This window comes from Streptomyces sp. A18, assembly GCF_059026065.1.
In genome coordinates, this window is sequence record NZ_JBWLKL010000004.1 from 341,500 (window position 1) to 396,859 (window position 55,360).

General features: G+C 70.5%; 57 protein-coding genes (1 of these 57 cut by a window edge). 25 read left to right on the forward strand and 32 right to left on the reverse strand.

Annotation, left to right across the window (positions count from 1 at the left end):
• The first annotated feature begins 15 nt into the window (after positions 1-15).
• The gene (locus AC5P1C_RS09565) at positions 16-603 is read left to right on the forward strand and encodes a hypothetical protein (protein WP_493865258.1); all 588 of its coding nucleotides are present in this window, start codon (positions 16-18) and stop codon (positions 601-603) included.
• A 12-nt stretch (positions 604-615) separates the two neighbouring features.
• Here AC5P1C_RS09565 and AC5P1C_RS09570 read toward each other — a convergent pair whose 3' ends face one another.
• Positions 616-1,986: an APC family permease gene (locus tag AC5P1C_RS09570; RefSeq protein WP_493865259.1), complete on the reverse strand. Its 1,371-nt coding sequence runs from the start codon at positions 1,984-1,986 to the stop codon at positions 616-618.
• A 104-nt stretch (positions 1,987-2,090) separates the two neighbouring features.
• Positions 2,091-3,485: a type III PLP-dependent enzyme domain-containing protein gene (locus tag AC5P1C_RS09575; RefSeq protein WP_493865260.1), complete on the reverse strand. Its 1,395-nt coding sequence runs from the start codon at positions 3,483-3,485 to the stop codon at positions 2,091-2,093.
• 158 nt (positions 3,486-3,643) lie between these two features.
• On the opposite strand from AC5P1C_RS09575, the gene hutU reads away from it, so the two are divergent.
• The 4 genes from hutU (at position 3,644) to hutI (ending at position 9,340) form a co-directional block, all read left to right on the forward strand.
• Positions 3,644-5,308, forward strand: coding sequence for a urocanate hydratase (gene hutU / locus AC5P1C_RS09580; protein WP_493865261.1), 1,665 nt, complete (start codon positions 3,644-3,646; stop codon positions 5,306-5,308).
• Between the two features lie 17 nt (positions 5,309-5,325).
• Positions 5,326-6,552, forward strand: coding sequence for an allantoate amidohydrolase (locus AC5P1C_RS09585; RefSeq protein ID WP_493865375.1), 1,227 nt, complete (start codon positions 5,326-5,328; stop codon positions 6,550-6,552).
• Positions 6,549-7,901, forward strand: a complete 1,353-nt coding sequence (locus tag AC5P1C_RS09590) for a formimidoylglutamate deiminase (protein WP_493865376.1) — start codon at positions 6,549-6,551, stop codon at positions 7,899-7,901. The genes AC5P1C_RS09585 and AC5P1C_RS09590 overlap by 4 nt, the downstream gene beginning before the upstream one ends.
• A gap of 251 nt (positions 7,902-8,152) precedes the next feature.
• Positions 8,153-9,340 (forward strand): imidazolonepropionase, encoded by a 1,188-nt coding sequence (hutI, locus tag AC5P1C_RS09595; protein ID WP_493865262.1) that lies wholly within the window; start codon positions 8,153-8,155, stop codon positions 9,338-9,340.
• A 112-nt stretch (positions 9,341-9,452) separates the two neighbouring features.
• Here the strand turns inward: hutI and AC5P1C_RS09600 are convergent, their stop codons facing one another.
• Positions 9,453-10,400, reverse strand: a complete 948-nt coding sequence (locus AC5P1C_RS09600) for a zinc-binding dehydrogenase (protein WP_493865263.1) — start codon at positions 10,398-10,400, stop codon at positions 9,453-9,455.
• A 79-nt stretch (positions 10,401-10,479) separates the two neighbouring features.
• Here AC5P1C_RS09600 and AC5P1C_RS09605 point away from each other — a divergent pair, with 79 nt between their 5' ends.
• Together AC5P1C_RS09605 and AC5P1C_RS09610 are read left to right on the forward strand one after the other, a co-directional pair.
• Positions 10,480-11,157 (forward strand): TetR/AcrR family transcriptional regulator, encoded by a 678-nt coding sequence (locus AC5P1C_RS09605; protein WP_493865264.1) that lies wholly within the window; start codon positions 10,480-10,482, stop codon positions 11,155-11,157.
• Between the two features lie 5 nt (positions 11,158-11,162).
• Positions 11,163-11,858, forward strand: coding sequence for an aspartate/glutamate racemase family protein (locus AC5P1C_RS09610; RefSeq protein ID WP_493865377.1), 696 nt, complete (start codon positions 11,163-11,165; stop codon positions 11,856-11,858).
• A 111-nt stretch (positions 11,859-11,969) separates the two neighbouring features.
• On the opposite strand, the gene AC5P1C_RS09615 is transcribed toward AC5P1C_RS09610, so the two are convergent.
• The gene (locus AC5P1C_RS09615; protein ID WP_493865265.1) at positions 11,970-12,941 is read right to left on the reverse strand and encodes an RNA polymerase sigma factor SigF; all 972 of its coding nucleotides are present in this window, start codon (positions 12,939-12,941) and stop codon (positions 11,970-11,972) included.
• A gap of 238 nt (positions 12,942-13,179) precedes the next feature.
• Here AC5P1C_RS09615 and AC5P1C_RS09620 point away from each other — a divergent pair, with 238 nt between their 5' ends.
• The 6 genes from AC5P1C_RS09620 (at position 13,180) to AC5P1C_RS09645 (ending at position 18,831) form a co-directional block, all read left to right on the forward strand.
• Positions 13,180-13,548, forward strand: a complete 369-nt coding sequence (locus tag AC5P1C_RS09620) for an STAS domain-containing protein (protein WP_493865266.1) — start codon at positions 13,180-13,182, stop codon at positions 13,546-13,548.
• A 277-nt stretch (positions 13,549-13,825) separates the two neighbouring features.
• Complete coding sequence (locus AC5P1C_RS09625; RefSeq protein ID WP_493865267.1) at positions 13,826-14,344, forward strand: ATP-binding protein; 519 nt, start codon at positions 13,826-13,828, stop codon at positions 14,342-14,344.
• Positions 14,345-14,522: 178 nt separating this feature from the next.
• Complete coding sequence (locus AC5P1C_RS09630; protein ID WP_493865268.1) at positions 14,523-15,245, forward strand: LPXTG cell wall anchor domain-containing protein; 723 nt, start codon at positions 14,523-14,525, stop codon at positions 15,243-15,245.
• Positions 15,246-15,347: 102 nt separating this feature from the next.
• Positions 15,348-16,316, forward strand: a complete 969-nt coding sequence (locus AC5P1C_RS09635; RefSeq protein ID WP_493865269.1) for a hypothetical protein — start codon at positions 15,348-15,350, stop codon at positions 16,314-16,316.
• A complete protein-coding gene (locus AC5P1C_RS09640; protein WP_493865270.1) occupies positions 16,313-17,491 on the forward strand; it encodes a hypothetical protein in 1,179 nt (392 codons plus the stop codon). The genes AC5P1C_RS09635 and AC5P1C_RS09640 overlap by 4 nt, the downstream gene beginning before the upstream one ends.
• Before the next feature lie 62 nt (positions 17,492-17,553).
• Entirely contained in the window at positions 17,554-18,831 is a 1,278-nt protein-coding gene (locus AC5P1C_RS09645) for a hypothetical protein (protein WP_493865378.1), read from the forward strand.
• 187 nt (positions 18,832-19,018) lie between these two features.
• On the opposite strand, the gene AC5P1C_RS09650 is transcribed toward AC5P1C_RS09645, so the two are convergent.
• Both AC5P1C_RS09650 and AC5P1C_RS09655 read right to left on the reverse strand, forming a co-directional pair.
• Entirely contained in the window at positions 19,019-19,846 is an 828-nt protein-coding gene (locus AC5P1C_RS09650) for an alpha/beta hydrolase (RefSeq protein WP_493865271.1), read from the reverse strand.
• A 177-nt stretch (positions 19,847-20,023) separates the two neighbouring features.
• Positions 20,024-21,520, reverse strand: coding sequence for a peptide MFS transporter (locus tag AC5P1C_RS09655; RefSeq protein WP_493865272.1), 1,497 nt, complete (start codon positions 21,518-21,520; stop codon positions 20,024-20,026).
• A 474-nt stretch (positions 21,521-21,994) separates the two neighbouring features.
• Between AC5P1C_RS09655 and AC5P1C_RS09660 the strand changes: the two genes are divergently transcribed.
• Both AC5P1C_RS09660 and AC5P1C_RS09665 read left to right on the forward strand, forming a co-directional pair.
• A complete protein-coding gene (locus AC5P1C_RS09660; protein WP_190083462.1) occupies positions 21,995-22,672 on the forward strand; it encodes a response regulator transcription factor in 678 nt (225 codons plus the stop codon).
• Positions 22,673-22,856: 184 nt separating this feature from the next.
• Positions 22,857-24,134: a sensor histidine kinase gene (locus tag AC5P1C_RS09665; protein WP_493865273.1), complete on the forward strand. Its 1,278-nt coding sequence runs from the start codon at positions 22,857-22,859 to the stop codon at positions 24,132-24,134.
• Positions 24,135-24,156: 22 nt separating this feature from the next.
• On the opposite strand, the gene AC5P1C_RS09670 is transcribed toward AC5P1C_RS09665, so the two are convergent.
• The gene (locus tag AC5P1C_RS09670; protein WP_493865274.1) at positions 24,157-24,693 is read right to left on the reverse strand and encodes a GtrA family protein; all 537 of its coding nucleotides are present in this window, start codon (positions 24,691-24,693) and stop codon (positions 24,157-24,159) included.
• Positions 24,694-24,932: 239 nt separating this feature from the next.
• Between AC5P1C_RS09670 and AC5P1C_RS09675 the strand changes: the two genes are divergently transcribed.
• Genes AC5P1C_RS09675 through AC5P1C_RS09685 form a run of 3 tightly spaced genes read left to right on the forward strand, consistent with a single transcriptional unit; the run spans position 24,933 to position 27,807 of the window.
• The gene (locus AC5P1C_RS09675) at positions 24,933-26,072 is read left to right on the forward strand and encodes a 5-(carboxyamino)imidazole ribonucleotide synthase (RefSeq protein WP_493865379.1); all 1,140 of its coding nucleotides are present in this window, start codon (positions 24,933-24,935) and stop codon (positions 26,070-26,072) included.
• Entirely contained in the window at positions 26,069-26,611 is a 543-nt protein-coding gene (purE, locus tag AC5P1C_RS09680; protein WP_493865275.1) for a 5-(carboxyamino)imidazole ribonucleotide mutase, read from the forward strand. The genes AC5P1C_RS09675 and purE overlap by 4 nt, the downstream gene beginning before the upstream one ends.
• A 5-nt stretch (positions 26,612-26,616) precedes the next feature.
• Positions 26,617-27,807: a dipeptidase gene (locus AC5P1C_RS09685; protein WP_493865276.1), complete on the forward strand. Its 1,191-nt coding sequence runs from the start codon at positions 26,617-26,619 to the stop codon at positions 27,805-27,807.
• An 85-nt stretch (positions 27,808-27,892) separates the two neighbouring features.
• Here the strand turns inward: AC5P1C_RS09685 and AC5P1C_RS09690 are convergent, their stop codons facing one another.
• Positions 27,893-29,050, reverse strand: a complete 1,158-nt coding sequence (locus AC5P1C_RS09690) for an acyl-CoA dehydrogenase (RefSeq protein ID WP_493865277.1) — start codon at positions 29,048-29,050, stop codon at positions 27,893-27,895.
• A 188-nt stretch (positions 29,051-29,238) separates the two neighbouring features.
• On the opposite strand from AC5P1C_RS09690, the gene AC5P1C_RS09695 reads away from it, so the two are divergent.
• Positions 29,239-30,582 (forward strand): UDP-glucose dehydrogenase family protein, encoded by a 1,344-nt coding sequence (locus AC5P1C_RS09695; protein WP_493865278.1) that lies wholly within the window; start codon positions 29,239-29,241, stop codon positions 30,580-30,582.
• Between the two features lie 264 nt (positions 30,583-30,846).
• Here the strand turns inward: AC5P1C_RS09695 and AC5P1C_RS09700 are convergent, their stop codons facing one another.
• Positions 30,847-31,377, reverse strand: coding sequence for a CGNR zinc finger domain-containing protein (locus AC5P1C_RS09700; RefSeq protein ID WP_493865279.1), 531 nt, complete (start codon positions 31,375-31,377; stop codon positions 30,847-30,849).
• A gap of 95 nt (positions 31,378-31,472) precedes the next feature.
• On the opposite strand from AC5P1C_RS09700, the gene AC5P1C_RS09705 reads away from it, so the two are divergent.
• Positions 31,473-31,841 (forward strand): VOC family protein, encoded by a 369-nt coding sequence (locus AC5P1C_RS09705; RefSeq protein ID WP_493865280.1) that lies wholly within the window; start codon positions 31,473-31,475, stop codon positions 31,839-31,841.
• Positions 31,842-31,865: 24 nt separating this feature from the next.
• The gene (locus AC5P1C_RS09710; protein ID WP_493865281.1) at positions 31,866-32,285 is read left to right on the forward strand and encodes a VOC family protein; all 420 of its coding nucleotides are present in this window, start codon (positions 31,866-31,868) and stop codon (positions 32,283-32,285) included.
• Here AC5P1C_RS09710 and AC5P1C_RS09715 read toward each other — a convergent pair.
• The gene (locus AC5P1C_RS09715) at positions 32,274-33,428 is read right to left on the reverse strand and encodes a dipeptidase (protein ID WP_493865282.1); all 1,155 of its coding nucleotides are present in this window, start codon (positions 33,426-33,428) and stop codon (positions 32,274-32,276) included. The genes AC5P1C_RS09710 and AC5P1C_RS09715 overlap by 12 nt on opposite strands.
• 163 nt (positions 33,429-33,591) lie before the next feature.
• A complete protein-coding gene (locus AC5P1C_RS09720) occupies positions 33,592-34,911 on the reverse strand; it encodes an LCP family protein (RefSeq protein ID WP_493865283.1) in 1,320 nt (439 codons plus the stop codon).
• Between the two features lie 129 nt (positions 34,912-35,040).
• Here AC5P1C_RS09720 and AC5P1C_RS09725 point away from each other — a divergent pair, with 129 nt between their 5' ends.
• On the forward strand, positions 35,041-35,301 hold the full coding sequence (locus AC5P1C_RS09725) for an acyl-CoA thioesterase (protein WP_493865284.1): 261 nt from the start codon (positions 35,041-35,043) through the stop codon (positions 35,299-35,301).
• A 136-nt stretch (positions 35,302-35,437) separates the two neighbouring features.
• Positions 35,438-35,980 (forward strand): acyl-CoA thioesterase, encoded by a 543-nt coding sequence (locus AC5P1C_RS09730; protein ID WP_493865285.1) that lies wholly within the window; start codon positions 35,438-35,440, stop codon positions 35,978-35,980.
• 59 nt (positions 35,981-36,039) lie between these two features.
• Here the strand turns inward: AC5P1C_RS09730 and AC5P1C_RS09735 are convergent, their stop codons facing one another.
• From AC5P1C_RS09735 to AC5P1C_RS09750, 4 genes are all read right to left on the reverse strand, one after another.
• Positions 36,040-37,173 (reverse strand): methyltransferase domain-containing protein, encoded by a 1,134-nt coding sequence (locus AC5P1C_RS09735; RefSeq protein WP_493865286.1) that lies wholly within the window; start codon positions 37,171-37,173, stop codon positions 36,040-36,042.
• Entirely contained in the window at positions 37,170-38,057 is an 888-nt protein-coding gene (locus tag AC5P1C_RS09740; protein WP_493865287.1) for a radical SAM/SPASM domain-containing protein, read from the reverse strand. Before AC5P1C_RS09740 ends, AC5P1C_RS09735 begins: the two co-directional genes overlap by 4 nt.
• Positions 38,058-38,127: 70 nt before the next feature.
• Positions 38,128-38,631, reverse strand: a complete 504-nt coding sequence (locus AC5P1C_RS09745; RefSeq protein WP_493865288.1) for a hypothetical protein — start codon at positions 38,629-38,631, stop codon at positions 38,128-38,130.
• A complete protein-coding gene (locus AC5P1C_RS09750; protein ID WP_493865289.1) occupies positions 38,628-38,867 on the reverse strand; it encodes a DUF7848 domain-containing protein in 240 nt (79 codons plus the stop codon). The genes AC5P1C_RS09745 and AC5P1C_RS09750 overlap by 4 nt, the downstream gene beginning before the upstream one ends.
• A 412-nt stretch (positions 38,868-39,279) precedes the next feature.
• Here AC5P1C_RS09750 and AC5P1C_RS09755 point away from each other — a divergent pair, with 412 nt between their 5' ends.
• On the forward strand, positions 39,280-40,143 hold the full coding sequence (locus AC5P1C_RS09755) for a helix-turn-helix domain-containing protein (protein ID WP_493865290.1): 864 nt from the start codon (positions 39,280-39,282) through the stop codon (positions 40,141-40,143).
• Positions 40,140-40,352: a DUF397 domain-containing protein gene (locus AC5P1C_RS09760; RefSeq protein WP_493865291.1), complete on the forward strand. Its 213-nt coding sequence runs from the start codon at positions 40,140-40,142 to the stop codon at positions 40,350-40,352. The genes AC5P1C_RS09755 and AC5P1C_RS09760 overlap by 4 nt, the downstream gene beginning before the upstream one ends.
• A 62-nt stretch (positions 40,353-40,414) precedes the next feature.
• On the opposite strand, the gene AC5P1C_RS09765 is transcribed toward AC5P1C_RS09760, so the two are convergent.
• The 17 genes from AC5P1C_RS09765 to AC5P1C_RS09845 form a co-directional block, all read right to left on the reverse strand.
• Complete coding sequence (locus AC5P1C_RS09765; protein WP_493865292.1) at positions 40,415-40,756, reverse strand: hypothetical protein; 342 nt, start codon at positions 40,754-40,756, stop codon at positions 40,415-40,417.
• Positions 40,753-40,992, reverse strand: a complete 240-nt coding sequence (locus AC5P1C_RS09770; protein WP_493865293.1) for a hypothetical protein — start codon at positions 40,990-40,992, stop codon at positions 40,753-40,755. The genes AC5P1C_RS09765 and AC5P1C_RS09770 overlap by 4 nt, the downstream gene beginning before the upstream one ends.
• A gap of 72 nt (positions 40,993-41,064) precedes the next feature.
• Positions 41,065-41,985, reverse strand: a complete 921-nt coding sequence (locus tag AC5P1C_RS09775) for an N-acetylmuramoyl-L-alanine amidase (protein ID WP_493865294.1) — start codon at positions 41,983-41,985, stop codon at positions 41,065-41,067.
• A 64-nt stretch (positions 41,986-42,049) separates the two neighbouring features.
• Complete coding sequence (locus tag AC5P1C_RS09780; protein WP_493865295.1) at positions 42,050-43,672, reverse strand: right-handed parallel beta-helix repeat-containing protein; 1,623 nt, start codon at positions 43,670-43,672, stop codon at positions 42,050-42,052.
• Between the two features lie 519 nt (positions 43,673-44,191).
• Entirely contained in the window at positions 44,192-46,795 is a 2,604-nt protein-coding gene (locus AC5P1C_RS09785; RefSeq protein WP_493865296.1) for a hypothetical protein, read from the reverse strand.
• Positions 46,796-46,816: 21 nt separating this feature from the next.
• Entirely contained in the window at positions 46,817-48,877 is a 2,061-nt protein-coding gene (locus tag AC5P1C_RS09790; RefSeq protein ID WP_493865297.1) for a phage tail protein, read from the reverse strand.
• A 249-nt stretch (positions 48,878-49,126) separates the two neighbouring features.
• A complete protein-coding gene (locus AC5P1C_RS09795; protein WP_469028440.1) occupies positions 49,127-49,597 on the reverse strand; it encodes a DUF7426 family protein in 471 nt (156 codons plus the stop codon).
• Complete coding sequence (locus AC5P1C_RS09800) at positions 49,597-50,124, reverse strand: phage tail tube protein (RefSeq protein ID WP_493865298.1); 528 nt, start codon at positions 50,122-50,124, stop codon at positions 49,597-49,599. The genes AC5P1C_RS09795 and AC5P1C_RS09800 overlap by 1 nt, the downstream gene beginning before the upstream one ends.
• 12 nt (positions 50,125-50,136) lie before the next feature.
• Positions 50,137-50,568: a minor capsid protein gene (locus AC5P1C_RS09805; RefSeq protein WP_493865299.1), complete on the reverse strand. Its 432-nt coding sequence runs from the start codon at positions 50,566-50,568 to the stop codon at positions 50,137-50,139.
• Positions 50,565-50,915, reverse strand: coding sequence for a hypothetical protein (locus AC5P1C_RS09810; RefSeq protein WP_493865300.1), 351 nt, complete (start codon positions 50,913-50,915; stop codon positions 50,565-50,567). The genes AC5P1C_RS09805 and AC5P1C_RS09810 overlap by 4 nt, the downstream gene beginning before the upstream one ends.
• Positions 50,912-51,229 (reverse strand): hypothetical protein, encoded by a 318-nt coding sequence (locus tag AC5P1C_RS09815; RefSeq protein WP_493865301.1) that lies wholly within the window; start codon positions 51,227-51,229, stop codon positions 50,912-50,914. Before AC5P1C_RS09815 ends, AC5P1C_RS09810 begins: the two co-directional genes overlap by 4 nt.
• Entirely contained in the window at positions 51,226-51,615 is a 390-nt protein-coding gene (locus tag AC5P1C_RS09820; RefSeq protein ID WP_493865302.1) for a head-tail connector protein, read from the reverse strand. The genes AC5P1C_RS09815 and AC5P1C_RS09820 overlap by 4 nt, the downstream gene beginning before the upstream one ends.
• 4 nt (positions 51,616-51,619) lie before the next feature.
• The gene (locus AC5P1C_RS09825; protein ID WP_469028427.1) at positions 51,620-51,808 is read right to left on the reverse strand and encodes a hypothetical protein; all 189 of its coding nucleotides are present in this window, start codon (positions 51,806-51,808) and stop codon (positions 51,620-51,622) included.
• 3 nt (positions 51,809-51,811) lie between these two features.
• Entirely contained in the window at positions 51,812-52,819 is a 1,008-nt protein-coding gene (locus AC5P1C_RS09830) for a major capsid protein (protein ID WP_493865303.1), read from the reverse strand.
• Positions 52,820-52,834: 15 nt separating this feature from the next.
• On the reverse strand, positions 52,835-53,443 hold the full coding sequence (locus AC5P1C_RS09835; protein WP_493865304.1) for a hypothetical protein: 609 nt from the start codon (positions 53,441-53,443) through the stop codon (positions 52,835-52,837).
• A 92-nt stretch (positions 53,444-53,535) separates the two neighbouring features.
• Positions 53,536-53,706: an Rmf/CrpP fold protein gene (locus AC5P1C_RS09840; protein WP_493865305.1), complete on the reverse strand. Its 171-nt coding sequence runs from the start codon at positions 53,704-53,706 to the stop codon at positions 53,536-53,538.
• Between the two features lie 7 nt (positions 53,707-53,713).
• Positions 53,714-55,360 carry the 3' portion of a phage minor capsid protein gene (locus AC5P1C_RS09845; RefSeq protein ID WP_493865380.1) on the reverse strand. Its footprint extends 585 nt past the window's final position, so only the last 1,647 of its 2,232 coding nucleotides appear in the window; the start codon falls outside the window, past its right edge; the stop codon is at positions 53,714-53,716.

Below are 55,360 nucleotides of genomic sequence, written 5' to 3' on the forward strand. Positions count from 1 at the left end.
AGGCAGGGAGGCGACGTGGGGCGCGGTGGGCAAGGGCTGGCCAGGGTGCCGGTGGTCGTGAGGGCGGGGGCCGCGCCCCTGTGGTGGCTCGGCGTCGTGGCCGCGGGCGGCGGCACGCTGCCGGGCGGGCTCACCGGGCGCCGCATCGGGGTTCTTGCCGGAGCCGCCCTCTTCATCGTGGCGGCCACCACCGTCACGTACTCCCGGCGCAAGCGCTACACCGCCCTGGCCGCCGAGGCGACCCGCGCCGCCAAGCCGGACATCCTTCAGAACCGTGCCATCACCGTACGCAACTGGCGCCGCGCTCACCGCTGGTGGCTCGCCGCGGGGTTCCTCGTCGCCTTGGGGAGCGCCTTCGTGATTCCCGCCGCTGCCGGAATGGCCTTGGCGGGCACGGGAGTCGGGCTCTGGGGCAAGGCCGCTTGGCTCGGGCGGCGCGAGCGGGACCTCGACGCGCTCCTCTGGGTGCGCGTCGACTGGATCGGCCGCCGCGCCGGAGCTCCCGCGGGGAAGGGCGTGAAGGGCTACCGTTCCACCGGTCTCTCCGCGGGAGACGCCGCTCCGGGCGGCGCCCGTCGCCGTCCGCAGCGTGTGAGCGCCTGATCCGTCCCCTGATCAGTCCTCGTCCCGCGCCTTCATCACCACCTTGTTGACGGCCCAGAGGCCGACACCGATCGCCACGAGCACCCCGGCCCGGATGTAGACCTCCGCGGGCCGGTCCGCCATGGGGCTCGCGAGGATCAGGGCCGTGATGGCGCCGAGCACCGGAAGCACCGTCGGCGCACGGAAGTGGTCGTGGTCCACGGGGTCGCGGCGCAGGACCAGGACCGCCACGTTGACCACCGCGAACACGCACAGGAGCAGGAACGCCGTCGTGTCGCCGAGCCCCTCGATCTCGCCCGTCGACACCAGGCCCACGGCGAGCAGCGAGACGAAGACGATGCCCACCCACGGCGTCTTGCGGCGGGCCAGGACCCGGCCCATCGCGCGCGGCAGGATGCGCTCGTTGGCCATGCCGTAACAGAGCCGCGAGGCCATCATGATGTTGATCAGCGCCGAGTTGGTGACCGCGAACAGGGCGATCAGCGCGAAGAGTTTGTGCGGGAAGTCGATGCCGCCCGCCTTCACCACCTCCAGGAGCGGGCCGCTTGAGCCCTCAAGCACCTTGTAGTCGACGAGCAGCGACGACACCAGCGCCACCAGGACGTAGATCGTGCCCGTCACCGCGACACCGATGAAGATCGCCCGCGGGAAGGTGCGGGCGGGATCCTTCGTCTCCTCGGCCATGTTCACCGAGTCCTCGAAGCCGACGAACGCGAAGAAGCCGAGCGCGGTCGCGCCGAGGATGCCGGTGAGCAGCGCGTAGCCCGTGCCGCCGCCCGGTGACTCGAAGTCCGTGAGGCGGCCGGGGTTCCCGTCCCCGCTCAGCACGGCGTACGCACCGATCGCGAGGATGATGACCAGGCCCGTCAGCTCGACGAGCGTGAGGACCACGTTCGTCTTCACCGACTCGGAGACGCCCCGCAGGTTCAGCGCCGCGAGCGCGAGGATGAAGAGGATCGCGATCAGCGTCGGCGGGAGTGCGTCGCTCGTCAGCTCGCTCAGGTAGTCGCCGCTGAAGGCACGCGCCGCCGCGCTCGCGGACGAGAGGCCCGAGGCCATCACCATGAACGCGACGATGAAGGTGAAGAACGGGACCTTGAACGCCTTCTGCGTGTAGAGAGCGGCGCCCGCCGCCTTCGGGTACTTGCCGACCAGTTCGACGTACGAGGCCGCCGTCAGGAGCGCCACGACGAAACCGATCGCGAACGGCAGCCACAGCGCGCCGCCGACCTTGCCCGCGACCTTGCCGGTGGTGGCGTAGATGCCGGTGCCCAGGATGTCGCCGATCACGAAGAGGATCAGCAGTTTGGGGCCGATCGCGCGGTGCAGCGAGGGCTCTTCGGCCGGTGGTGGTGCGGTGGCCGGTGTGTCGGATGTCGTCACGGCGTCTCCCCCGAGCTCGTGTGTGTGGAGGGTGGAGGGAGGTCTGCCCCGAAGGGGGCCGACAAATGCGTTGCGGATGTCGGGGAACTCCAGCGGCGGAGGCCTCAGAGGTGCCGCAACGCGTCCCTGCGCGCGCCTCCCGACTCGGCGACGATCTCCTCCAGGGTCTGCGGCTCCCGCACGGTGGCGAAGGTGACCGGCTCGGCCGTGCCCGCCGGTCCTGCCGCGAAGCCGTAGATCCCGGGCCTGGCAAGGCTGTTGTACGAGTAGTGGTGCGCGAAGTAGTACGCGCCCGTGTCGAGCACCGCCGCGTAGTCGCCCTGTTCGAGCAGTGGCAGCGGGCGGTTCTCGGCGAGCAGGTCGCCCGCGAAGCAGGCGGGGCCCGCGACGTCCTGGCCGACGGGCGGGCCGCTCTTGGGGCGGCCCTTCGCGTCGAACGCGGCGATCCGCAGCGGCCAGGACGCGGGCGCGTACACCGTGCGCGCCGCCACCTGGACGCCCGCGTGCGTCACCGCGATGGGCCGGGTGCCCGCCGTCTTGGCGTACTCGACGCGGGCCAGGATCGTGCCGTGCTTGGCGAGCAGCGAGCGGCCGAACTCGGTGACCAGGCCGTACCGCCCGTCGAGCAGCCCCGGCACGCGGGACTTGAGGCGGCGCGCGTACTGCGCGTGGGTAGGGGTCTCCTCGTCCGAGCCGAAGTTGACGGGCAGGCCACCGCCGATGTCGATGGTGTCGATCTGCTGCCGGCCGACCCTTTCGTTGATCTCCTCGGCCAGTTCGTACGTCGCCGCCACGCCCCGCACCATCAGTTCGAGCGGCATCCCCTGCGACCCGGAGTGGGCGTGCAGTCGGGTCAGCCAGGGGCGGTCGAGGTAGGCCTGGACGACCCATGCGCGGGCGCCGTCGTCGAGCAGCGCGACGCCGAACTTGGACGTGGCCGTCGCGGTGGACAGGGCGCCGATGGAGCCGCCGCCGATCTGCGGGTTCACGCGCAGGCCGATGGGGGAGGCGGTGGGCGCCGACCGCGTCATCGCGTCGATGCGGGCGAGCTCCTGCGGGTTGTCCGCGTTCACGGCGATGCCGAGGGCGAGGGCCTCGCGCAGCTCGGCGGGGGTCTTCGCGGGCGAGTCCAGGACGGTGTCCGCGGGCGCCACTCCCGCGGCCCGCGCCAGGGCGAGCTCGCCGGGGCTCGCCACCTCGGCGCCGATGCCCGCCTCGCGAAGCAGCCGCAGGACCGGGACCAGGGGCGACGCCTTCACCGCGAAGGCGTGCAGGACCGGCGTGCCGGAGGGCGTGACCGCCTCGAAGGCGGCGCGCAGGGCGGCGGCGGACGCGCGGATGCCGGTGACGTCCAGGAGGCCCGCGATGGGGGACGCGGGGTCGACGAGGCCTTGCTCGACGGCGGCGCGTACGGCCTGGTCACGCCGTGCGGCGGCGTCCGCGGGCGCCTCCTGGTCCAGCTCGGATGCGTGTGCGGTATCCGCTCCCTGATCGCTCATGCGTTCCAGCCAATCATCCGTGACGCCGCCCCGCTGCCCTGTCAATGTATTGACTAGCTCTATTCAACATCGCAGGATGTGAATAAGAAGGTCACAGCAGAGCACCACCAGCAGACCAGCAGAAGCAGAAGCAGGACTTCACGCGAGGAGGCATCGCCATGTCAGGACCCCGCCCCGTACGGGCACCGCGCGGTACGGAACTGAGCGCCCTGGGATGGCAGCAGGAAGCGGCCCTCCGCATGCTCCAGAACAACCTCGACCCCGAGGTCGCCGAGCACCCCGACAAGCTCGTCGTCTACGGCGGCACAGGCAAGGCCGCCCGCGACTGGCGCTCCTTCGACGCCATGGTGCGCACGCTCAGGACGCTCAAGCAGGACGAGACGATGCTCGTCCAGTCAGGACGCCCGGTCGGCGTCATGCAGACCCACGAATGGGCCCCGCGCGTCCTGATCGCCAACTCGAACCTCGTGGGCGACTGGGCGAACTGGGAGGAGTTCCGGCGCCTGGAGGCCCTGGGCCTCACGATGTACGGGCAGATGACGGCGGGCTCCTGGATCTACATCGGCACGCAGGGCATCCTCCAGGGCACGTACGAGACGTTCGCCGCCGTCGCCGCGAAGAAGTTCAACGGCACCCTCGCCGGCACGATCACCCTCACCGCCGGACTCGGCGGCATGGGTGGCGCCCAGCCGCTCGCCGTCACCATGAACGACGGCGTCGCGATCTGTATCGACGTCGACCCGCGCGCCATCGAGCGCCGCATCGAGCACAAGTACCTGGACGTGAAGGCCGACTCCCTGGAGCACGCGCTCCAGCTGGCGGTCGAGGCCCGGGACGCGAGGAAGCCGCTCTCCATCGGCCTGCTCGGCAACGCGGCACAGCTCCTCCCGCGCATGCTCGCCGAGGGCGCCCCGATCGACATCGTCACGGACCAGACCTCGGCCCACGACCCGCTCGCGTACCTCCCCGTCGGCGTCGACTTCGACGACATGGCGTCGTACGCGGCCAAGGACCCGGCGGGCTTCACCACCCGCGCGCGCGAGTCGATGGCCCGCCACGTCGAGGCCATGGTCGGCTTCATGGACGCGGGCGCCGAGGTCTTCGACTACGGGAACTCGATCCGCGGAGAGGCCCAACTGGCGGGTTACGACCGCGCGTTCGCGTTCCCCGGCTTCGTCCCCGCCTACATCCGCCCCCTCTTCTGCGAGGGCAAGGGCCCGTTCCGCTGGGCCGCCCTCTCGGGCGAGGCCTCGGACATCCACAAGACGGACAAGGCGCTCCTGGACCTCTTCCCGGAGAACGAGTCCCTCCACCGCTGGATCAAGATGGCGGGGGAGCGGGTCCACTTCCAGGGCCTGCCCGCGCGCATCTGCTGGCTCGGCCAGGGCGAGCGCGACAAGGCGGGCGACATGTTCAACGACATGGTCGGCAACGGCACTCTCGCCGCCCCGCTCGCGATCGGCCGCGACCACCTCGACTGCGGTTCGGTGGCATCCCCGTACCGCGAGACCGAGGCCATGCTCGACGGCTCCGACGCCATCGCCGACTGGCCGCTCCTGAACGCCATGGTGAACGTCGCCTCGGGCGCGTCCTGGGTCTCCATCCACCACGGCGGCGGCGTCGGCATGGGCCGCTCCATCCACGCGGGCCAGGTCTCGGTCGCGGACGGCACGAAGCTGGCGGGCGAGAAGATCCGCCGCGTGCTCACCAACGACCCCGGGATGGGCGTCATCCGGCACGTGGACGCGGGCTACGACATCGCGGAGTCGGTGGCGGACGAGAAGGGCGTACGGATCCCGATGCGCGAGGACGGCACCGCGTGAGCGACACCTTCCACGCCATGTGGCGCTCGCTGCGGCCCATCGGCCGCAGCGACGCCTCGGGCGGCTACCGCCGCTACGCCTGGACCGGCGCCGACGCCGAGTGCCGCCTCTGGTTCCAGGCGCAGGCCGAGGCACGCGGCCTCGACTACGAGGTCGACCGCAACGGCAACCAGTGGGCCTGGCTCGGCGACCCGTCCCGCGGCGACGCGGTCGTCACCGGCTCGCACTTGGACTCCGTCCCGGACGGCGGTGCCTTCGACGGCCCTCTCGGGGTCGTCTCCGCCTTCGCGGCGCTGGATGAACTCCGCGCACGGAAGGTGGCGTTCCGCCGGCCCCTCGCCATCACCAACTTCGTCGACGAGGAGGGTGCCCGCTTCGGCCTGGCCTGCGTGGGTTCGCGTCTGACGGCGGGCAAGCTGACGGTCGAGGCGGCCCGTCAGCTGACGGACGCCGATGGAGTCACGCTCCCGCAGGCGATGGAGGCGGCCGGCTACGACCCGGCCGCGATCGGCCCGGACCCCGAACGCCTCGCCCGCATCGGGGCGTTCGTGGAGCTCCACGTCGAGCAGGGCCGCGCCCTCGCTCTGTCCGACAGCGGCTCCGCCGCGGGCTCCGGAGACCCGGTCGGCATCGCCTCGGCCATCTGGCCGCACGGCCGCTGGCGCTTCGACTTCAGGGGCGAGGCCAACCACGCGGGCACCACCCGCCTGGTCGACCGCCGCGATCCGATGCTGACGTACGCGGAGACGGTCCTTGCGGCCCGCAGGGAAGCCGAACTGGCGGGCGCGGTAGCCACCTTCGGCAAGATCGCGGTCGAACCGAACGGCGTCAACGCGATCCCGTCCCTGGTCAGGGGCTGGCTGGACTCCCGCGCCGCGGACCAGTCGACGCTCGACACCGTCGTGACGGGGATCGAGAAGGCGGCACGCGAGTACGCGGACCGGCACGGCATCGACCTCGATGTCGTACGCGAGTCCTTCACGCCGGTGGTCGAGTTCGAGCACGCCCTGCGGGACGAACTGGGCGCGATCCTAGGGAGCGGATCGGACAGACAGATCCCCGTCCTCGGAACGGGTGCAGGCCACGACGCGGGTATTTTGTCCGAATCGATCCCCACCGCCATGCTGTTCGTACGGAACCCCACGGGCGTCTCGCACTCCCCGGCCGAGTTCGCCGCCGAGGACGACTGCGTCGCAGGGGTGACCGCACTGGCCGACGTACTGGAAGGGCTGGCGTGCAGGTGAAGACGGACACGTACTGGCTGGAGCACGCCTGGCTCGACACGAATGTCGAGCCGGGCGTGGCGGTGGAGGTGACGGGCGACCGCATCACCGCCGTCCGCAAGGAAGTCGAGGCACCCCCGCCCGGCGCGACGGTCCTGCGCGGCCTGACGCTCCCCGGCCTGGCGAACGCCCACTCGCACGCCTTCCACCGGGCCCTGCGCGGCACGGTCCAGGTCGGCTCGGGCACGTTCTGGACGTGGCGCGAGGTCATGTACTCGGTGGCGGACCGCCTGACGCCGCAGACGTACCACGCGCTGGCCAGGGCGGTGTACGCGGAGATGGCCCTGGCGGGCATCACCACGGTGGGCGAGTTCCACTACTTGCACCACGGGCCCGGTGGCACGCCGTACTCCGACCCCAACGCGATGGGCGAGGCGCTGATCCAGGCGGCGGCGGACGCGGGCATCCGCATCACGCTCCTGGACACGGCGTACGTGGCGTCGGGGCTCCTGACGGAATCGCGGGGCGAGCCCCCGAACCGCCACCAGCTGCGCTTCTCCGACGGTACGACGGCGGAGTGGGCGGAACGCGCATCGGCCCTGAAGGACCGGGACCACGCCCGAATCGGCGCGGCGATCCACTCGGTACGGGCGGTTCCTGCACGCCAGCTGGGCACGGTGGCGGACTGGGCATCGGCCCGCGACGCCCCCCTCCACGTGCACCTCTCCGAACAGACGGCGGAGAACGACGCGTGCCGAGCGGTGCACGGCCGCACTCCTACTCAACTCCTGTCGGACCACGGGGTGTTGGGCCCCCGCACGACGGGCGTGCACAACACGCACCTCATGGACGAGGACATCGCGCTGCTGGGCCGCACGACGACGGGCACGTGCATGTGCCCCACGACGGAGCGCGACCTGGCGGACGGCATCGGCCCGGCGGTCCGCCTGCAACGCGCGGGCAGTCCGCTCTCCCTGGGCAGCGACAGCCACGCGGTGATCGACATCCTCGAAGAGGCGCGGGCCATGGAACTGAACGAACGCCTGCGCTCACACACGCGGGGCCACTGGACGGCGGCGGCGCTGCTGCGCGCGGCGACGGCGGACGGGCACGCGGCGCTGGGCTGGCCGGACGCGGGGGTGATCGAGGTGGGGGCGCTCGCGGACTTCGCGACGATCGCGCTGGACTCGGTCCGCACGGCGGGGCCAGTGCCCCGCTTGGCCGCCGAGACGGCGGTCTTCGCCGCGTCCGCGGCGGATGTCCGCCACACGGTGGTGGGTGGCCGCCATGTCGTACGGGACGGGGAGCATGGCTTGGTGCCGGATGTGGCGGGGGCGTTGGCGGAGGCGGTGGCGGCGCTGAGAGATTGACCCCCTCCGGGAGCCGGGCTCCACCCCGGCTCCCCTGAACCGCCGCTTCGCGGCGGATCTTCCCCACCCACCCACCCACCCGGCGAAGTCTTTTCAGCCCGTCCGGCGCTTGAGGACGAACCCGGCGGAGCCGGTGATCCACGGTGCGCATCGGTCCCGGCGGAGCCGGGTTTTCGGGAAGGGGCGGGATTGGGGAAAGAACCGCCGGATGAACAACAGCAACCCCCACCGCCCCGCACCCCGGAGACCCCATGACCATCAGCACCAGCACCACCACCCTCGTCACCAACATCTCCAGCCTCGTCACCAACGACCCGGCCCAAGGCGAAGGCGGCCCCCTGGGCCTCCTCACGGACGCCGCCGTAGTCCTGGACGGCGAAAGGATCGCCTGGGTCGGCCCCGCCGCAAAGGCCCCCGCGGCGGACACCCTCCACGACGCGCGAGGCCGGGCGGCCATCCCCGGCTTCGTCGACTCCCACAGCCACCTCGTCTTCGCGGGCGACCGCACCCAGGAGTTCAACGCCCGCATGTCGGGCCGCGCGTACACGGCGGGAGGCATCCGTACGACGGTCGCGGCGACCCGCGCCGCGACGGACGCCGAACTGGAGGCGAACCTCACCCACTACCTCCGCGAGGCCCTGCACCAAGGCACCACCACCTTCGAGACGAAGTCGGGCTACGGCCTCAACACGCAGGACGAGGCCCGCGCACTGAAGATCGCGGCCCGCCACACCGACGAAGTCACGTTCATGGGCGCCCACATCGTCTCCCCGGACTACGCGGAGGACCCGGCGGCGTACGTAGACCTGGTCACGGGCCCCATGCTGGAGGCCTGCGCACCCCACGCCCGCTGGATCGACGTCTTCTGCGAGAAGGGCGCCTTCGACGGCGACCAGGCCCGCGCGATCCTGACGGCCGGCAAGGCGAAGGGTCTGCACCCCCGCATCCACGCCAACCAGCTCACGTACGGCCCCGGCGTCCAGCTCGCCGTCGAGCTGGACGCGGCATCGGCGGACCACTGCACGCACCTCACGGACGAGGACGTGGACGCCCTCGCGCACAGCGACACGGTGGCCACCCTCCTCCCCGGCGCGGAGTTCTCGACGAGGGCGGAGTGGCCGGACGCCCGCCGCCTCCTGGACGCGGGCGCGACGGTGGCGTTGTCGACGGACTGCAACCCGGGCTCGTCCTTCACGTCCTCGGTCCCCTTCTGCATCGCCCTGGCGGTACGGGACATGGGCATGACGCCGGACGAGGCGATCTGGTCGGCCACGGCCGGCGGCGCGGCAGCCCTGCGCCGCACGGACATCGGCGTGATCCGCGAAGGAGCCCGCGCGGACCTGGCCTTCCTGAACGCCCCGAGCCATGTCCACCTGGCGTACCGTCCGGGCGTCCCGCTGGTCAGCGAGGTGTGGCGCCGGGGTGAGCGGGCGCTGTGACGGCTGGGCGCCCGGCTCGACCGGAAGCCCCCTCGCCCTGGAGGGCGTGGACTACGGTCCGGCTGTGATGTCCGGCCGTGATCCGCGGCGTTGAGCTGCTCGGGAGTTCGGTCTAGGCGGCCACCGCCACCGGAATGTCGAGTACCGCCTTGCCCGCGACCTCACGGGCGAGCAGCGCGGCCAGGGCCTCCCGCGTGTGGTTCCAGTCGTCGCGGCGGCCGATCTGGGGGTCCAGTTCGCCGCGGGCGACGAGCGAGGCGAGCCAGTCGAGATCGGCGCCGAGGCCGTCGGCGTCGTCCACCAGGAAGAACGTGGTGAGCGAGCGGTCGTGGCGCCCGCCGTCCCCGAACAGTGCCCCGAAGGGGAACTCCTCCCCGGCTCCCGAGCTGTGGCCGACGGCCACCAAGGTTCCGTGCGGCGTCAACGTGGCGTAGGCGGCGATCAGTTGGGGGCCGCCGACCACGTCGATGACCCCGTGGACCGGCTCGATGGACTTCAGGGCGTCGGCGTCCACGACCTCGTGGGCACCCAGGCGGGTCAGCGTCTCGCCCTTGGTGGGGTCGCTCGTCGCCGCCACGACATGCGCGCCGCCGCGCGCCGCGAGCTGCACGGCGAACCTGCCCACGCCGCCGCCGGCGCCCGTCACGAGCACCCGGCGCCCCAGGATCGGCCCGAGCCGTCGCAGCGCGCGCAGCGCCGACCCGGCGGCCACCGGCAGCGCGCCGGCCGCGCCCAGGTCCGCGCCCTTCGGCACCGTACCCATCAACTCCGTGTCCACCGCCCTGAGTTCGGCCCATGCGCCGGTGGCCCCGAGCGTGACGACCCGGGTGCCGGGCGCGGGCCCGGAGCCGTCGGCGGCTGCTCGCACGACGACTCCCGCGGCGTCCCAGCCGGGGACGGTGCCCTCCTCGCCGTTCGGGACGACGAACGCGGCCTCCCCGTGGTTGACGGAGAAGGAGTGGATGCGGACGAGTGCCTGATGGGGGGTGGGCTCGGGGTCCGGGACCTCGCGGAGCGTGAGGTGGCCGGGGGCGGAGTGGTCGATCGTGAGTGCTCGCATGCCGCCGATAGTGCCACTGAGTGGCATAAGGCATCAAGAGGCAAATGCTCTCGGGGGGCGATAGAGCTAGGATGAGGCCATGGTGGAGAGCAAGGAGAACGGCGGCCGGGGCGAACTGCCGCTGCGGGAGCGGAAGAAGCTGCGGACGCGGCGGGCCCTGGTCGAGACGGCCCTTGAGCTGTTCGGCGAGAAGGGCTTCGGCGCCGCCACCCTCGACGAACTCGTTGAGGCCGTCGAGGTCTCCAAGCGGACCTTCTTCCGTACATTCGCCTCGAAGGAGGACGTCGCGCTCGCGCCGGAGCGCGAACTCTGGCGCGCCTACGTCGACGACATCAGCGAGCGGCCGTTGGACGGGCAGCCCCCGCTCGCCGTCTTCGAAGGGTCGTTGTACGCCGCCGTGACGGGCATGGAGGAGGGCTGGGAACGGCGCTTCCTGGCGAGCCGCGCACTCGCCGACGCCACGCCCGCGCTCAACGCGCACAGCCTGCGGCACTGTGCGGAGGTCACCGACGAGGTCGTCGAGATCGTCGTCGCCGGGCTCGGCGCGGCGCCCAGCGCGGACCTGACGCCCTTGCGGGTCAGGCTCCTCGTTGAGCTGATGCTCTCCGCCTGGCGCGGCGCGCTCAGGGAATGGTCGGCCGGCGGGCGGCAGGACCGCGCGGCCCTCGTCGCGCACATGGACGCCACGTTCGGCGAGGTCCCCGCGGTCCTCGCACTGGCCGCGGAGCCGCCGGGCCCTCGTAGGGTGCGGTCATGAAGGCGATGAAGACCATCGGGCTGCTCGGCGGGATGAGCTGGGAGTCGAGTGCCGAGTACTACCGGCTGCTCAATGAACTCGTACGCGAGCGCCTCGGCGGGCTGCACTCCGCCCGGTGCGTGCTCTACTCCGTCGACTTCGCGGAGATCGAGCGGCTGCAGGTCGCGGGGGAGTGGGAGCGGGCGGGGGAGGTGCTCGCCGGGGCCGCCAAGGGGGTCGAGGCGGCCGGTGCCGAGCTCGTGCTGATCTGCACCAACACCATGCACAAGGTCGCCGAACAGGTCCAGGAGGCGCTCTCCGTGCCGTTGCTGCACCTCGCGGACGCCACCGCCGACGCGGTGCTGCGCGGCGGTGTGCGGCGCGTGGGGCTGCTCGGGACCGCGTTCACCATGGAGCAGGACTTCTACCGGGAGCGGCTCGCGGCTCGTGGGCTCGACGTGCTCGTGCCGGACGCGGACGGGCGCGCGCTCGTCCACCGTGTGATCTACGAGGAATTGTGCCTCGGGGTGGTGCGTGCGGAGTCTCGTGCCGGGTACCAGAGGGTTATCGACGATCTTGTGCGGGAGGGGGCGGAGGGTGTGATTCTCGGGTGTACCGAGATCGAGTTGCTCATCGGGCAGGAGCACAGCCCGGTGCCGGTCTTCCCGACGACGCGACTGCACGCGGAGGCGGCGGTGGAGGCAGCGCTGCGGGCCGGATAAAAAGCAACCCACCCGCCGGCCCCATGCTGCGGGGCAAACGGGTGGGTGGGAAACATCCGTCGCGAAGCGGCGGTCCGGTCGGCCCGCAGGAACGCCGAGCGGCGAGACCCTTCACTCGTCGACGGTCAATCCCTTGCGGAGCTTGACGAGAGTGCGCGACAGCAGCCGCGAAACATGCATCTGCGAGATGCCCAGCTCATCGCCTATTTCCGACTGCGTCATGTTGGCGACGAAGCGGAGCGAGAGGATCTTCCGGTCACGCGGCGGCAGTTCGGCGATCAGCGGCTTCAACGACTCGACGTACTCGATGCCTTCGAGCCCGTGGTCCTCGTAGCCGATCCGGTCCGCGAGCGCGCCCTCGGAGTCGTCCTCCTCGGGCTGGGCGTCCAGCGAGCTCGCCGTGTAGGCGTTGGAGGCGGCCATGCCTTCGACGACCTCGTCGTTGGAGATGCCCAGGCGCTCGGCGAGCTCGCCCACCGTCGGGGCGCGATCGAATTGCTGGGCGAGTTCGTCGCCCGCCTTGGCGAGGTCCAGACGGAGTTCCTGAAGGCGGCGCGGGACGCGCACCGACCAACTCGTGTCGCGGAAGAAGCGCTTGATCTCGCCGACGATGGTCGGCATCGCGAAGGTGGGGAACTCGACGCCTCGGCTGAGCTCGAAGCGGTCGATCGCCTTGATCAGGCCGATGGTGCCGACCTGGATGATGTCCTCCATCGGCTCGCTGCGCGAGCGGAACCGGGAGGCGGCGAACTTGACCAGGGCGAGGTTGAGTTCGACGAGAGTGTTGCGGACGTACGCGTACTCGTGCGTGCCTTCCTCGAGTGACTCGAGGCGTTCGAAGAGGGTCTTGGACAGAGCCCTCGCATCCAGCGGCCCCACCTTGTCGAACGCCGGGATCTCGGGCAGGTCGGAGAGCCCCTCGAGGGCTTCCGCGTCGGCTACGGTCGTCAGGTCCGGGAGTTCGTCCGGAGCGGCTTCCGTGCGGGGACCCGGGATCTCGGTCTCGATACGGTTCGGTGAGAGTGTCGACGTCGCTCGGTCAGTGCGCGATTCGTCGAGCCGGGGTGACATGGTGTCCTCCATCGTTCTCGGCATATGGCTGCCGATGCCAATACGTGCACTGCGGTGTGCGGCGCCTCCAAAGCCGTCCGTGTTGATTACTGTCTCTTCTACCCCTACCCGGTTCCACAGCCCGGTCGCAAGTGCGGTGTGCGGCGAAATGTCCGAATTCTGGAGGATGTTCGGGTACCCGAGGGCGCATGGAAGGCGTAATGTTCAGGGGCGTCATCAACAGCCACGACGGTCGGGAGTGAGTGACGGAATGGACCGCGGGACGGTCGGCAGTGCGCATCAGGGCCGGCTTCTGGTCGAAGTCCGGAACGAGGGTCAAAGTGCCGTCGTGACTCCGGTGGGTGAGTTGGATCACCACACCGCCGATTTGTTGCGTGAACCACTCGAAGCCTGCCTTGACGACGGCCTTTCCCGGCTGGTCGTCGACTGCTCGCGACTGGAGTTCATGGATTCCACCGGACTCAACGTCCTGCTCGGGGCCCGGCTCAAGGCCGAGGCCGCGGGGGGCGGGGTGCATCTGGCCGGGATGCAGCCGGTGGTGGCACGGGTCTTCGAGATCACCGGCGCCGACGCGGTCTTCACCGTCCACGAGACACTCGAAGCGGCGCTGGCCGACTGACCTGGCGGTCTGCTGACGGAGCGTGCTCAAGAGTTACGCGTCAGTTGTCCCTGTGTGATCATCGCGTTACCAGCGTCACACGGGTCGCGTCGAATAAGTGGGTGTTCTCACGGTTCGGCCGGGCAGGAGACCCCCTGGATCCGTCGTCAGAAGTCCGTAAATCAATCGTTGCCAAATCAACAGCAGGAACGGCCGAGCAGCCAGTGATCTTCTTTGGTGTCCCGCCGCTTGTCGCGTTCCTTGTCCAGAGTTCTCTTGTCGGTGAGGTGAAGCGCTGATGAGCACCACCCGGCCTTACTCGCCGGGCGACCGCGGCCCGGAGTACGAGGCCGTTGTCGCGGCCGCTCCTGCGGACCAGGCCGCTTCGGCGGCCACGGGTCGTCAGGGGCGCCAGGTCCGCAGGCTGAGCCTGAACGGCGCGAGCGGCATCGTTCCGCTCGCCCGCGACTTCGCGCGCCAGGCGCTGCAGGCGTGGGGCTGGCTGCCCGCGGCGGGCGCCGATCAGCGCGCTGCCGCGGAGGACGTCCTGCTCGTCGTGTCCGAGCTGGTGACCAACGCGTGCCTGCACGCCGAGGGCCCCGACGAGCTCTGGCTCTCCTCCGACAGCAAGGTGCTGCGGATAGAGGTCTCCGACCGCGGCGCGGGCCAGCCCGCGCCCCGCACCCCGCACCGCGCGGGGCGGCCCGGTGGCCACGGGATGTTCATAGTCCAGCGGCTCTGCCTGGACTGGGGGGTCGTCCGCACCCCGGGGGTCTCGGGCAAGACGGTGTGGGCCGAGCTGAGCGCGCCCGTGTAGGCCCGCTCAGTTCCCCCTTGGGTTACCCACGGTTCGTACGCGCGCCGGATCACTGAGATCCGGCGCGTTCTTTGTCTTCCCTCGGCAAGGTCCCGGGCGTACCTTGAGCGCCCAATCTGATGTGCCGTCAGTAAATCCGCACCGCGGCACGCCACGACCGGCATGAGGGGAACTCGAGGTGTCGTACAAGAAACCAACGGCTGTGCTCGCGCTCGCCACGGCCTTGGCCGGCTCGGCGGTGCTGATGGCCGCCCCCGCCGCGCAGGCCGAGGTCCAGGACGTCAACTACCAGTGCAAGACGCCCATCGGCAACAAGGGCGCGGTATCGCCGATCGATATCAAGAGCGTCAAGAGCGGCAGCGGCTACAAGCTCACGATGTCCTTCCAGAAGGGCGTCTCCTCCAGCCCGGTGGAGCTGGGCAAGGGCGCGATGAAGCCCAGCGCGCTCATCAAACTCGGCGGCGCGGAGAGCGGCACCGTGCCGGTCTCCGGGGCGCCCAACGACAAGGCGATCCCCGCCAACTCCCCCATCAAGATAAGTGACTTGTCGGGGACGTACACGCCCAAGAAGAGCGGCAAGGTCACCTTCACCGCGGGTGTCCTGACCATCAAGGCGCTCGGCACGACGACGACGTGTACGCCGTCCAACAGCCCCAAGCCCTCGCTCTCCCTGGACGTGAAGGGCTCGGGCGGCGGCACGACAGGCGGCTCCGGCGGGTCGAGCGACGACAGCGGCTCCGGCGGCTCGGCGAGCGCACCCTCCGGCGGCGAGGAGCTCCCGCAGACCGGCCCCGCGGACTCCGCGATCGCACTCGGCACCCTCGGCGGCACCGTGCTGCTCGCGGGCGCGGCGGGCGCGCTCTGGCTGACCCGCAGGAACCAAGCGGCACGGTCGCGCTAGGCGCGATGCGCGGCGTCGCAGGGACGCGGTGACCGCGCGCCGCGCCCTGTCCGACCTCCGCGTACGACGCGTACGAAGCGCACGAAGATCCAGGAGCCGCCGATGCCGTCGCTGCTGTCCGCTGCCCGTGCCCTCACCGTGGCCGTGGCCTTACTGGTGACGGGCGCGGCGCCGGCGACCGAGGTGTTCGCCGACGACGCAGGAACGTGGTCGGTCGCGCCCTCCGCGGGAGGAGGGACGCGGCCCGCGAAGGACGGGCGGCCCTACTTCTACGTGGAGGGCACCCCCGGCTCCGTCCTGGAGGACACGGTGACCGTCACCAACCCTGGGCCGAAGCCGCGCACGGTGGAGCTGAGCGGAGCGGACGCGGACAACACGCGCGGCGGCGGGTCCTCCCTGGAGCGGGGCAAGCCGAAGGACACCGGCTCCTGGATCACCTTCGCCGAGCGCAAGGTGAAGGTGCCGCCGCGCACCCGCGCCGAGGTGCCGTTCAGCGTGAGCGTCCCCGAGAGCGCGGTGCCGGGCGACCACCCCGGGGCGATCGTCGCGCGGGAGGGCGGTCGTGACGCCGGGGTCCGGGTGCATCTGCGGGTGAGCGGACCGACGCTTTCGGCGCTGACCGTGGAGCGCGTGCAGGCCGAGGGCGGGCGCATCTCGTACGAGGTCGTCAACCGCGGCAACACGATCCTGACCCCCCGGCTCACGGTCCACGCGGAGGGCGTCTTCGGCACGCTCCTCGACCGGGGCCCGCGCAAGCTTCCGGTGGAGCTCCTGCCGGGCCGCAGGGTCACCCTGACGGAACCGTGGAGCGACGCACCCGCCCTCGACTCCGTCGAGGTCACCCTCACGGTGACGGCATCGGGCGACGCCCGGGACACGGCGAAGGCATCGGCCCGCTTCGTGCCGTGGGCAGCGGTGGCGGGGGTGGCGGCCGGGGTTCTTGGCCTCGTGGCGGCGGGGGTGTGGTTCGTACGCAGACGCGAGGATCCCGGGGGTCCACCACCGGAGGAGTCCGAACAGGGCGGTACAGAGCTGGAGTTGGCGGCAGCAGGGACGGGAGAGAAGCTGTGAGTACCCGTGTACGAGGCGGCAAGTGGTACGTGGCCGCGGCCGCCGTGCCGGCCGTGCTGGCCGCGCTGCTGCTCCCGACGGGACAGGCCGCAGCCGCGGACGAGCCCGAGGTCACCCTCTCCAAGGCCGAGGCGGGCAAAGGCGGCGACATCACCGTCAAAGGCGAGGGATGGCGACCGAAAGCCCTCCTGATGATGCTCGTCTGCGGCCAGGCCACCCCGGCCAAGGGCGTACCGGGCGGCACGAACTCCTGCGCCAACGACACCGGCCGCGCCGTCACCACGGACAGCGAGGGCGCCTTCAGCAAGAAGCTCCCCGTGGCCGAGCCCCCCAAGGCCTGCCCCTGCGTGGTCCACGTGGCGACCGTCACCGGCGAGAAGGCCCAGGCCGACGCCGCCTTCAAGGTCGCGGGCCACCCCGTGGAACCCCTGACCGAGCAGCAGGACGGCGGGAAGCTCTCCGTCCTCACTGATACCCGGCTGGACGGGTCCAGCGGCGTACTGACCTGGTTCGGCGCCCCGCCGTCCCGCAAGTTCGTCTTCACCGTGGGCAACGTCGGCTCGTCCCCCGTCAAGGACCCCGTCTTCCGAGTGGGCACATCCCACGGCGTGTTCGCCCCGCAGTGGGAGGAACAGCAGTGGCGCGGCACGATCGCTCCGGGCAAGAAGGCCCAGATCAAGCTCCCGGTCGAGCTCTCGGCGGGAGCGCACGGCAACTACCTGGTCTCGCTGAAGTTCGGCGGCAAGGTCCTCGCCGAGCAGCCGTGGGGCGTCGGCCGCCCCTGGGGCGTGACCGTCTTCTGGATCCTGCTCTGCGTCGTCGTGCCCGCCGCCGTCTTCCGCATCGGCATGGCGGTGGTGGACAAGCTCCGTCCGGGCCGCCGCGGCGGCCGAGGCTCCCGCCCCGCGGGGCGCCACCGCACCGGCAGGATCGCCGAACTCACCGACCGGCTACCGAAGTTGAGGCTGCCCCAGGGGGCGGTCGCGGCGGACGGCGCGGCTCGTACGCCACGTACGAAACCGCCCCGTGAGCCCGGCAAGGGCACCGACACCGCCACGAACACGGGCACCCTCCCGTGGTTCACCCCTGACACAGACCCCGGCGCGGGGACCCCACCCGCCGGACAGCTCTCCGCACCGTCAGAGAACAGCCCGACGACGAAGGGAAACACGTGATCAGCACACGACGGAGAGCGGGCGCGGCCTCGGTCTCGCTCCTGCTGGGCGGGGCGGGCATCATGCTGGGCGCCGGTCCCGCGCAGGCGGCCGAGGTGGCGTACAAGACGGAGTGCATCCCGCCGTCGATCTCGGGTCTTCCGCCCGTGCAGGGCACCACCAAGGTGGAGATCACCGCGCCGGCCACCGCGAAGGTGGGCGACGAGGTCGAGGTCGTATGGAAGACCACGCAGGCCGCGTCCAAGAACCCGGACATCCTCGACCTGGACAAGGACACGGTGAAGCCGACGGGCACCGTCAAGCTGGGCGGCGGTCAGACCGGTGACCTGGCGATGGCGGGCGAGCGGGTCAATCCGCCGATCAAGAAGAACAGCCCGATGGTCCTGTCCGACATGAAGGGCAAGCTGAAGCTGACCAAGGCGGGCGAGGTCACGCTCACCCCGGGCGCGTACAACATCAACGTCAGCAAGCCGATGTCGACCGACACCAAGTGCACGCCGAAGGAAGAGGTCAAGGCGGGCGCGACCATCAAGGTGACGGAGGGCGGGGGCAGTTCGGGCGGGAGTACGTCGGGCGGCTCCACGTCCGGTGGCTCTACGTCCGGTGGCTCCACGTCCGGCGGCTCCACGTCCGGTGGGTCCACCTCCGGCGGTGGTGACACCGGAGGTACCACCGGAGGCGGTGGCGACGACGGCGGCAAGACCGACTTCACCGGCAAGGAAGTCCAGACCCCCTACAAGTGCAAGACGCCCATCGGCGACAAGGACGCCACGTCCCCCGTCCAGATCAACGCCAAGAAGGACGGCGGCAATTACGGCCTCACCGTCGAGTTCAAGAAGTCCGTCATGGACAGCCCCGCCGACATCCCCGCGGACTCGGTGAAGCCGTCGATGGAGGTCAAGCTGGGCGGCGCGGACAAGGGCACGGTGCACGTCGAGGGCCCCACCAACAAGGAGCCCATCAAGTCCGGCGACCCGATGACCATCCCTGACCTGACCGGCACGTACAAGCCGGGCGCCGACGGCAAGTCGACGCTGGCGCCGGGGGTTCTCACGGTCAAGGCGCTGGGTACGACGACGACCTGCACGCCGTCCAAGGCCGAGGTCTCGCTGGAGATCGACACGGCGGCGCAGCCGGGTGGCGCCGCCGGGGGTTCCGGATCTGCCGGGGGCTCCGGCTCCGCCGGGGGTTCGTCCTCGACCGGTGGCGGTGACCTCGCGGAGACCGGCGCCGACGACAACGGGGCGCTGCGGGCGCTCGGGCTCGTCGCGGGCACGGTGATCCTCCTTGGCGGCGCGGTGTTCACGTTCCTCCCGAGGCGAAGGAGCGGCCTCCGCTGAAGCCCCGTCAGACGCGCGGGGAACCGCGCGAGCAACCAGAGACGACCCGCACCGGCCGATGGCGCGGACCTCGCAGACGCGTCTGCCTGCGGCGGTCCGTCCGGCGGGTGCGGGTCGCCTTGGGGTGCTCGCGCCCACGCGGCGGAGCCGCACATGTCACAGCCCCGCGCCCCTAAAGGGCGCTCCCCTAGGCGTGCTGCCGCAACCACCGCAGGACGGCCTGGGCGGCGCCCGGTTGCTTCAGGAGCTCGCCCCCATGCGCCGTACCCGGCGCGATGCGCACGGTGGCGTCGCGGAGCCCCGCCACCGTCTGCGCGTGCGCGAGGTCCGTGGAGTGGGCCACCGGGACGAAGTCGGCCGCCGAGTGCGTGAGATACAGGGGCGCGTCGTCCTTGCCGGAGGCGTGCGACTTGGCGACCAGGTCGACCCACTTCTGCCGGCACGGCCCGGCGGCCCGGTCCGGCACGCACCCCGCGAGCAGCTCCGCCGTCCCCCGCAGCTTGCGCTGTGCCGACGACGCGGCGCGCATCCCGCCGTCCGCCCAGGCGCGGTAGGGCGAGGCGACGGGGGAGAGGGCCACCACGCCGCGCACCCGCTTGCGTCCGGCGCCGTAGGCCGCGGCACTGACGGCGAGGTGCCCGCCCGCGGAGGACCCGAGCGCGACGGGCGTGCTGCCGTCGCGCCGTTTCACCCACCGCAGGGCCGCGAGGACGTCGTCGCGCTGCGCGGGCCAGGCGGCGTCCGTGGCGAGCCGGTAGTCGGTGTCGTACACGGTGAATCCGCGCGCCGCGAACCACCGCGCCCACCCGCTCCAGTCGGTGTCCCGCACCCAGGAGCCGCCGTGCAGGATCACCAGCGCGGGGCCGCCGCCGTCGCCGTACACGGTGATGTTCTGGCGCGCGTGGCCCCCGTACGCGAAGGTCTTGCCCTGCAACGGCTTGGGTGCGGCCTCGACGGCGGCACTGGACGACAGCAACGCCACACTGAGGGCGAGGGCCGGCAACGTACGACGCATGGCCAGATGCTCCACCGCCCGGCACCGTCACCGGCACAGAAACGTTCCGCGTCACCGCCACGGGCTAGCGAACGATCCCCTGTTCGTGCGAGTGGACGAACGCGCGAGGGCCGCCGCACCCTCGGGTGCGACGGCCCTCGCCGTGCGTCTATCGGCCCGCTGGGGGCGTGCCGGACGTCAGTTGACGGAACCCATCAGTTCCTTGACCTTCTTGCGGTTCAGCCAGATGCCGAAGCCCGCGATGACCGCGATGACCGCCTCGACGGCCACCGCACCCGAGTTGTTCAGGTCGATGCCGAGCTGCGGCGAGGTCAGCAGGCCGGTGACCGAGTCGCCCGCGGTGACCGCGAGGAACCAGACACCCATCATCTGGGCGGTGTACTTCGCCGGGGCCATCTTCGTGGTGACGGAGAGGCCGACCGGGGAGAGGCAGAGCTCGCCGACGGTCTGGATGAAGTAGATCGACACCAGCCACATCGGGCTGACCTTGCCGCCGTTGCTGGCGGTGTCGATCAGCGGGATGAGGAAGACGAGGAACGAGATGCCGATCAGCGTGAGGCTGGAGGCGAACTTGACCGCGGTGCTCGGTTCCTTGCCCCGCTTGTTCAGCCAGAGCCACGCGGAGGCGACCACGGGGGCGAGCGCCATGATGAAGATCGGGTTCAGCGACTGGTACCAGGAGGTCGGGAAGTCGAACCCGAACAGGTTGTTCGTCGTCGAGTGCTCACCGAAGATCGACAGGGTCGAGCCGTTCTGGTCGTAGATCATCCAGAAGACGGCGGCGACGATGAAGAACCAGACGTAGCCCGACAGCTTGGACTGCTCCAGGTCCGTCAGTTCCTTGTCGCGCTTCATGCGGACCAGGACGGTGACCGGGATGACCAGACCGGCGATGGTGAGGGGCATCAGGGCCCAGTCGGCGAAGTTGCCGGTCACACCGAGGAACGAGTAGAGCGCGACCGCGACGATCAGCCAGATCAGGCCGTTGCGCAGGGCGGAGGCGCGCTGCTGCGGCGTCGCGGGCTGCGAGACGACGCTGCTCTCCGCGCTGAGGTGGCGCGAGCCGAGCATGAACTGGCCGAGGCCGAGCGCCATGCCGATCGCGGCGAGCGCGAAGCCGAAGTGCCAGTTGACGTTCTCGCCCACGGTGCCGATGGTCAGCGGGGCGAGGAAGGCACCGACGTTGATGCCGATGTAGAACAGCGTGAAGCCACCGTCACGGCGCGGGTCCTCCGGGCCGTCGTAGAGGTGGCCGACCATCGCCGAGATGTTCGCCTTCAGCAGGCCGGAGCCGAGCGCGACCAGACCGAGACCGGCGAAGAACGTCGCCGAGCTGGGCAGGGCCAGCGTGATGTGGCCGAGGATGACGACGATGGCGCCGATGGCGACCGTTTTGCGCGGCCCCCAGAAGCGGTCCGCCATCCAGCCGCCGGGCATGGCGAGGAGATAGACCATCGACATGTAGACGGAGTAGATCGCCGTCGCCGTCGTGGCCGACATGTTCATGCCGCCGGGGGCGATCAGGTACAGCGGGAGCAGTGCTTTCATGCCGTAGAAGCTGTAGCGCTCCCACATCTCGGTCATGAAGAGTGTGGCCAGTCCGCGGGGGTGGCCGAAGAAGGTCTTCTCAGAGCCAGGGGTACTGGCCGAGTCCTTCGTCAGGCTGGACGCCATGGGTCGATCCTCGAGGTTCGGGACGCGCGGCAAGAGCGTGTGCGCGCCCGGTGGGGGGCGGTCGGCACCGGGGTCGTACCGTCCACACCCCCACGCCCGGGGGGAGTTTTCGCGCTCCGTGTAGAGGAAGGCGCTGGTACGGCGACTCCGGGATCCACGCCCTGGCGCATCCTCACGCAGGGCCCGACCACAGGTCATTCCTTTCAAGGCTGGCAGAAGCCGGCCCGCACATAAAAGAGACCTAAGGCCGCACAGCGGGCCAAAGGTCCTTGGGTAGTGCATCAGGCGTTGGGTCACCATACGCCACGACAGTGCGGGATATGGAAGGACTTGAGAGATGGATCACAGGTCCAGCTGGAACCACCGGGGCACTTTTAAAGGTGATTCTCAGGATCGCACCCCAGAGCCGCAGGCGTCGACCGTCAGCGGGCGATCACCCCACGACGGTCGTCCACCGCGGACTACCATCACCCCATGACCCGTGTACTGCTCGCCGAGGACGACGCGTCCATCTCGGAGCCCCTGGCCCGTGCCCTGCGCAGGGAGGGGTACGAGGTCGAAGTGCGTGAGGACGGCCCGACCGCCCTCGACGCCGGGCTGCAGGGCAGCGTCGACCTCGTCGTACTCGACCTCGGGCTGCCCGGCATGGACGGCCTGGAGGTGGCCCGCCGTCTCCGTGCCGAGGGGCACACGGCGCCGATCCTCATCCTGACCGCCCGCGCCGACGAGGTGGACACCGTCGTCGGCCTGGACGCGGGCGCGGACGACTACGTGACCAAGCCCTTCCGCCTGGCCGAACTGCTCGCCCGGGTCCGGGCCCTGCTCCGGCGCGGGGCGGCCGAGCCGCAGCAGGCGCCGGCCACGCACGGCGTGCGCATCGACGTGGAGTCGCACCGCGCCTGGATGGGCGAGGAGGAGCTCCAGCTCACGGCCAAGGAGTTCGACCTGCTGCGGGTCCTGGTGCGCGACGCGGGCCGGGTGGTGACCCGCGACCAGCTGATGCGGGAGGTCTGGGACACGACGTGGTGGTCGTCCACCAAGACCCTGGACATGCACATTTCCTGGCTGCGCAAGAAGCTGGGCGACGATGCGGCGAACCCGCGGTACATCGCCACGGTGCGGGGCGTGGGCTTCCGCTTCGAAAAGAGCTGAGGCCGGCCCGTCAGGGGCGCGAGGAACTGCGCGAGCAACCACAGCGGCGCCGCACACGCCGGTGAACCGCTGAAGGCAGACGCGTCGGCGGGTCCGTCGTGGCGGGCCGCGCAGCTCCCCGCGCCCCTGACGGGGCCCGATCGGGGACACTGGAGGACTCCGCACCCCCGCCCGGGAGGGCATCTTGCGCCGCCGACTGATCAGCTCCACCCTCGCCGTCGTCCTTGTGGTCATCGCCGTCTTCGGGGTGAGCCTCGTCATCGTCGAGACGAGGACCATCAGCAGCAGCGCCCAAGAGGCCGTCTCCTCCGAGGCACTGCGCCTCGCCAGCGTCGTCGACAGCAGGCTCATCAGCGACGAACAGATCAACGCCCAGATCCTGCGTGACGTGGCCGCGGTCGACAGCGACCGCTACGCCCTCATCGAGATCCCCGGCCGCGCCCCCATCGAGATCGGCACCCGCCCCACCGGCGACGTCATCCAGGACACGGCCATGGGCGAGGAGGGCGAGAAGGTCACCGTCGAGGAGCCGCGCACCGCGGTCACCCAGGAGGTCGGCCGCACCCTGCTGATCATCGGCGCCGTGGCCCTGCTCGCGATCATCGCCGCGGTGCTCCTCGCCGTCCGGCAGGCCAACCGCCTGGCATCGCCGCTCACCGACCTCGCGGAGACCGCCGAGCGCCTCGGCTCGGGCGACCCGCGGCCCCGCCACAAGCGGTACGGGGTGCCGGAGCTCGACCGTGTCGCGGACGTCCTCGACGGCAGCGCCGAGCGGATCGCCCGCATGCTGACCGCCGAGCGGCGCCTCGCCGCCGATGCCTCGCACCAGCTGCGTACGCCCCTGACGGCGCTCTCCATGCGCCTGGAGGAGATCACCGTCACCGAGGACCTGGACACGGTGAAGGAGGAGGCCACGATCGCGCTCGCGCAGGTCGAGCGGCTCACCGACGTCGTGCAGCGGCTGCTCACCAACTCGCGTGACCCCCGCACCGGCTCCGCCGTCTCCTTCGACCTGGACGAGGTCGTCAAGCAGCAGCTGGAGGAGTGGCGCCCCGCCTACCGCAGCGCGGGCCGCGCCATCGTCAGCTCGGGAAAGCGGCATCTGAGGGCCGTGGGCACCCCGGGGGCCGTCGCGCAGGTGCTCGCGGCGCTCATCGAGAACTCGCTCATGCACGGAGGCGGCACCGTGGCCCTGCGGACCCGCGTCACGGGAAACCAGACGGTCATCGAGATCACGGACGACGGGCCAGGCGTCCCCGCCGATCTCGGCGCGCGGATCTTCGAGCGGACCATCAGCGGACGCAACTCCACCGGTATCGGCCTGGCGGTCGCCCGGGACCTGGCCGAGGCCGACGGCGGCCGACTGGAGATGCTGCAGACCAAGCCGCCGGTGTTCGGCCTGTTCCTGTCGCGTACGCCGCCCCAGAAGCGGGCCCAGGAGGCCGAGGAGACGGTCCGCTAGCCGCGGCCCGGCCCTCGCGGCCCTAGGGGGTGCTGCGGGCGGTGGGACGCTTCTCGGTGGCGCTCACGGCCGTGGCGCCGGACCCCGTCTCCAGGAACGATTCCGCACTGGCGACGGCCTCCCGAGCGGGCAGCGTCTTGAACACCCAGGTGCGGTAGGACCAGAAGCGGAAGCAGGTGGCGATGCCGATGCCGAGGAACTTGAAGAGGTTCGACTCCAGGCGGCCGTCCCAGCCGAAGCCGTACGTCGCCGCGTAGAGCACGCCGTTCTCGATCACCAGGCCCGCCAGGCTGAACAGCAGGAAGAGCGTGAGCTCCTTCGTCCTGCCGCTCTTGTCACGGTCCTTGTACGTGAAGTAACGGAAACCGACGTAGTTCACGGCGATCGCGACGATCGTGGCGATCACGCTCGCCCGTACGACCTGCAGGTCAGAGACGTGGCGTACGAAGTTGAAGACTCCGAAGTTCACCACCGTCCCGACCGCTCCCACGGCACCGAACTTGACGACTTCGCGCGCGAGCCGATCCAGCCGCACCCGTAGTGCGCCACGTTCCTTCATGGTGGTCGCCCCAACCCCCGTCGTCGATTCGTTGTGGTCTCGTCCTCGTCGACGTATGTGGTGATTCGGTCGCGTCAACCCAGCCATGCTAACCAGCGCACCCCGCCCGTCGCGCGTGGACGCCTCCACACTGTGGCGGCTCTGTGACGGGAGGGCCCGTGCGGTGCACGGAAACCGGCCGTTCGGGCGTGGCCGATACAGGCCGATACCCTGGGGGTGTGACGTTCCCGGTAGTCGGCATGGTCGGCGGCGGTCAGCTCGCCCGCATGACCCACGAGGCGGGCATCCCCCTCGGCCTGAAATTCAAGCTCCTCAGTGACACCCCTCAGGATTCCGCGGCGCAGGTCGTCAGCGATGTCGTCATCGGCGACTATCGCGACCTCGACACGCTGCGTGAGTTCGCGAGGGGCTGCGACGTGATCACTTTTGATCACGAACACGTACCCACCGATCATCTACGGGCCCTGGAGGCGGACGGCATCCCCGTGCGCCCCGGGCCCGACGCGCTGGTGCACGCCCAGGACAAGGGCGTGATGCGCGAGAAGCTCACGGAGATCGGCGTTCCGTGCCCACGCCACCGGATCGTGCGCGATCCGGCGGACGTGGCCGCCTTCGCGGCCGAAGGCCACGAAGGCTCTCCGGAGGGTGACGGCTTCCCCGTGATCCTCAAGACGGTGCGTGGCGGCTATGACGGGAAGGGGGTGTGGTTCGTACGTTCCGTCGAGGACGCCGAAGACCCCTTCCGGGCCGGTGTCCCCGTCCTGGCCGAGGAGAAGGTCGACTTCGTACGAGAGCTCGCGGCGAACGTCGTGCGCTCGCCGCACGGCCAGGCCGTGGCCTACCCCGTCGTCGAGTCGCAGCAGGTCGACGGCGTCTGCGACACGGTGATCGCGCCCGCCCCCGGCCTCTCGGAGACCCTCGCGGGCGAGGCGCAGGAGCTGGCGCTCCGCATCGCCAAGGAGCTCGACGTGGTCGGCCACCTCGCGGTCGAGCTCTTCGAGACGCGCGACGGCCGCATCCTGGTGAACGAGCTGGCGATGCGCCCGCACAACTCGGGCCACTGGACGCAGGACGGGGCGATCACGTCCCAGTTCGCCAATCACGTGCGCGCGGTCCTCGACCTGCCCCTCGGCGACCCGCGCCCGCGGGCGAAGTGGACGGTCATGGCCAATGTCCTGGGCGGCGATTTCCCGGACATGTACCAGGCGTATCTGCACTGCATGGCGCGCGACCCGCAATTGAAGATCCACATGTATGGCAAGGACGTGAAGCCCGGACGCAAGGTCGGCCACGTCAACACCTACGGCGACGACCTGGACGACGTGCTGGAGCGCGCGCGTCACGCGGCCGGCTATCTCAGAGGAACGATCACGGAATGACCGCACCTGTAGGACCTGTAGTCGGCATCGTCATGGGCTCGGACTCCGACTGGCCGGTCATGGAGGCCGCGGCCAAGGCCCTGGACGAGTTCGAGATCCCGTACGAGGTCGATGTCGTCTCCGCGCACCGCATGCCGCGCGAGATGGTCGCGTACGGCGAGGAAGCGGCGGACCGCGGCCTCAAGGCGATCATCGCCGGGGCCGGTGGCGCGGCCCATCTGCCGGGCATGCTGGCGTCGGTGACCCCGCTGCCGGTGATCGGGGTGCCCGTCCCGCTCAAGTACCTGGACGGCATGGACTCGCTCCTGTCCATCGTGCAGATGCCCGCCGGTGTCCCGGTGGCGACCGTCTCGGTGGGCGGCGCGCGCAACGCGGGCCTCCTCGCGGCGCGCATCCTGGCCACGCAGGAACCCGAACTCCTGGCTCGTATGCGGGAGTTCCAGCAGGAGCTGAATGAACAGGCCACGGAGAAGGGCAAGCGGCTGCGGGCCAAGGTCGAAGGAGCGGGGTCCGGATTCGGCTTCGGCTCGGGAAAGTGAGCGGCATGACGTCTCCCGATCTCGCCGAAGCCCGCGCAGTCCTCGCCGACTTCCCGGTGGCCGACGGCCACAACGACCTGCCCTGGGCCCTGCGCGAGAAGGCGGGCTATGACATCGACCGCCTCGACATCGCGGCCGACCAGAGCGGCAACCTCCACACGGACATCGCGCGCCTGCGGGCGGGCGGCGTCGGTGCGCAGTTCTGGTCGGTGTACGTCCGCACGGACCTGACGGGCGACGCGGCGGTGAGCGCGACCCTCGAACAGATCGACTGCGTCGACCAGTTGCTGACGAGGTACCCCGGCGATCTGGCCCGCGCCCTGACGGCCGCGGACATGGAGAAGGCCCGCTCGGAGGGCCGCATCGCGTCCCTGATGGGCGCCGAGGGCGGCCACTCCATCAACAACTCCCTCGCCACGCTGCGGGCGTTGCACGCGCTCGGCGTCCGCTACATGACGCTGACGCACAACGACAACATCGCGTGGGCGGACTCGGCGACGGACGATCCGGGGGTCGGTGGCCTGTCGGCCTTCGGCCACGAGGTCGTACGCGAGATGAACCGCAGCGGCATGCTCGTGGACCTCTCCCACGTGGCGGCGACGACGATGCGGGCGGCCCTGGACACCTCGGTGGCGCCCGTGATCTTCTCCCACTCCTCGTCCCGCGCGGTCTGCGACCACCCGCGCAACATCCCGGACGACGTCCTGGAGCGCCTGTCGGCGAACGGCGGGGTCGCCATGGCGACGTTCGTCCCGAAGTTCGTCCTGCAGGCGGCGGTCGACTGGACGGCGGCGGCCGACGAGAACATGCGGGCGCACGGCTTCCACCACCTGGACACGACGCCGGAGGCGATGAAGGTCCACGCGGCCTTCGAGGAGTCGACACCGCGCCCGGTGGCCACGGTCTCGACGGTGGCGGACCACCTCGACCACATGCGCGAGGTCGCGGGCGTCGACCACATCGGCATCGGCGGCGACTACGACGGAACGGCGTTCACCCCGGACGGCCTTGACGACGTAGCGGGTTACCCGAACCTGATCGCGGAGCTCCTCGACCGCGGCTGGTCGAGGCAGGACCTGGCGAAGCTGACGTGGCAGAACGCGGTACGGGTGCTGGGGGCCGCGGAGGACGTGGCACGCGACGTCCGGTCCCGACGGGGTCCGTCGGTGGCGACACTGGAGCAACTGGACGGCTGAGCAGCGCACGTGAAGACGCCGACGCCCTCCCCGCAGGCTGCGGGGAGGGCGTCGGCGTATCGATGTGAGCCCGGCGTTACGGCCGTTACGGCAGGTTGCGGGCCATGACGATGCGCTGGACCTGGTTCGTGCCTTCATAAATTTGCGTGATCTTCGCGTCACGCATCATCCGCTCGACGGGGTAGTCACGGGTGTAGCCGTAGCCGCCGAGCAGTTGGACCGCGTCCGTGGTGACCTCCATCGCGACGTCGGAGGCGAAGCACTTGGCCGCCGCGCCCGCGAAGGTCAGGTCGCTGTCGCCGCGCTCGGACTTGGCCGCCGCCGCGTACGTCAGCTGACGCGCGGCCTCGATCTTCATCGCCATGTCCGCGAGCATGAACTGCACGCCCTGGAAGTCGCCGATCGGCTTCCCGAACTGCTTGCGCTCCTGGACGTACCCCTTGGCGTAGTCGAGCGCGCCCTGCGCGATGCCGAGCGCCTGGGCCGCGATCGTGATGCGGGTGTGGTCCAGGGTCTTCATCGCCGTGGCGAAGCCCGTGCCCTCCTCGCCGATCATGCGGTCGGCGGGGATGCGGACGTTGTCGAAGTAGACCTCGCGGGTCGGCGAGCCCTTGATGCCGAGCTTCTTCTCGGGGGCGCCGAAGGAGACGCCCTCGTCCGACTTCTCGACGACGAAGGCGGAGATGCCCTTCGAGCGCTTGGTGGGGTCGGTCACGGCCATCACCGTGTAGTACTCGGAAACGCCCGCGTTCGTGATCCAGCGCTTCACGCCGTTGAGGACCCAGGAGTCCCCGTCACGGACGGCCTTCGTCTTCATGCCGGCCGCGTCCGAACCCGCGTCCGGCTCGGAGAGGCAGTACGAGAACATGCCGTCGCCCTTGGCGAGCGGCGTCATGTACTTCTTCTTGATCTCCTCGGACCCCGAGAGGATCACGGGGAGCGAGCCCAGCTTGTTCACGGCGGGGATGAGCGAGGACGAGGCGCAGACGCGCGCCACCTCCTCGATCACGATGACCGTGGCGAGCGCGTCGGCGCCCGTGCCTCCATAGCTCTCCGGTACGTGCACGGCGTGCAGGTCGGAGGAGACGAGGGCGTCGAGCGCCTCCTGCGGGAAGCGGGCCTCCTCGTCCACCGCCGCGGCGAACGGTGCGATCTTCGCCTCGGAGAGCGATCGGATCGCGTCACGGAGCATGTCGTGCTCCTCGGACGGGCGGTACAGGTCGAAATCAGCCGATCCGGCCAAGGTCTCTCACGCTCCAAGGACGCTAATTACCGTTAAGTAACCCAAATTTTAGAGGGCGGCTCACGCGAGGGATACGTGAGCTTGCCGACAGCGGGCAGCCGATGAGCGGCGATGGCGGAAACGTGCCCTGTCAGGGGCCCGACTATGCTCGGGCACCGCACTGACGCCGTAGACCCCTGGAGCACCGCATGGCCCTCAAGATCACCGTGATCGGCACCGGCTATCTCGGCGCTACGCACGCAGCGGCCATGGCCGAGCTCGGTTTCGAGGTGCTCGGCCTCGACGTCGTGCCCGAGAAGATCGAGATGCTGCAGCGGGGCGAGGTCCCGATGTACGAGCCCGGCCTGGAGGAGCTGCTGCGCAAGCACGTCGCCGGGATCGAGGGCTCCAGCGGGCGGCTGCGCTTCACCATGGACTTCGCGGAGGTCGCCGCCTTCGGCGACGTCCACTTCGTCTGCGTGAACACCCCGCAGAAGCACGGCGAGTACGCCTGCGACATGAGCTACGTGGACAGCGCCTTCGCGCAGCTCGCCCCGCATCTGACGAAGCCCGCGCTCGTCGTCGGCAAGTCGACCGTGCCGGTCGGCTCCGCGGAGCGGCTCGCGCGCGGGCTCGCCGCCGCCGCGCCGGTGGGTGCCGAGGCCGAGCTGGCCTGGAACCCGGAGTTCCTGCGGGAGGGCTTCGCCGTGCAGGACACGCTGCATCCGGACCGGATCGTCGTGGGCGTCCGCAGCGGGCATGCCGAGAAGCTGTTGCGTGAGGTGTACGCGGGGCCGGTGGGCGAGGGCTCGCCGTTCGTCGTGACGGACTTCCCGACCGCCGAGCTGGTGAAGACGGCGGCCAACTCCTTCCTCGCCACGAAGATCTCGTTCATCAACGCGATGGCCGAGGTGTGCGAGGCCGCGGGCGGTGACGTGGTCAAGCTGGCGGAGGCGCTCGGGTACGACGACCGGATCGGGAAGAAGTTCCTGCGGGCCGGGATCGGCTTCGGCGGCGGCTGTCTGCCGAAGGACATCCGGGCGTTCATGGCGCGGGCCGGGGAGTTGGGCGCCGACCAGGCGCTGACCTTCCTGCGGGAGATCGACTCCATCAACATGCGGCGGCGCGGCCAGATGGTGGAGATGGCGCGCGAGGCGCTCGGCGGCGGGTCCTTCCTGGGCAAGCGGGTCGCGGTGCTCGGCGCCACCTTCAAGCCGGACTCGGACGACGTCAGGGACTCGCCCGCGCTGAACGTCGCCGGGCAGATCCACCTCCAGGGCGGTCAGGTGACCGTGTACGACCCCAAGGGCATGGAGAACGCGGGTCGCCTCTTCCCGACGCTCGCGTACGCGGAGACGGCCGTGGACGCGGTCCGTGGCGCGGACGTGGTCCTGCACCTCACGGAGTGGCGCGAGTTCCGGGAGCTCGACCCGGAGGCGCTGGGCGAGGTGGCATCGCAACGGCTGATCCTGGACGGCCGCAACGCGCTGGACCCGGCGGTGTGGCGGGGGGCCGGGTGGACTTACCGGGCCATGGGGCGGCCTGCGGCGTAGGGCGGGTGCGGGTGCGCGGTGCGGGGCGGGGAGCGGTGCCGGTCCATCCTGGGGGCGGGGCCGCGCCGGTATGTCCGTCCTCGCCATCGTCCGGTGGCCGCGTAGCTACTTCGGCGGACGAGTCCAGCGAACCGTGCTCCGGGCAGACGTACCGGCACGTCCCCTCCGGTGCGCTCCCGACTGCAGCGATTCGCTGGTCGCTGCGGGGCAATCGGGTGTGAGTGGGCGGGAGAGCTGGTTCGGCGCGAGGCGGACGTGGGGGCCCTAGCTCCGACCCCCCGGCAGGGACTTGCGCGCCCGGTACGCCCGCATCTTCGCCCGCGCCCCGCACACCCCCATGTCACACCACCGGCTCCGCCCGGCAGGGCTCCGGTCGTAGTACGCCCAGTGGCAGTCCGGGGCTTCGCACGCCTTGAGGCGCTTCCATGTGCCGGCGGCGACCGCCTCCGCGATGGCTGCCGCCACCCGTGACACCAGCGGCCCGGGGTCGGCCGGAGCGAGCGACGCCGAGCCGTCCTCGGCGTCCACCCTCACCAACAGCGGCGCCCCGGCGAGGAGTTGGGACAGCGACGGCGCGACCGCATGCGGCCCGTGCCCCGCATGGGCGAGGCACGCCACCCGCAGCGACTCCCGCAGCTCCCGCGCCGCCGCCAGCTCCCCCGGCGCCGCTGAGATGCCGAACGGCGCGCGCCCCTCCGCCGAGTCCAGCGCGTCCGCGCCCGACTCCAGGTCCAGCGTGTTCACCAGCGCCTGGACCAGAGCGAGGCCTCCTGGAGCAGGTGCTCTGTCATTCATGCTTGCGACGTTACCTCCAGTGCGGGAGTATGCAGTAACCGTTACCGGCAGCTCCATCGCTCCGGTAACTCGCCCGCGAACGAGGAGAAATAGTCATGCCCCTCGCCAAACTCGGCGTCGTCGTACTCGACTGCCCCGACCCCCTCGCGCTCGGCAACTTCTACGCGGCCGTCATCGGCGGCACTCCCCAGGACGACGGCGACGGCTGGGTCCAGCTCGAAGGCCACGGCGGCACCCCGCTCGCGTTCCAGGCCGCCCCCGGCCACGTACCGCCGCAGTGGCCCGAGGCCACGCGCTCCCAGCAGTTCCACCTGGACCTCGAAGTGGAGCGGGCACAGCTGGACGCCGTGGAGAAGGAGGTGCTCGCGCTCGGCGCCACCGCGCTCGACGCGGAGGACAGGGAGCGCAGCTTCCGGGTGTACGCCGATCCGGCGGGTCACCCGTTCTGTCTCTGCGCCTGCTGAACCCGGCTGGAGAAAGGAACGCCCATGACACCCGCACCCGTAGGAAGCCTGCGCAACATCGTCCTCGACTGCCCGGACCCCCGCCGACTCGCGGAGTTCTACGGCCAGTTGCTCGGCGGTGAGATCGAGGCCGGCACCGAGGGCGAGGGGGACTGGGTCACCCTCCACGCCCCCGGCGGCCTCCGCATCTGCTTCCAGGAGGCGCCCGGCCACCGCCCGCCCGCATGGCCGCACGCGGATTCCGGCTCGCAGCAGGTCCACCTCGACATCGACGTGGGACCCGCCGTCCAGGACGTCGAGCGCGCCCAGGAGCGCGTACTGGCCCTGGGCGCCAAGCCGCTCGACCTCGACGACGACAACGGCGAGCGCGACTTCCGCGTCTACGCCGACCCGGCAGGGCATCCGTTCTGCCTCTGCTGGATCCCCGCCGACTCAGGGAGTTGAGGCCTCCGCCCGCTGCCGCAGCCTCTCCCGCGCCGCGCGTGCCGCGAAGTCCGCCCCGCGCAGCGCCCGTTGGACGTTGCCCCACGTCAGGCGCGCGAGGTCGGCCTGAGGCCAGTCGCGGTCGATGAGCTCGGCGACGAGGTGCGGGTAGCGCGAGGTGTCGGCCAGGCCTTCGGGGTGCGTGGCCGAGGTGTCGTACGTCCCCGAGAGGCCCACGCACTCCGGGCCCGCGACGCGGCGTACGTGATCGAGATGGTCCGCCACCTCACGTATCGAGGAACCCGTCTGCTCGGCCGCCAGGGGCACCAGGCACAGGCCCTTGGCGGCACCGAGCGCGGCCAGCAGGTCGTCCGGGAGGTTCCCCGGGGCGTCCCGCAGCGCACTGGCCCCCGCGCGGGTGAACAGGGCCGGCGCCTTGGAGACGGCGAGCACCCGGCGCGCCGTGGCCTCCGAGGCCCCGGACAGCTCGGGAAGCACCCCGATCCGGTTCAGCTCGCGCACCACCTCCTCGCCGAACGGGGTCAGCCCGTCCTCTCCGGCCCATGACGTACCGGAGAGGGTGAGCGAGCACAGGCCGAGGGCGTGCAGCGCGCGCAGGGTGGCGAGCGAGTCGCCGAGCGCCTCGGCGCGCGCCGGGCCGATCAGGACGGCGATGCGGCCGCAGTTGCGGGCGTCGGCCACCTCGGACGCCGTGCGGGCAAGCCGCAGGCCTTCGGAGTGGCCGCCGACGACATGCTTGACGAGGTCGATCTGCTCGAGGGTCGCGCCCAGGACGTGGTCGGCTGTGCTGCCGTCCGGGACATACGCGGACCAGAACTGCGCCCCCACGCCTCCCTGCCGCAGCCGCGGCACATCGGCGTCCACGCCGCTTTCGCCCAGCTCCAGGTCGTACCAGGGCAGTCCGCGCAGCGCCCAGGGCAGTCCGCTGTAGCCGTCGGCCACGGGATCCTGGGCGAGCAGGGCGCGGGCACGCCGGAGCGGGTCCGCCACGGGCGCCGGCTCGGCTTCGGGCGCTGCTTCGGGTGTGGGCACGCCCACCGGTTCGGGGTCGGATATCGGTGGTGGCTCAGGGGCCCGCGCGGAGGTCCGGTCAAGCTCCCCGGCTTCGGCGGTGGCGTTCAGTTCGACCTGCAGGTCCGCCATGGCAGTGCTCCGGAGTTCAGGGTGGCAGTCGGGTCAACCGTGACACGCGGGAGCCATGGGTTCGCGGCGGGCGAAGCGTTCGAGGTACGAGGCAGTGATCGCGGCATGCGAGAGGGCCCCGCCGATCCACCGGCGGGGCCCTCCCGTGTGACGCTCACCCGTCTCAGTCGCTGGAGACGGTGACCTTCTCGTCGTTGTTCAGCTGGTTCACCATCTGCTTGACCTTGGCCTTGTCCCACAGGAGGTTGCCGCCGGTCGAGCCCGCGAGCGGCATGTTCATGGACTTGCCGTCGCCGCCCGTGACGCCCTTCATCGCCCAGAACATGGACGCCACGTCGAGCAGGCCCATGTCCTTGTCGACGATCAGCGTGTCCAGGCCCGCGCTCATCGTGGGGTAGAGCTTGAACGGGTTCATGACGGTGCCCGGCGTCGCCGCCTGGTTGGCCAGGGCCGCGAGGAACTTCTGCTGGTTCTTCGTGCGGTCCAGGTCGCTGCCCGGCAGGGCGTACCGCGTACGGACGAAGGCGAGGGCCTCCTTGCCGTCCAGGGTCTGCTTGCCCGCCTCGAAGTCGGCGCCGGACTTCTCGTCCTTGAAGCCCTTGGGGATGTCCATCTCGACGCCGCCGACCGCGTCCACGATCTCGGCGAAGCCGCCGAAGCCGATCTCGGCGTAGTGGTCGATCTTCAGGCCGGTGTTGAACTCGACGGTGCGGACGAGCAGTTCGGGGCCGTCCTCCGCGTACGCCGCGTTGAGTTTCGTCTGGCGGCCCTGGTTCGGGTAGAGCTTCCCGGACTCGGCGCCCTTGAAGGAGGGGATCGTCACGTTCGAGTCGCGCGGCAGCGAGATCATCGTGTTCCCGCCGTCGTCCGCGACGTGCAGGATCATCATCGAGTCCGTGCGCTTGCCGTCGGCGGAGCCCGTGTGGAGGTCCTTCTTGTCCTGGTCGGACATGCCCTCCCGGCTGTCGGAGCCCACGATCAGGTAGTTCGTGCCCGCGCCGCCCTCGGGGCGCTCGATGACCTTGGAGAGGTCGACCTCGCGCTTGAGCTTGGAGTCGGCCCAGAAGTACGTGCCGATGGAGATCGCGAGCAGCGCCACGACGAGGGTGATCGAGCCGATCTTGATGCGGCGCCGCCAGTTCGGCGCGGGGCGCGGGGCGCGGGTGCCGTACCCGTCGCCGCCGCCGTTGCCCTGGCCGCCGCCCGGTGAGCCGTAGACCTGGCCGGTGTTGTAGCCGCTGTCGTAGCCGTCCTGGCGGGGGCTGCGGGGCTCGAACATGTCGTCGCGCGCGTCGCCGTACGGCTGGCCGTACCCGTCGTCGTACGTGGGCTGCTGCGGCACACTCCCCTGCTGCTGGCCCGGTCGGCCGGACGGGCCGCCGCGCTGGACATGCCGCATCACGCGGGCACCCTCGGGCTGGGTGTTCCCGCTGCCGCGGCCGTATCCCCGGCCGCCGCGCTGCTCGTCAGGCCAATCGCTCATGTGGCCCAGTGTGCCGTCTCTGCCTACGTGCCTCACAGGGCAGACGGGAATTCGGTTCAGGGCTGTTGCAGAGCTGATGCAAAGCGGCCGAGGCAGGCCAGGACATTCGTCCGACTTAGGGTAGAGCCCATGACAGACCTGGCCCCTGGCGCGGAATCGGAGATTCCGGGCAAGCCGACTTCGGCGTCCCGCACGACTCTCAGCCACATCATGACCAACAGCGACACCAACCTCCTCGGGACGGTGCACGGCGGCGTGATCATGAAACTGGTGGACGACGCCGCGGGGGCTGTCGCCGGACGGCACTCGGGCGGGCCCGCGGTCACCGCGTCCATGGACGAGATGGCCTTCCTGGAGCCGGTGCGGGTCGGCGACCTCGTCCACGGTTGATCCCCTAAGACATAAACACGCTGACCAGCGCGGATAGGTCGCAGGTAACCGGGGAGGCCCCGGCGTCACGTTCAGTGCACCGGGGCCTCGTCGTCTCGCGCGAGAGGTGGCGTACCGGGGCGTTTACGCTGGTTCCATGACTGATCACGCCCCCATAGACGCTGGAGACGACCCCTCCGGCAAGCCGACCGCGGCCTCGCGCACCACATTGAGCACGATCATGACCGCGGGTGACACCAACCTCCTTGGGACGGTTCACGGTGGCGTGGTCATGAAGCTGGTGGACGATGCGGCGGGGGCGGTCGCGGGACGGCACTCGGGCGGGCCCGCGGTCACCGCGTCCATGGACGAGATGGTGTTCTTGGAGCCGGTTCGCGTCGGTGATCTCGTCCACGTGCACGCACAGTGCAACTGGACCGGGCGCACGTCCATGGAGATCGGCGTACGTGTGATGGCCGAGCGCTGGAACGAGTCGACGCCCGCGCAGCAGGTCGGTTCGGCATATCTCGTCTTCGCCGCCGTCGACGCGGACGGCAAGCCGCGCAGCGTGCCGCCGGTGGCTCCGGACTCGGAACGGAACGAGCGGCGGTTCAAGGAAGCGCAGATTCGCCGTACGCATCGGCTGGCCCGTCGCCGAGCCATCAAGGAACTGCGGGCGCAGCAGCCCAGCGACGACTGAGCGGGTACGGCGAGAGCCCCCGGAAGACAGTTCCGGGGGCTCTTTGTGTGCGCGGAGGGTCAGAGCTTCGCGTGCCATTTTCCGCGGGCGAGGACGGTGTGGCCATTGGGGCTGATGAAGACGCGGGCGCCGCGCACGGGAAGTTCCCCAGTGGCGAGCCAGTCGTGACGGATGGCATCGAGGATGTCCCAGAGGCGGCGGGGGCCTCCCTGGTGAACGGTGGGGCGGTCGGTGCCCTCGGCGGTTGCGCGGGCCCATGAACCGTCGGGGTGGGCCATGACGGCGGTGCGGTGCCCGTCGTGCTCGCGGTACTCGTGCACGATGCCGGGTGCCGTGACGCTCAGCATCGAATCGAGGTCCCATGCCTCGGTGACCTGTACGACGGGATAGGGGCCTGTCGTTGTGTCCTCGCCGTCCTGGTCGCGGGCGACGGCGAGCAGTGGGGAGAGGTCGGGCGGGTAGTCGTCGCCGTGGCGTACGGACATGAATCCGGCGCGGTCCCAGAGCACGCGGCCGGTGGCGCCGCCTTCGTCGTCCTTGTCTGCGGCGACGAGTAGGGAGGTACCTGCGATGGTGGTGACGAGTCGGCCACCGCGGCAAAGCGCGGTGAGCCAGCTTCTCGGGATGGAGCGGACCGAGACCATCGACACGATGCGGTCGGTGCTCTGTGGCGCGACGGGGAGTGACCCGGTGGCGTCGACGGTCTCGACACGGGGGCCGAGGCCGATGGTGTCGAGTCGTTCGCGTGCGGTCTCGACGAGGTAGGGGTCGACGTCCAAGCTCGTTACCTGCTCGGAGTGCAGACGGCGGGAGGCGAGGGCCGTGCCGTAACCGGTGCCGGTTCCGACGTAGAGCAGGTGGTCGCCGTCTTCGAGGTATGCGTGTCGCAGCATGTTGACGACGAGGCTCGGCAGGGTGGCGGAGGACGTGGGGCGGCCGGTGGGGTGGTCGTCGGCCTTGGCGCGGTCGGCGTGGTGCGGGCCGACGCGGGTCACGAGTGAGGTGTCGCGGTACGTGGCGGCGTACCACGTGCCTTCGTCGTGCGGCGCTTGCAGGGTCCATCGGTCGTCGCCGCGCTCCCACCAGCGGGGTACGAACAGATGGCGTGGAGTGCCGGCCACGGGGTCGCGCCATCGGGATGAGCGGTGGGCGACGTCCTCGGCGAGGGCTTGCGCGTGTGGTCTCCAGTTCACGCGGTGGCCTCCAGGGAGAGAGGGGCGGCGGCGGGGGCGACGTCGTCGGGGAAGTCGGGGAGGCAGGCGTCGGAGTTCGCGGGGTCGCAGTCGTCGGAGTCGTCGGGGGTGCATGCGCTGCGGGGCGTGGGGATGGTCGCTGTGATTTCTGACCATAGGGCGTTGTGCAGGATCTCGGGCAGGGGCTGTTCGCGGACGTTCCCGGCTTCTAGGAAGCGGGACAGGATGCAGCCGGACACGTTGCCGTCGGGGTCGATGGATACGCGGTGGCGGAAGCAGTGGCCGCAGAGTTCATCGACGGTGGGGATGGTGCCGGGGGCGGCGGCACGGCCGACCTTGCGGGCGCGGTCGGTGTTGACCCGTCGTACGCCGAGGGCGCGTAGTTCGGCCTCGGCTTCTGTGACGCGTTGACCGGGGTTGACCTCGACGATTCCGACGCGCAGTGGGATACCGCGGTCGAGGGCTTCGAGGATGTTCGCGCGGGTGCGGCCGTGGCTGCCCTTGCCCTGGGTGATCCGTTCGTGCTGCTCGGCCTGGTCGGAGTAGTAGGACGTGGCCAGGGTGACGCGGGGGTGGTCGAATGCGCGCCATAGGGCGGGGCGAATGTGGGTGAGGTTGCTGTAAACCTCGACGGACAGCCCGAGGTCCGTGGCGAGTTCGATGTAGTGGGGCAGGTGGGGCGAGCGACTGGGTTCGCCTCCGATCATCTGCACGGTTGGAATGGCCAGGCCCGCGACGTCGCCGATGACTTCGCCCCAGTTGGCGCGCGTCATGAGCCCGGAACTCACCTTGGGGCCAGACATGGTGCAGCAGTGCGAGCACTGGAGATCACAGGTGCCGGTGATCTCCAGCTCGACAGAGCGGATGGTTTCGAGGGCGTTCATCGTGCGTCCTCTCGGTTGGGGTGCACGGCCCGGCTCGGGGTGAGCGCGGGTCGCCGTTGGGCCCGCGCCCCTACCGCAGGAAGGGCCGTTGCGGGGGAGCCTCGACCGGTCGACCGCGGTAGGGGGCGGGAGCCTTGGGCGGCGGTAGGTAGCCGCGCGCGTGGGTGAGGATGGGCCGCGCTGTGAGTGCGTAGCTCGTTTGGTCGTCTGTGACGGTGAAGGCGTAGAGGCCGCCGTCGCGCATCGCGGTGAGCGCCTGGTCGTGCTCGGCGACGTCAGTGGGCCATGCCCGCAGGGCGGTTGCCGGGTCGAGGGCCGGGTCGGATGCGGCGACTCGCAGGGCACGCGGCGGCATCCACTGTGTGTCGAGGGGCGGGTCGATCAGGTCGGCTAAGCGCGATGCCTGGGAAGTGAGCCAGCGGAGGGCGAGGCGTGGCGAGGGTGCGGCGTACCCGGTGAGCAGCCACTCGCGGGCGCCGTTCACTGCCGGTTCGGCGAGTGTGCACTCGCACCACAACCCGTCGTGGGCCGGTGGCACGTGCACCTGCCAGGGCGGGCACATGAGGGCCGTCACAGGTACGCCTTGGGCTCGGCGCGGCAGGGGCGCGTGAGGTGCTCGCGGTAAGTGAGGTGTGTGGGGTGCTTCTTCAGGTGCTCGAACACCCAGTCGAGGGGCTCGGCGACGTTCTCGACGGTGGGGCTGGCCTCTTCGCAGTGCGCGCACTCCATGCAGTGGGTGACGGGCTCGGCGTCCGGTTCGAGGTTTGGCGCGAGGTGATGCTCGCGAAATGCGTAGATGATGCTCTTCATCCGAGGTCCTCTCCCCGGAGGAACGCTAAGTGCGCGTTGATCTTGCGCTCCAACTCGTCGACTGCTGCCTCTAGTTGCGGCGGTGGCACCCAACCAGGGGTGGTCGTTTGCTCGGTGTCTTCCTGATCGTCTGGCACCGGCTTTTCGTGGCGCGGGTGGTGGTCCATCGGGAGACCTTCAATCAGTGCGGCGCCCTGTGCATGACGGCACCTGTCCCATGCACTCAGTCGCGAAGCGAGTGCATTACGTCACATCCAGAGTGCTCCCGAACTCCCCCTGTCTGCAACCCAGTCACTCAAAAAATGCAAAATTGCACGGCGTCGTTGACGATCCGGCATAGCGTGCACGGGGGCGGTAGCCTCACGATCACGCAGGCGGCAGACTGGCCAGTAAGGGGAAGGGGGTAGGGCCGTTGAGTGCTCCGACAGTGCGCAGGAGGCGACTGGGCGCGAAGTTGAAAACCCGTCGTGACGAACTCGGTTGGACGTTGGAAGACGTCGCCGAGAAGAGCGCCGGGCGTCTCAATACGGCGAAGGTCAGCAGGATTGAAGCTGCACGCGTCGCAGCCCGACAGGCCGATGTCGAGTTGCTGCTCGATCTGTACGGCATCGACGATGCGGAACTTCGCTCTGCCCTGCTCGCCCTCACGCGCGAGGGCGCTCGCCGCGGCTGGTGGCAGTCGTACCGCGCCGTCCTGTCACCGGTATACGAGGATCTGATCTCTCTTGAGGCTGACGCAACGTCGGTGCGCACGTGGCAGATAGGCGTGATTCCGGGGCTTCTCCAAACGGGTGACTACGCCCGCGAGTTCATGACGAGTATCGGTATGTCGGCGGCGGTCGAGGAGAAGATCGATGCGCTTGTCGAGGTCAGGCTCGCCCGTCAGGCCGTCCTGACCTCTCGCGAGGCCCCACTCACCCTGTGGGCCATCATCGGAGAGGGCGCACTACGTACGCAGTGTGTCGGGCACGGCGTCATGCGGGACCAACTCGCCCGCCTGCTCGCGCTGAGTCGGCGCCCCAACATCAACATTCAGATCCTGCCGACCGACGCCCCGCCCCATGTCGGGCAGATGGGGTCTTACTCGATCCTCGGGTTCGAGGATCACGTCGATCTCGATGTCGTCCACGTGGAGAGCCTCACATCGGCTCTCTACGTCGAGGACACCACGCAGGTGGGCGACTACCGAGACGCGTTCGAACGATTGCGCGCCGCTGCTCTACCAGTTGAGGCGTCTGTAAAACGCATCGCAGAGATGAAGGAAGAACACACATGAGCCACCACATCGCCGACGCTTCGTCTCTTGCCGTGACGTGGTGGAAGTCGTCTGCGTCCGGTACCCAGTCCGATTGCGTCGAGGCGGGAATCGTCGACGACCAGGTCGTTGCCCTCAGGGACAGCAAGCGTCCCACCGGCGCGGCTCTTCTGCTCGACCGTGGCGCCCTTCGGGCGTTCGTCGAGGGCGTCAAGGCCGACCGCATCTGACCACAAACACGAAGAACGCCCCCCGCACAGCCGCGAACGGCTGGGCGGGGGGCGTGGTGCGTCTATCGGGCGGCGAGCTGCCACAGAGACAGGGTGAGGCCGGTAAGGGCGACCAGGGCCGCGACGGACGGAAGGGGCCACCGTGCCCGTTCGAGGGCGTCGAGGCGGGCCGTGTCGCGCTTCTGGCGTTCGGTCTCGCCCCGCTCGACGGTGTCGAGTCGGGTGTCGTGGTCGTCGATCCGGCGCGTGTGCTCCTTGATCGCTTCGTCGGTCTGGTCGTGGCGCTGCACCAGTAGCGCGAGGGCGCCGTCGGTGCGGGTGAAACCCACCTCGATCGTCCGCCTGATTCTCTCCAGTTCCAGCGCGACCGCGGCCGGGTCGGACGGCGAGGGCGAGGTCGTCACGGCGCGGTGGGCTCCTTGGCGTCGTCGACCAAGCCGAGGCCGACCCGGTCGAGGATGGCCTCGACGCTTGGCAGGGCCATCACGCGGGCGAGGCCGCCCGCGACGGCGAGGCCGCCGGCCACCCACGGCAGGGAGTCGGGCACGCCGGACGCCTCGACTATGCCGGGGAGGGCGACGGCGAACGCCACGACGGCTTGCATGACGGTGCGGACGGTGCGCTTGTTCTCAGGGGTCATGGGGGTGCTCCTGTTCGTGTACGGGCCCGCCCCACGGTGCGCTGACCAGGGGGCGGGTGAGGGGTGAGGGGCCTACCTGGCGTAGGCGAGCCGGTGCAGGGCGGCCCAGCCCTTCGGGCCTATCGCGGGGTCGTGGCTCTTGCCCGCGGCGCGGTACTTGGGGTGGGCGTCATGGAACTTGGCCACGGCCGTTTGGGTCTGCGGGCCGTACGCGTCGGCCTCGGGCACGCTCTTGGCGAGGAATCCGGCGGCCTTCAGCGCGCGCTGAAGCGGCTTGGCGGACGGGCTCTTACGCCCCGGTGCGAGGCCCTTGGGGAACGGCGGCGGGGTGTACGGCTTGGGCTTGCCCGGCGTCGGGGGCTTGCTCGGCGTGGTGTCGTCGAGCAGCTCGTCGACACGGGCGCGGATCTTGGCCATGGTGAGCGCGGGCCCGCCCTTCTTGCCGACCGGTCCGCGGGGGTCGACCTTGCCCGGCTGCCATTCGAGGTGACCGATCACGGATTCGGCGCCCCACCCGTGCTTGCGGCAGATACCGGCGGCGGCGCGGGCGATGGCCTCGACCTGTACCTCGGGCCACGGGTCGTCGCCATCGCCGAGATTGACGCACTCGAAACCGTAGAAGTAGCGGTTGCCGTCGGTGTTCGCCTCGTTGTCGGCCGGGGGCGCGCGTTCAGCGGTGACGGCGGCGAGTACGTCGTCGTCGCCGAGCCCGGCATGGTTGGCGCGGCCGTAACCGACCAGGTGCACGCGCCCGCTCTTGTCGATGACGCCGTGACACAGCGGGCCGGGCAGTGCGGCGTGTCCGGCGCGGCACAGGGCGACCGAGTGCGCGGTGCCGGTCGTGACGGTGTGGTGAATCATGATGCCGCGCATGGGCCCCCAGGGGCCTTTGTGGTTGCGGTTGTGGCGCATCCAGTCGCCGACGCCCACGACGTCGACGCCCTCGCCCTCGATGGCGTCGCGGAAGGCGGTAGCGGACAGGGGCGGGGCCATAAGCAGTCTCCAGACATGAAAAAAGCCCCGGCGCGATGCGCGGGGCGTACGGGGTGGGGTGCGATCAGGCGAGGTCGGTCGCGAGGGTCTGCGGGGCCGGCGACTTGTCGTCGAGGGCGCCGCCGGTGAACTCCGAGCCGCGCCAGTCGTTGCCGTAGCGGGCAACGTTGCTGCACGTGTTCGTCGCGGAGAAGCCGTTCAGTGCCTCGTTGCCGCTGCCGTTGGGGCGGACCTTGTTCCCGGACAGGGAGATGGACGATGCGGTACTGCTCAGGCGGATGCCGTAGTACGTCGCATTGGCGGAGCGTCCGGGGCTCTTGATGTAGCTGTCGCGGATGTGGATGTTGGAACCGTCCTGGACCAGGACGCCGTTCCCGCCGGGGTAGAGGACCTGATTGCCGGTCAACGACGTGTGCGTGCATGTGACAGCGGTAATGCCGTGCGCGCCGGGGGTGTAAATCTGGTTGCCGGTCACGGTCCCGTTGTCGGCGTTCTCCATAGACACGGCGGTGCCGTCCACACTGGCGAGCGCGTTTCCGGAGATGGCGAACCGCTGTACCTGCTGAAGCCGGATGCCGTTCTGCCCGCTCGTTGAGCCGTCGATGGCGTTGTCGCCGATCGTCAGGTTGAGGATCTGGCCGGACGTCTCGCCGAGCGCGACGATCGGCTCGTCGTAGCCACCCCCGCCGCGGAAGGTGCAGCCGGTCACGGTCAGGTTGCGCATGCTCTGGCTCGCGCCGGTCTGCGTGCCGTCGGGCCGCTTGGTGTCCTCGGGGTCGGTGAGGATCACCGCGCGGAAGCGCACCCCCGAGCCGCAGCTCGCGAAGGTGCAGCCGGTGACCGTCGTGTCTTCCCAGTTGTAGGCGCTGACGCCGTACTGGGTGACGCCCTCGAACGTGCAGTCCGAGACCCGGACCCTGCGGTGGTACTTGGTGATCGTCGCCGAGTGGCTGCCGATTCCTCGCGGCCACGCGGTGGTAAGGGCCGTGCCCGATGCTCCGAAGTAGCAGCCGGTGATCAAGACGTCTTCGCACGCAGTGTGGTCGTAGGGACCAAATCCGCCGAACACTCCCGTGGACTTGGCGAGGTCGAGCTGTACGGCTTCGCTGAAATCCCGTGCTCCGGGGTCGTAGTAGCCCAAAAAGCGGCAGTTATCGACCAGTGCGCGTTTCGTCGAGTTCAGCTCGATGGCGTGATAGCCGGACACGTCCCGGATCTCAAGATCTCGGATTGTGACGTCACGAGCGTGCCCGATGCTGATGCACATGGCCGACGCGGTTAGGCCCGGCGCGGTCCCCTGGCAGTCCCAGACGCCCCCCTCAACCGTGATCCCGCCGTGGCCGGTGTATCCGGCGAGGTTCTGCGTGGCGTCGCCGTTGATGAGCATGGTCTCGGCCGCGCCACGCACGAACCTTGCGCCCGGAAGCAGAGTCAACCGCGTGTTGCGATAGATCCGCAGCGGCAGCGAGGAGAGCAGATACGTACCGGGCGGAACGATGACCCAGCCCCCGCGCAACTTGGCGGCGGTCAAAGCCGCTTGGATGGCGGGGGCGTCGTCTACAAATCCGGTGCCGACGGCCCCGTATGCGGTCACCGTGAGGGACTCCGAGAGCCTTTCGAGCATGTACTGAAGGCGTCCTGCGGTCATCTGCATGCCGGGGAGCCACTGAGCTACGGGCGTGGACAAGAAACCTCCTTAGGCAGGGTTCGATGGGGCGTGTGACCGAGTCGTGGCTGTGCCGTTCGGGTGGGCGTGGGGCGGGCAGGCCGTAAGCCGGGTGGCCGATATCAAGCGCACGCCATTCACTCGATCGAGCTTCCGAGCCAATTGGGGGGTAGCAGGCGTGGGAATCTGTCTGGTGAGCGGCTCCCACTGCGGCGTATGAGTGCCGCGTCCGCGCTTCGTGGAGGTTCCTTTGCGTCCAGTACACGCGTTCCTGGGCATGGCGATCGTTGCCACCGTCTTGACGTCAACAGCCCCGGCTGCCTACGCGGTGAGCACGACGGGCCCTTCCTGCTCGAAGGCTAAGGCGGAGCTCGCGCGGGCCGAGCGTGAGCTCAACGCCGTGAAGTTGATGCCTCACCCAGACCAAGAGGTGTTGGAGAACGCTGAGAACGATTTCAATTTGGCAACCTCGGATGTTGTCCGAGCGTGCGGATTCGATGGGCCCAGGTAGACGAAGCAACGCGACCCGCCGGGCCCTCCCTAGAGGGCGGCGAGGGCAGGGCGGGCGAGCTGCACGGCGGCGCCTGCGGGATGGGTGAGGGCGAGGCCGTCGGTGCCGCGGGTGACGCTGAATGTCTGGCGTCCGGCGGTCGCGCTCGGCGCGATGGCCAGCACTTCGAGCCGCTCGCCGCCGATCTGTAGGTCGGTGGGGAAGGCGCCGGGCATCTCGCCGTCGAGGCTGGGCCGCAGGGTGAGCCGCGTTGCGGTCAGGACGTCGGTCGTGGGCGGGAAGTCGGGCACGGTGGCCGCGATGTTGGCGAAGGCTGCGCCCGCCGGTGCGGTGAACGCCTCCTCGAACCAGGTCCATGCGCCCGCGGTGACGGCCTGGCTGCTCGCCGCGGTGTCGAGGTACTCGCCGGCCGCGTCGAACCAGTTGATGTCGAGATCAATCACGCGGGCCGAGGCGGAGTGAAGCCAACCGCTCACCGTGTAGGCGAGGGCGGCGGTGACGGGCAGGAGATCAGAGCCGACGTTGGGGTACTCCTCGACGCCGTCGGGAGTGAACTGCACCGACCAGGCCCCTATGCCCGCGCCCCGGTCGGGGGTGGGCATGCGGGTGAGGGTGCCGCCGTATCCCGTCCACTGGTCGAGCCCGTCGGCCATGTCCGGGTTGGTGTTCAGCGGCAGCGCGGCCACGGGCCACGTGGGGCCCGCGGGGACGGTGGCCTCGAACGTGGTCGCCGCCTCGTCGAGCGCGGCGGCAAGTTCGGTGCCATCGGTTCCGACGGTGGCGTATTCGGTGTCGTCGAGGGTGGCGACCAGCCAGGGCCCGCCGGGCGAGCAGGTGAACGTGACCTCCCACGTGCGCACGCCGAGGGTCTCGGTGTAGCCCTCGACAAGCAGCTCGATCGTGCCGGGCGGGAGCCACGGCGGCGGATTCAGGATGCGGGCGCGGGCGCCGACATCGACCGCGGCGACCATCTCGGCCAGGTGCGGCGCCTCATGCAAAGCGACCGACACGGACGGGTAGCGCGCTTCGTCCCACGTGCCGCGGTGCAGCCCCCACCACGCGTAGGGCGAACACTGATCGTCGGAGAACAGGTTCAGGGTGCGGCTGTCGGTGTAGCGGCCGATGCCGTCCGGCGGGGGCAGGACCGACAGCGGGCCTGATTCACACACGGCCCGCGCCGAGGACCCGCCCGTCCGCTGCACCGTGACGTCGTTGCGTACGGCCTGGTCGTCATCGACCGGTTCGAGAGGGGCGATGACCTCGCGGGCCGCGTAGTCGAGGGTGAGCGCGGGCGCCTGTGTGTAGAGGGTGGCGCGGGTGCGGTAGGCCAGAGACAGCGCGTCGCGCTGCTCGTGGAGCGTGCCGCCGTCGGCGTCGGCGGCTTCCTGGAAGAGGTCGAGCAGGGCGGCGACGGGCTGCGCACCCAACCGGGTACCGGCCGCGTTGGGGCGCCCGGTGTAGACGAACGGGATCTCTTCCTCGGCCGCGATGCGTTGCAGTCGGGTGGACAGGCTCTCGCCCGCCCATCCGATCAGGGCGCGGCCGGTAGCGCTGTAGGCGGCGGTGGTGTTGGCGAGGACCACGTGTCCGATGGCGACCTCGCCCGCTTTGCCGCCGCCCACCCCGATGTGGGTGATCCGGCGGACGGCGTTGTGGATGGTGTCGCCGCTCCACGCCGGGACCGTGCCGCCCTCGTAGGTGTAGGTGTCGAGGTCGACGTAGTAGAGCCGCCAGTCGGTCACCGGACCGGCTTCTATGAGGTCAAGGCCGATGTTGACCCTTCTGCCGAGCAGGGAGTTCCCGCCAGTGATCACGCTGGTGAACAGCAGGCCCAATGCGTTGCGGCCGTACATGGACAGCCGTCCGTCGGGGCGCAGGGTGATTGTCCACCGCGTGATGAGTCCGGTGGTGGCGAATGAACAGAGCACGGTCTCGGCCTCGGGCGCGGTGTCCGGGAAAGCGGCGAAGAACCGCAGGGCGCTTTCCCCGGTCGTCGGGTAGAGGGGCACGGTGCCGGTGGCCGCACCCTCGCCGAGCGTGGGCAGCGCATCGGATGCCAGATGACCGCTGTAGGCGGCCGGTTTGATCCCGGTCATCGTGATGCGCATGGGGGCCGTGCCGGGCAGCGCCGACGCGAACTCAGTCGCGCCCGAACCGTCCTCAAGCGGCCAGTACGCCACGATGGATGTGCGGGCGGGGTTGGAGAACTCGCGGCGCATCGCTGATTGCAGCGGCGCTGCACCCTGGCCCAGACGGCGCAGGATGCCCGCGGCCGTCACCGACACACTCACGTCGTACGGGGTGCCCCACTTCACGGGCCATCCGGGGACCTCACCCACGAACCGCACCAGGCGCGGCCCAGCGGGGCCCAGCGGGGCGACGGACACACGTACCGGGGTGTTGCGCCCCAGGCGCCCGAACAGGTCGGAGCGCGGGTTACGCGGGCTGTAGCGGCCGGTGGTGTTGTCCAGGACGAACGAGCAGCTAGCCGCGTCGGTGCGGGCGCCCTCGTCGGGGCGCCCGCGCGTGATGGTGATGGGGTTCTCGGTGTAGACGTCGCCGGTGATGTCCAGCCACGCCCCGCCGAGTTGCAGCTCGACGCGCACGCCGAGGGGGTCATCAGGGAACGCCACGGGTGGCACCTCCTTGGGGTCTCAGGCGCCGAATGCGGTCTGTACGGAGCCGCGCCCGTCGACGCGGACCATGCGGCGGATCACGCGCTTCCACTCGGCGTCGGCGCCGGTGACGTCGAGGACCAGGCGCCCGCCGTCGGTCCCGCCAGTGCCCCCGGCAGTGCCGGTGTGGGCGGCCATCGCGGCGGCCGTGGCCTGTCCAGGGGTGGGGGTGGAGACGAGATTGCGCATGGTCCGATCGACCGCGCCCTGTCCCGACTCGATGCCGTCGACGACGCCCGCGGGAATCCACTGACCGATCTCCTGCGCCATGACACGGGAGGGGCTGTTGATGCCGAGCGCGTCAGCGATCGGCCCCGGAATCGCGGCCTTGGCCCAGCCGATCAACTTGTCTTTGATCCACCCGCCCATGGCCTTGATGCCGCTCCACAAGCCGCGCACGACATCGCGGCCCTTGCCGGTGAGCAGGGATGCGAGAGAGCCGATGCCGCTTGCGATGCGGCGGGGCATGCCGCGAACCCACGCGATGAAGTCCGAGGCTTTCTGTCCGGCGGCCGTGCGGAACGCCTGAAAGCCGCGCGAGGCACTGCCGCGCAGACTGGCCGGCAGACCGGACAGGGCGGAGACCGCGCGGCCCGGCAGACCAGAGAGCCAGACGGTCAGTTCAACGACCTTGGCAACCGCGGCATCCTTCGCACTGCCGAACCAGCCGCCCAGCTTGCCGGGCAGGCTGCCGAACCAGTTCAGGGCCGTTCCGATACCGGACACGGCCGCATCGGTCGCCGTCTGGATGAAGCCCCACGCTGCCGACCACGCCTGTTGCAGCCAGTCGGTCTTGGTTGCGATCAACACGACGATGGCGACCAGGGCGACAATCGCGGCGATGATCCAAAACACCGGGCTGGCGAACATGCTCGCGTTGAGCGCCCATTGGCTACTCGTCCAGATCGCGTTACGGGCGGCCACGACCGTTTGAGCCAGCGCCCACGCCTTCGTGGCCACGGTCACGGAACCGATGACCACGGCAAGCGCCGTCAGTACCGGGGTCGGAACCGCGCTTATCATCTGCGCGAGGTACAGGGCGAGTTGGACCGTGACGCCGAGCAGCGGTGAGAGGGCGACGAGTAGCTCGACGGCCGCGCCGCCGAGGCTGGCCAGGGTGGTGCCGCCCTGCTCGGCCAGGTCGAGGAAAGCCGCGAAGCCTGCGGAGTCGTCGAGCGAGGTTCCCCAGTCGGCGAATGCGGCGGACATGGAGACCAGGCCGCCGGTCACCCCCGCGGAGGCGGGCAGGAACGCTTGCAGCATGCCCGCGAACCCCACCGCGAAGTTCTTGATCACGGTGAGGATGTCGCGGAGCGCGGGTCCGGCGACCGCGGCTGTCTCGCTTACCCACTCCTTGAACTCCGCGGACTTGACGCCCGCTGAGACGTCGTCGAAGAACCCTGAGAAGGCTGTCGCGGCGGCCTCGACGAACGGGGTCAGGCTGGGGAGCAGGTCACGCAGGACCGTGATGCCCTTGGTGACCACGGGCATGGTCGTGGTCGACAGCGCGTCCGACCATGCTTTGTAGTCCGACTTCAGGCCGATGAACGCGGTTGCCGCATCCCGCGTCGCGGGCGGGAGTTCGGCGAGCGCGTCCGTGTATGCCTTCTGCTTCTCGGCCGCGTCCTCGGCGCCCTCGGCGGCGGCCTTCTCCGCCTCGGCGGCGAGGTCGGCGACCCCCTGTACGGCCTCCATCTGCGGACCGACCGCAGCAGAGAACGCCTTGACGGCCAGACCTGCGGCGAGGGCGCCCGCGGCCAGGCCGCCGAGCGCGGCCGTTCCGGCGGCCACCAGCGGGACCGCGCCGCCGACCAGGGCCAGGCCCTTGGCCGCGCGGACCGCGCCGGACCGGATGTTGTCGCCGAGCGCGCCGCCCATCGCGGCGGAGTCCGCGACGAACCGGCCGCGCAGGTCCCGCAAGCGGCCATCGGTGCCGCGGGTGAGTTCGTCGAGTCCGGCCCGCGTACGCGCGAGGCCGCGCTGTGCACCGGAATCATCAAGATCGATATAGCCGGTGAGTTCGCCGACGGTCAGCGCCACGCGCGCCCACCTCCCGTCGTGCTTGGTGGTGGGCGCGGGCCGCTACAGCAGCGGACTACCGCGGGGGTTGTTCAGGCGGTGCGAAGTGGCGCGAGAGCCTGCTCTCGGCCGAGAGCAGGCCGAAGATCCTCACGCGCAGCCATCGCCAGGAGCGGGCGCGCATGAGGGTCCGGTCGCCGACGTCGACGCCGTAAATCTCGTGTAGGTCAGCCTCGATCAGCGGCCACTGGTCGAGGAGTTGGGGCCAGGTCAGCGACGCTTGCGCCGTGCGCGGGCCGGTGCCGGGCGGCCACTCGTACCACTCGTGGAGCCCTGAGACTGGGTCGTATTCGCCCCGCCCGATCGGCGCTGCTGCCGGTTCGGGGCCAACCGAGAAGGGTCGCCACCACTGGACCAGACGCGTTCGGCGCTGGCCTTGTCCTGCACCACCCACGCAATCGCGGTACGCGCGGCGTGCTTGAGCGCTGGCCAGGACACGCCGTCGGCGAGCATCTCGTCGTAGGCGGGGCCGAGCAGGTCGCGGTACAGGTCGCCCTCGGCGGCATCGCCGAGGGCTTCCTCGTCCACCTGCCCGCCGCTCGCGGCGACGGCGGCGGCCTGCACGATGGTCTGCACGCGCAGGCCGGTATCGGCCGAGGGCGCCAGGATCGTGTAGCGGCGCCCCTTGATGGGGAGCACCAACGTTTCTTCGAGCAGCTCGTCGAGGGCCTCGAACGCCATTACGCGGCCACCTCCTTGACGAGTGCGAACGTGCCGCCCGCGGCGGGTGCAGCCGGGTTGGTGATCTTCTTGCGGGGGCCCTTGCCGGTCAGCGTGACCTTGACCGTGTCGAGGTCGTCGGACGCGCCGCCCTCGGGTTCCCAGGTGACCAGGGCGCGGCCCTCGTACGCCTCGTCGCGGCCCTCGCGGTCGTAGTAGCGCACGTGCACGCGGGAGGCGACGCCGAACGTTTCGGACGCAAGCCGGATCTTTTCCTGTGCGGCGTTGAACGCGCCGGTCTCGGGGTGGCAGCGGTGAGCGATCTTGGCCTCGATCGACCAGGCGAGTTCGGTCACGGTGCTGTCCGCCCACCCCTCGTCGTCGTAGGTCGTCGACTTCTGCTGAGTGGGCTCGACCTTGGGGGCGAACTCCTGGATGCCGGGCACCAGGGTCCATACGGGCGTGGTGTCGGTGCCGGTGTTGAGTTCGAGGCGGTAGCGGCGCGCGAGCGCGGTCTCGGTCTCCGCCGGCGGGGTGGGCGTACTCATGGCGGGGTCCTCCTATTCGAGGCGGGGGTGCGGGCGGTGGCCGCGCAGGCGGTAGTTACTGGTGCGCTCCTGGCGGCCGTTGGCGTCGGCGCCGAGCGGAGCGGAGGAAAAGCGGTAGATCAGCGAGATACGGGCACTGCCGAACGTGTGCCGACCACTGGCGTGCAGCACGTTGAATACGGCGTCGTCGAGGGCGGCCACCTCGCGCGGGTCGGGGCCCGCGCGGGTGCGCACCTGCACGGCGAGCACGGTGTCGGTCAGGGCCGCGGACTCCTCCACCGGATACGGGGTCAGGCAGATGACGCGGTCGGGCCCCTCGGGCATGACGGTGTCGGTGATGGCGGTCTCGCCCTCGGCATAGATGCCGTCGGGTCGGTAGGTGCCGACGTTGTGCTCGTCGAGCAGGCGGGCCAGGCCCTCGACGACGTCGGGCAGGAAGCTCACCGCAGCGACCGCCGCACCTGTGCGGCGATGATCTCGCCGACCGCGTCGGCCTCTTCGATCAGGGGGCGTTCGAGGTACTTCGCGGTGCGGCCCGCGTCGTGCTGGTAGTCCATCTCTTCGTGTTGCCTGATGGCGTAAGGAGTGTCGTAGGCCACTGCGGCGGTAAGCGCGCTCTCGTCGACGGTCGCGGTCCCGGAGCGTTCGAGGGTGGCCTCTTCAATGGGCACGCGGCGGCGGGAGACTTCGAGGACGTGCTCGGCGCCGAGCCGCAGCCCGCGGGCGGCGCCCTGGCGGGTCGCCGCGAGGATCGCGTCGCCGTTCCATCGCAGCCGGGTTCGCTGCGTCATTCGCACATCACCTCCGTACTGGCGGGCACGGGCAGGCCGGGCGCGGTGTGGTGGGCGACGGTGAGCGCGGTCGTGGTGCGGCCGTCGGGCAGCGTGATCCGTGAGCCGGTCGGGCAGTTGAGTTCGGGGGCGGCGATGATCTGCGCGGTCGATACGGTCTCGGCGCCGGTGCGGTCGCGCACGCGCTTGACGGTCTCGGCCACCAGGGCGGGCGCGGTGACTGCGGGCCCGTAGCGGGGCCCGTAGGCGGAGGTGCCGAGGTAGGGCTCGACGCTCACCTCGTGGCGCAGCAGCCATCCGGGGACGCGGGTCACCAGATCACCCCCGGTAGCAGTCCCGCCCGCGTGAGCGCGCGGTGCGCGCGTGGGGCGAGGTCGACGTCGCCGGGGGCGGCCGGTCCGTCCTTGCGGCCGGACATGGAGACGGGCCCGATGCTCACGGAGTCCCAACGGCCCGCCGCTCCGGTGCCGTCATCGCCCGTGGCGAGTTGGTACTCGACCTGAGCACAGACGGCGTCCCGGAGCGCGGCGACGATGGTCGGATCGGTGGGCATGCCCGCGTCGTCGGTGAGGTAGACGGCCCGTACGAGCGCGTCGTCGATGTCCTCGGACGCTCGGGCGAGCAGCCGCTCGGCATCGGGCGGAGCCGGTTTCCCGGTCCACGCCGTGAGCTGCTCGGGGGTGGCGTAGACACGGGACACGGGGTTACTCCTTCGTGGCCTCGGGCTTCGCCGCGGGCTTGCGCTTGGACGCGGTGTCCTCGACGTCGTAGCCACGGCGACGGGCGTAGGCGATGGCGGCCGGGTCGTCGGTCTCGGCCTGGCCGTCGACGAAGTGCAGGCCAGCTACGCCGGGCCCGCTGAATCCCTCAACTGGGGTGCGGATCACTGCCATGGGTCAGCCCACCTTGACGTTTCGGAAGACGGACGCGGCCTTGGTGCTCTTGAGCGCGACGCCGACGGGGCCGAGTTCGACCTCGCCGAACTTGACGGCGCCCGGGGTGTCGAAGCTCGGGAGCCACTGACGGACGACGGTTCCGCCCATGCAGGCCACGCCGAAGAATCCGTCGAGGCCGACGCGGTAGGCGTACAGGTCGGTAAGGCCGGTCACGTTGGTCTGCGCGCCGACGGTGCGGGTCTCAACCGGGATGATCGGGTTGTTCGATCCGGCCTTGTCGCCCGGGTCGGCGAACACGATGTCGCCGTACTGCTCGCGGACGATCGGGCGGCCGTTCGGGCCGAGCAGGCCGTCGAGCGGGTTCTGTGTGTACATGCCCGCGCGGCGCGCGGCGGCGCGAACTCGGGCAAGGGCCCGCTTGTTGCCGAGGATGATGGTGGGCGAGCCATCGAGCAGCGAAAGCCACTCGTCGATGGCGTCGAGTGCCTTGTGTTCGGCGCGCGCGTTCGTGTCGAAGTCGGACCAGTCAGTGACCACCCCGGCGCGGAACTCGGTGGCCGTTCCGGTCAGTGCCTTGTCGAGGCCGTCGAACGACTCGGCGTCGACTGACACATCGCCGTTGATCACGGTGTCTTGGAACTGGGTGCGGGTCGCCTTGATCTTCTGGGTCATGTTCAGCGTGACGGCGCCGGACGCGGCCGGGCCGACCCGGGCAACGACGCGGTCGACGCGGAACGCTCCACCCATCACCTTCAGGTCAACGGTGTAGCGCTGCGTCTGGACTTCCGACGCGGTGTACTCGGTGTTGATCGGACGGAATGACGCGGTCGGCTGAGTGATCAGTCGCCGGTATCCGTAGGTCAGGGTGTCGCCCCCATCGGCGGGGTTGACGACGTCGGCGAATGTGAGCGAGTCGAGGATCGCGGATTCCTTGCGGAACTCGTCGATCACGGCAACGTCGATGTCGTCCTGGGCGTTGTTCTTCGCCTCAGCGAGAGTGACGGGCATGGGGTGCTCCTAGGTTCAGGCGCCCAGACGGGCGGCGATGGCGTCGTGCAGGGAGCCGGGCTTGCGCTCGGGCGGGGTGGCGTTGCCAAAGTCGGCGCCCCCTCGGGCGGGGCCGACGGCTGCGGTGAGGTGCGGCTGTGCCTGTACGGCGGCCTTGATCGCGTCGGTTACGGCGGTCTGGTCGTTGGTGTCGACCGCAGCGAGTGCGCTCATGGCGGACTGGGAATCGAGCAGGGCGGCGGCGTTGGCGCCAGCAGTGGGCGCGACCCGCAGTACGGCGGCCTGCACGGCGGCAGTCCGGGCCTGCTCCTGCGCCTGGGTGAGCTGCTGCTGTGCCCACTTCGGCAGTCGGGACAGGTCGCCCTCGGCGCCCTGCTCGGGCGCCGGCGGGGTCGGCTGCGGCGGCTCGGCCGGGGTCTGCTCCTGCGCCTTCTTGATGAGTTCCTGCGCCCACTCGGGGAGCGCGGACACGTCGCCCTCGGCCGGTGCCTGCGGCTCGCCCTGCGGCGGGGCCGGTGGGGTGATCGGGGGCGCGGGCGGAGTCGGCTGCGGGGGTGTCGGAGGGGTGGCCGGGTCCGTCGAGGGGTCGGCCGACGGGTTCGGGTTCGGGTTGGGGTCGGGCACGGTTGCTCTCCTGAGACAGGGCGGAAGCGGACATGCGAAAGGGGGCCCGCTTCTGGCGGGCCCCCTTGGGGTGGTGCTGCGGTGTTCGGTTGTCAGGTGGTGTCGCCCTGGGCGGCGAGGGGGCGGCGCTCGGCGTAGCCGCGTATCCACGCGGTGCGGAGCGTCGATGTGCTCGGGTAAGGGCAGGTGGTCGGTGGGTCGCCACGGTCGCCAGCCTCGCGGCCGGTGGTGACTGCCTTCACGATCTCTTCGCGCGTGCCCATGGTCACGTCACCTCTTGTTCTGGTGGTCCGACTCGTTCTTACGGGCGCCGTCGGCCCATCGTTGGGCCTTGCCGGTCGCCTGCTCGATGAACTCGGCTTGCGTGAGCCTGCCGTGTGCCTGCCACCACTCTTTCAGCTCGTCGGACGCGCGCGCATAGGCGATGCGCGCGGGCCCGCTGAACAGACCGATCGGGCTGTGTCCGGCGGCCTGGGCCTTCTTGTTGAGCAGGTAGCCGCGGCAGTCTTCTTCGGCCTTCAGGTACTGCCGGTAGACGTACTCGTCGTACAGGGCGCGGGCCTCGCGGCGCGTGACCGTGTGCCGCTCGTCCTGGTCCTCGTCGTCGCCGCGGTGCAGTACGGCGGCGGCGTCGCGTAGGTCGGCCCAGAACGCGTCGTCGTCGGCGTGGTCGTCGAGGGCCTGGTCGGCGGCGAGGGCGCCCCAGGCGGCCGGTCCGGGGACGGCGTCGCCCATGGCTTCGGCGAGGGCATCGCGGTCGGCGAGCAGGTCCTCGACGGCGTCGCCGGTGTCGGCGGGCGGCGGGAGGTCGACGGAGTCGCGGCCGTCCAACTCGGCGGCGATGCGCAGTAGTTCGCCCGTGTCGGCGTACTGCATCGCCCACGCGAGGTCGTCGTCGGACGCGTCCGACAGATCGGCGCGCAGGCGTCCGCCGGGGAACAACCGGGCGAGCAGGTCGCGGCGGGCGGCCTCCGCGGCGATGGCCGCGGATTCGGGCCCGCTGGTGTCGCGGTAGCGGGCGGCGAGCTGCGCGTCGGACAGGCCGACCAGGTCGGGCCGCACGTCGGACAGGTGTCCGGCGCGGTCGCGTCGGTCGGCCTCGGCCATGATGCGCACCTGGTCGGCCTCGTCGACGTGGGCAAGCACGCGGGCGAGGTCATCGTCGGACAGGCCGAGCAGATCCTCGGCCAGACGTCCGCCGGGGGCGGCGCGGTCGAGCAGGGCGTCGAGGTCGCGGCGGTCGGCCTCGGCCTCGATGCGGCGACGGGCGCGGTCGTCGAGCGGCGTACGCAAGGCGGCGGCGAGCTGCTCGTCGCTCATCTCCCGCACGGTGCGCTCGTCGCCGGACCACACGCGGGCGCGCTCGACCTGATCGGGCGCGGGCGGGCGGGGCGTGGCGGGGAGGTTGCCCGCGCCTTCCTGCTCGCGGTGCCTGAGTCGGCGTAGGTCGGGGTGGGCGGCGAGGTGCTGGCGCATGGCGCCCTGCCACGCCCGCACCTTGGCGGCCGTGGCGCGCTTCTCCTGCGGGGTAGTGGCGACGGCCTCGCGGCGCTTCCATTTACGGATGTTCCGCTCGATGGCGCGCTGCCGCTGTCCGACCTCGTATCCGGCGGGGTCGCTCTCGGCGTCCTCCACCGTTGTCAGTCCGGGGGTGTATGTGCTGACGCTGTGGCGGCAGTTGGGGTGCTGAAACCCGGCGGCTCGGGCTTCGTCGAGCGATCCGGCGACGCGGACGGAGATCATGCGGCCGTCCTCGACGGCGTGCTCGACCTCGACCGTGCGAGGCCCCGCGGGGCCTGCGATCGTCAGTATTCGGCGCTCCCACGGGCGGCACAGGGGGCACTCGCGCGGGGTGTTGGAGACGATGACCAGGTCGACGCCGTGCTCGGCGAGCGTGCGCATGTGCGCCTCGGTCGC

What these genes read in the sequence shown, in the direction of transcription:
- AC5P1C_RS09575 (WP_493865260.1), bottom strand. Translation starts at nt 3,485, where the DNA reads ATGAGCGATCAGGGAGCGGATACCGCACACGCATCCGAGCTGGACCAG.
- hutU (WP_493865261.1), top strand. Translation starts at nt 3,644, where the DNA reads ATGTCAGGACCCCGCCCCGTACGGGCACCGCGCGGTACGGAACTGAGC.
- AC5P1C_RS09585 (WP_493865375.1), top strand. Translation starts at nt 5,326, where the DNA reads ATGTGGCGCTCGCTGCGGCCCATCGGCCGCAGCGACGCCTCGGGCGGC.
- hutI (WP_493865262.1), top strand. Translation starts at nt 8,153, where the DNA reads ATGACCATCAGCACCAGCACCACCACCCTCGTCACCAACATCTCCAGC.
- AC5P1C_RS09600 (WP_493865263.1), bottom strand. Translation starts at nt 10,400, where the DNA reads ATGCGAGCACTCACGATCGACCACTCCGCCCCCGGCCACCTCACGCTC.
- AC5P1C_RS09605 (WP_493865264.1), top strand. Translation starts at nt 10,480, where the DNA reads ATGGTGGAGAGCAAGGAGAACGGCGGCCGGGGCGAACTGCCGCTGCGG.
- AC5P1C_RS09610 (WP_493865377.1), top strand. Translation starts at nt 11,163, where the DNA reads ATGAAGACCATCGGGCTGCTCGGCGGGATGAGCTGGGAGTCGAGTGCC.
- AC5P1C_RS09615 (WP_493865265.1), bottom strand. Translation starts at nt 12,941, where the DNA reads ATGGAGGACACCATGTCACCCCGGCTCGACGAATCGCGCACTGACCGA.
- AC5P1C_RS09620 (WP_493865266.1), top strand. Translation starts at nt 13,180, where the DNA reads ATGGACCGCGGGACGGTCGGCAGTGCGCATCAGGGCCGGCTTCTGGTC.
- AC5P1C_RS09625 (WP_493865267.1), top strand. Translation starts at nt 13,826, where the DNA reads ATGAGCACCACCCGGCCTTACTCGCCGGGCGACCGCGGCCCGGAGTAC.
- AC5P1C_RS09635 (WP_493865269.1), top strand. Translation starts at nt 15,348, where the DNA reads ATGCCGTCGCTGCTGTCCGCTGCCCGTGCCCTCACCGTGGCCGTGGCC.
- AC5P1C_RS09645 (WP_493865378.1), top strand. Translation starts at nt 17,554, where the DNA reads ATGCTGGGCGCCGGTCCCGCGCAGGCGGCCGAGGTGGCGTACAAGACG.
- AC5P1C_RS09650 (WP_493865271.1), bottom strand. Translation starts at nt 19,846, where the DNA reads ATGCGTCGTACGTTGCCGGCCCTCGCCCTCAGTGTGGCGTTGCTGTCG.
- AC5P1C_RS09655 (WP_493865272.1), bottom strand. Translation starts at nt 21,520, where the DNA reads ATGGCGTCCAGCCTGACGAAGGACTCGGCCAGTACCCCTGGCTCTGAG.
- AC5P1C_RS09660 (WP_190083462.1), top strand. Translation starts at nt 21,995, where the DNA reads ATGACCCGTGTACTGCTCGCCGAGGACGACGCGTCCATCTCGGAGCCC.
- AC5P1C_RS09670 (WP_493865274.1), bottom strand. Translation starts at nt 24,693, where the DNA reads ATGAAGGAACGTGGCGCACTACGGGTGCGGCTGGATCGGCTCGCGCGC.
- AC5P1C_RS09675 (WP_493865379.1), top strand. Translation starts at nt 24,933, where the DNA reads ATGGTCGGCGGCGGTCAGCTCGCCCGCATGACCCACGAGGCGGGCATC.
- purE (WP_493865275.1), top strand. Translation starts at nt 26,069, where the DNA reads ATGACCGCACCTGTAGGACCTGTAGTCGGCATCGTCATGGGCTCGGAC.
- AC5P1C_RS09685 (WP_493865276.1), top strand. Translation starts at nt 26,617, where the DNA reads ATGACGTCTCCCGATCTCGCCGAAGCCCGCGCAGTCCTCGCCGACTTC.
- AC5P1C_RS09695 (WP_493865278.1), top strand. Translation starts at nt 29,239, where the DNA reads ATGGCCCTCAAGATCACCGTGATCGGCACCGGCTATCTCGGCGCTACG.
- AC5P1C_RS09700 (WP_493865279.1), bottom strand. Translation starts at nt 31,377, where the DNA reads ATGAATGACAGAGCACCTGCTCCAGGAGGCCTCGCTCTGGTCCAGGCG.
- AC5P1C_RS09705 (WP_493865280.1), top strand. Translation starts at nt 31,473, where the DNA reads ATGCCCCTCGCCAAACTCGGCGTCGTCGTACTCGACTGCCCCGACCCC.
- AC5P1C_RS09710 (WP_493865281.1), top strand. Translation starts at nt 31,866, where the DNA reads ATGACACCCGCACCCGTAGGAAGCCTGCGCAACATCGTCCTCGACTGC.
- AC5P1C_RS09715 (WP_493865282.1), bottom strand. Translation starts at nt 33,428, where the DNA reads ATGGCGGACCTGCAGGTCGAACTGAACGCCACCGCCGAAGCCGGGGAG.
- AC5P1C_RS09720 (WP_493865283.1), bottom strand. Translation starts at nt 34,911, where the DNA reads ATGAGCGATTGGCCTGACGAGCAGCGCGGCGGCCGGGGATACGGCCGC.
- AC5P1C_RS09725 (WP_493865284.1), top strand. Translation starts at nt 35,041, where the DNA reads ATGACAGACCTGGCCCCTGGCGCGGAATCGGAGATTCCGGGCAAGCCG.
- AC5P1C_RS09730 (WP_493865285.1), top strand. Translation starts at nt 35,438, where the DNA reads ATGACTGATCACGCCCCCATAGACGCTGGAGACGACCCCTCCGGCAAG.
- AC5P1C_RS09740 (WP_493865287.1), bottom strand. Translation starts at nt 38,057, where the DNA reads ATGAACGCCCTCGAAACCATCCGCTCTGTCGAGCTGGAGATCACCGGC.
- AC5P1C_RS09750 (WP_493865289.1), bottom strand. Translation starts at nt 38,867, where the DNA reads ATGAAGAGCATCATCTACGCATTTCGCGAGCATCACCTCGCGCCAAAC.
- AC5P1C_RS09760 (WP_493865291.1), top strand. Translation starts at nt 40,140, where the DNA reads ATGAGCCACCACATCGCCGACGCTTCGTCTCTTGCCGTGACGTGGTGG.
- AC5P1C_RS09770 (WP_493865293.1), bottom strand. Translation starts at nt 40,992, where the DNA reads ATGACCCCTGAGAACAAGCGCACCGTCCGCACCGTCATGCAAGCCGTC.
- AC5P1C_RS09775 (WP_493865294.1), bottom strand. Translation starts at nt 41,985, where the DNA reads ATGGCCCCGCCCCTGTCCGCTACCGCCTTCCGCGACGCCATCGAGGGC.
- AC5P1C_RS09795 (WP_469028440.1), bottom strand. Translation starts at nt 49,597, where the DNA reads ATGGCGTTCGAGGCCCTCGACGAGCTGCTCGAAGAAACGTTGGTGCTC.
- AC5P1C_RS09800 (WP_493865298.1), bottom strand. Translation starts at nt 50,124, where the DNA reads ATGAGTACGCCCACCCCGCCGGCGGAGACCGAGACCGCGCTCGCGCGC.
- AC5P1C_RS09810 (WP_493865300.1), bottom strand. Translation starts at nt 50,915, where the DNA reads ATGACGCAGCGAACCCGGCTGCGATGGAACGGCGACGCGATCCTCGCG.
- AC5P1C_RS09825 (WP_469028427.1), bottom strand. Translation starts at nt 51,808, where the DNA reads ATGGCAGTGATCCGCACCCCAGTTGAGGGATTCAGCGGGCCCGGCGTA.
- AC5P1C_RS09830 (WP_493865303.1), bottom strand. Translation starts at nt 52,819, where the DNA reads ATGCCCGTCACTCTCGCTGAGGCGAAGAACAACGCCCAGGACGACATC.
- AC5P1C_RS09840 (WP_493865305.1), bottom strand. Translation starts at nt 53,706, where the DNA reads ATGGGCACGCGCGAAGAGATCGTGAAGGCAGTCACCACCGGCCGCGAG.